This is a genomic window from Paraburkholderia metrosideri, from assembly GCF_904848625.1.
Lineage (GTDB): Bacteria > Pseudomonadota > Gammaproteobacteria > Burkholderiales > Burkholderiaceae > Paraburkholderia > Paraburkholderia metrosideri.
Genome location: NZ_CAJHCP010000001.1, coordinates 399486 through 457156 on the forward strand (window position 1 = coordinate 399486; position 57671 = coordinate 457156).

General features: G+C 62.8%; 49 protein-coding genes and 1 riboswitch (2 of these 50 cut by a window edge). Of the genes, 34 read left to right on the forward strand and 15 right to left on the reverse strand.

What is annotated here, in order from left to right; all coding sequences use genetic code 11:
• Nucleotides 1–745, forward strand: partial view of an ABC transporter ATP-binding protein gene (locus tag LMG28727_RS01750; protein ID WP_201640582.1) — the 3' portion only. The gene continues 68 nt to the left of window position 1, outside the view; the window shows 745 of its 813 coding nt (coding positions 69–813); its start codon lies beyond the left edge, outside the window; the stop codon is at nt 743–745.
• A gap of 53 nt (nt 746–798) precedes the next feature.
• On the forward strand, nt 799–1623 hold the full coding sequence (locus LMG28727_RS01755) for an ABC transporter permease (protein ID WP_201640583.1): 825 nt from the start codon (nt 799–801) through the stop codon (nt 1621–1623).
• Nucleotides 1624–1718: 95 nt separating this feature from the next.
• On the opposite strand, the gene LMG28727_RS01760 is transcribed toward LMG28727_RS01755, so the two are convergent.
• Nucleotides 1719–2693 (reverse strand): NADPH:quinone oxidoreductase family protein, encoded by a 975-nt coding sequence (locus LMG28727_RS01760; RefSeq protein WP_201640584.1) that lies wholly within the window; start codon nt 2691–2693, stop codon nt 1719–1721.
• A gap of 212 nt (nt 2694–2905) precedes the next feature.
• On the opposite strand from LMG28727_RS01760, the gene surE reads away from it, so the two are divergent.
• The 6 genes from surE to rlmD all read left to right on the forward strand — a co-directional run bounded on the left by surE (nt 2906) and on the right by rlmD (nt 9360).
• Nucleotides 2906–3664, forward strand: coding sequence for a 5'/3'-nucleotidase SurE (gene surE / locus LMG28727_RS01765; RefSeq protein ID WP_074766384.1), 759 nt, complete (start codon nt 2906–2908; stop codon nt 3662–3664).
• Nucleotides 3661–4749, forward strand: a complete 1089-nt coding sequence (locus tag LMG28727_RS01770; RefSeq protein WP_201640585.1) for a protein-L-isoaspartate(D-aspartate) O-methyltransferase — start codon at nt 3661–3663, stop codon at nt 4747–4749. The genes surE and LMG28727_RS01770 overlap by 4 nt, the downstream gene beginning before the upstream one ends.
• A 5-nt stretch (nt 4750–4754) precedes the next feature.
• Nucleotides 4755–5690, forward strand: coding sequence for a peptidoglycan DD-metalloendopeptidase family protein (locus LMG28727_RS01775; protein ID WP_201640586.1), 936 nt, complete (start codon nt 4755–4757; stop codon nt 5688–5690).
• An 11-nt stretch (nt 5691–5701) separates the two neighbouring features.
• Nucleotides 5702–6772, forward strand: a complete 1071-nt coding sequence (gene rpoS / locus LMG28727_RS01780) for an RNA polymerase sigma factor RpoS (protein WP_201640587.1) — start codon at nt 5702–5704, stop codon at nt 6770–6772.
• A 4-nt stretch (nt 6773–6776) separates the two neighbouring features.
• Entirely contained in the window at nt 6777–7553 is a 777-nt protein-coding gene (locus tag LMG28727_RS01785) for a 3'-5' exonuclease (protein WP_201640588.1), read from the forward strand.
• A gap of 388 nt (nt 7554–7941) precedes the next feature.
• Nucleotides 7942–9360: a 23S rRNA (uracil(1939)-C(5))-methyltransferase RlmD gene (gene rlmD / locus LMG28727_RS01790; protein WP_201640589.1), complete on the forward strand. Its 1419-nt coding sequence runs from the start codon at nt 7942–7944 to the stop codon at nt 9358–9360.
• A 151-nt stretch (nt 9361–9511) separates the two neighbouring features.
• Here the strand turns inward: rlmD and LMG28727_RS01795 are convergent, their stop codons facing one another.
• Entirely contained in the window at nt 9512–10375 is an 864-nt protein-coding gene (locus LMG28727_RS01795) for an outer membrane protein assembly factor BamD (protein WP_201640590.1), read from the reverse strand.
• Nucleotides 10376–10413: 38 nt separating this feature from the next.
• Here LMG28727_RS01795 and LMG28727_RS01800 point away from each other — a divergent pair, with 38 nt between their 5' ends.
• The 13 genes from LMG28727_RS01800 (at nt 10414) to LMG28727_RS01860 (ending at nt 26821) form a co-directional block, all read left to right on the forward strand.
• The gene (locus LMG28727_RS01800) at nt 10414–11700 is read left to right on the forward strand and encodes an RluA family pseudouridine synthase (RefSeq protein ID WP_201640591.1); all 1287 of its coding nucleotides are present in this window, start codon (nt 10414–10416) and stop codon (nt 11698–11700) included.
• On the forward strand, nt 11697–12554 hold the full coding sequence (pgeF, locus tag LMG28727_RS01805) for a peptidoglycan editing factor PgeF (RefSeq protein WP_201640592.1): 858 nt from the start codon (nt 11697–11699) through the stop codon (nt 12552–12554). Before LMG28727_RS01800 ends, pgeF begins: the two co-directional genes overlap by 4 nt.
• Nucleotides 12555–13229: 675 nt before the next feature.
• A complete protein-coding gene (phaC, locus tag LMG28727_RS01810; protein ID WP_201640593.1) occupies nt 13230–15068 on the forward strand; it encodes a class I poly(R)-hydroxyalkanoic acid synthase in 1839 nt (612 codons plus the stop codon).
• 152 nt (nt 15069–15220) lie between these two features.
• Nucleotides 15221–16402, forward strand: coding sequence for an acetyl-CoA C-acetyltransferase (locus tag LMG28727_RS01815; protein ID WP_201640594.1), 1182 nt, complete (start codon nt 15221–15223; stop codon nt 16400–16402).
• 286 nt (nt 16403–16688) lie between these two features.
• On the forward strand, nt 16689–17429 hold the full coding sequence (locus LMG28727_RS01820) for a 3-ketoacyl-ACP reductase (RefSeq protein WP_201640595.1): 741 nt from the start codon (nt 16689–16691) through the stop codon (nt 17427–17429).
• A 133-nt stretch (nt 17430–17562) separates the two neighbouring features.
• On the forward strand, nt 17563–18180 hold the full coding sequence (gene phaR / locus LMG28727_RS01825) for a polyhydroxyalkanoate synthesis repressor PhaR (RefSeq protein ID WP_201640596.1): 618 nt from the start codon (nt 17563–17565) through the stop codon (nt 18178–18180).
• Nucleotides 18181–18807: 627 nt separating this feature from the next.
• Nucleotides 18808–19830, forward strand: coding sequence for a tRNA dihydrouridine synthase (locus LMG28727_RS01830; protein WP_201640597.1), 1023 nt, complete (start codon nt 18808–18810; stop codon nt 19828–19830).
• Between the two features lie 81 nt (nt 19831–19911).
• On the forward strand, nt 19912–21306 hold the full coding sequence (gene rimO / locus LMG28727_RS01835) for a 30S ribosomal protein S12 methylthiotransferase RimO (RefSeq protein WP_201640598.1): 1395 nt from the start codon (nt 19912–19914) through the stop codon (nt 21304–21306).
• Between the two features lie 3 nt (nt 21307–21309).
• Nucleotides 21310–22260 (forward strand): sugar kinase, encoded by a 951-nt coding sequence (locus LMG28727_RS01840; protein WP_201640599.1) that lies wholly within the window; start codon nt 21310–21312, stop codon nt 22258–22260.
• Nucleotides 22261–22355: 95 nt separating this feature from the next.
• Nucleotides 22356–23540 carry a beta-ketothiolase BktB gene (bktB, locus tag LMG28727_RS01845; protein ID WP_201640600.1) on the forward strand — a complete coding sequence of 395 codons (1185 nt, stop codon included), beginning with the start codon at nt 22356–22358 and terminating at the stop codon, nt 23538–23540.
• 89 nt (nt 23541–23629) lie between these two features.
• Nucleotides 23630–24334 carry a hypothetical protein gene (locus tag LMG28727_RS01850; protein ID WP_201640601.1) on the forward strand — a complete coding sequence of 235 codons (705 nt, stop codon included), beginning with the start codon at nt 23630–23632 and terminating at the stop codon, nt 24332–24334.
• 156 nt (nt 24335–24490) lie between these two features.
• On the forward strand, nt 24491–25675 hold the full coding sequence (locus LMG28727_RS01855) for a cystathionine beta-lyase (RefSeq protein ID WP_201640602.1): 1185 nt from the start codon (nt 24491–24493) through the stop codon (nt 25673–25675).
• A 240-nt stretch (nt 25676–25915) separates the two neighbouring features.
• Nucleotides 25916–26821 (forward strand): cation diffusion facilitator family transporter, encoded by a 906-nt coding sequence (locus LMG28727_RS01860; RefSeq protein ID WP_201640603.1) that lies wholly within the window; start codon nt 25916–25918, stop codon nt 26819–26821.
• A 45-nt stretch (nt 26822–26866) separates the two neighbouring features.
• On the opposite strand, the gene serB is transcribed toward LMG28727_RS01860, so the two are convergent.
• Nucleotides 26867–27706: a phosphoserine phosphatase SerB gene (gene serB / locus LMG28727_RS01865; RefSeq protein ID WP_201640604.1), complete on the reverse strand. Its 840-nt coding sequence runs from the start codon at nt 27704–27706 to the stop codon at nt 26867–26869.
• Between the two features lie 346 nt (nt 27707–28052).
• Between serB and LMG28727_RS01870 the strand changes: the two genes are divergently transcribed.
• The 4 genes from LMG28727_RS01870 (at nt 28053) to LMG28727_RS01885 (ending at nt 33908) form a co-directional block, all read left to right on the forward strand.
• On the forward strand, nt 28053–29288 hold the full coding sequence (locus LMG28727_RS01870; RefSeq protein WP_201640605.1) for a cytochrome P450: 1236 nt from the start codon (nt 28053–28055) through the stop codon (nt 29286–29288).
• 147 nt (nt 29289–29435) lie between these two features.
• Nucleotides 29436–30452 (forward strand): non-homologous end joining protein Ku, encoded by a 1017-nt coding sequence (gene ku, locus LMG28727_RS01875; RefSeq protein ID WP_201640606.1) that lies wholly within the window; start codon nt 29436–29438, stop codon nt 30450–30452.
• 75 nt (nt 30453–30527) lie between these two features.
• Nucleotides 30528–33512 (forward strand): DNA ligase D, encoded by a 2985-nt coding sequence (gene ligD / locus LMG28727_RS01880; RefSeq protein ID WP_201640607.1) that lies wholly within the window; start codon nt 30528–30530, stop codon nt 33510–33512.
• 45 nt (nt 33513–33557) lie between these two features.
• The gene (locus LMG28727_RS01885) at nt 33558–33908 is read left to right on the forward strand and encodes a hypothetical protein (protein WP_201640608.1); all 351 of its coding nucleotides are present in this window, start codon (nt 33558–33560) and stop codon (nt 33906–33908) included.
• A 139-nt stretch (nt 33909–34047) separates the two neighbouring features.
• Here the strand turns inward: LMG28727_RS01885 and LMG28727_RS01890 are convergent, their stop codons facing one another.
• A complete protein-coding gene (locus LMG28727_RS01890) occupies nt 34048–35001 on the reverse strand; it encodes a LysR family transcriptional regulator (RefSeq protein WP_201640609.1) in 954 nt (317 codons plus the stop codon).
• Between the two features lie 180 nt (nt 35002–35181).
• Here LMG28727_RS01890 and LMG28727_RS01895 point away from each other — a divergent pair, with 180 nt between their 5' ends.
• Nucleotides 35182–36198 carry a zinc-binding alcohol dehydrogenase family protein gene (locus LMG28727_RS01895; protein ID WP_201640610.1) on the forward strand — a complete coding sequence of 339 codons (1017 nt, stop codon included), beginning with the start codon at nt 35182–35184 and terminating at the stop codon, nt 36196–36198.
• Nucleotides 36199–36599: 401 nt separating this feature from the next.
• The gene (locus tag LMG28727_RS01900) at nt 36600–37172 is read left to right on the forward strand and encodes a DUF6013 family protein (protein ID WP_201640611.1); all 573 of its coding nucleotides are present in this window, start codon (nt 36600–36602) and stop codon (nt 37170–37172) included.
• A 245-nt stretch (nt 37173–37417) separates the two neighbouring features.
• Here the strand turns inward: LMG28727_RS01900 and LMG28727_RS01905 are convergent, their stop codons facing one another.
• From LMG28727_RS01905 to LMG28727_RS01930, 6 genes are all read right to left on the reverse strand, one after another.
• Entirely contained in the window at nt 37418–38227 is an 810-nt protein-coding gene (locus LMG28727_RS01905; protein ID WP_201640612.1) for an ABC transporter permease, read from the reverse strand.
• The gene (locus LMG28727_RS01910; protein ID WP_201640613.1) at nt 38224–38937 is read right to left on the reverse strand and encodes an ABC transporter ATP-binding protein; all 714 of its coding nucleotides are present in this window, start codon (nt 38935–38937) and stop codon (nt 38224–38226) included. Before LMG28727_RS01910 ends, LMG28727_RS01905 begins: the two co-directional genes overlap by 4 nt.
• Before the next feature lie 90 nt (nt 38938–39027).
• A complete protein-coding gene (gene mntP, locus LMG28727_RS01915; RefSeq protein ID WP_201640614.1) occupies nt 39028–39597 on the reverse strand; it encodes a manganese efflux pump MntP in 570 nt (189 codons plus the stop codon).
• Between the two features lie 17 nt (nt 39598–39614).
• Nucleotides 39615–39781: riboswitch (yybP-ykoY riboswitch) on the reverse strand.
• A gap of 69 nt (nt 39782–39850) precedes the next feature.
• The gene (locus tag LMG28727_RS01920) at nt 39851–40759 is read right to left on the reverse strand and encodes a cation diffusion facilitator family transporter (protein ID WP_236591558.1); all 909 of its coding nucleotides are present in this window, start codon (nt 40757–40759) and stop codon (nt 39851–39853) included.
• A 581-nt stretch (nt 40760–41340) separates the two neighbouring features.
• Entirely contained in the window at nt 41341–41601 is a 261-nt protein-coding gene (locus LMG28727_RS01925) for a hypothetical protein (protein WP_201640615.1), read from the reverse strand.
• Nucleotides 41602–42006: 405 nt separating this feature from the next.
• Complete coding sequence (locus tag LMG28727_RS01930) at nt 42007–42288, reverse strand: GCG_CRPN prefix-to-repeats domain-containing protein (RefSeq protein WP_201640616.1); 282 nt, start codon at nt 42286–42288, stop codon at nt 42007–42009.
• Between the two features lie 273 nt (nt 42289–42561).
• On the opposite strand from LMG28727_RS01930, the gene LMG28727_RS01935 reads away from it, so the two are divergent.
• On the forward strand, nt 42562–45075 hold the full coding sequence (locus LMG28727_RS01935; RefSeq protein ID WP_201640617.1) for an AsmA family protein: 2514 nt from the start codon (nt 42562–42564) through the stop codon (nt 45073–45075).
• Complete coding sequence (locus tag LMG28727_RS34495) at nt 45075–45200, forward strand: hypothetical protein (RefSeq protein WP_268960427.1); 126 nt, start codon at nt 45075–45077, stop codon at nt 45198–45200. Before LMG28727_RS01935 ends, LMG28727_RS34495 begins: the two co-directional genes overlap by 1 nt.
• Nucleotides 45201–45412: 212 nt before the next feature.
• On the opposite strand, the gene LMG28727_RS01940 is transcribed toward LMG28727_RS34495, so the two are convergent.
• Nucleotides 45413–45907 (reverse strand): hypothetical protein, encoded by a 495-nt coding sequence (locus tag LMG28727_RS01940; protein WP_201640618.1) that lies wholly within the window; start codon nt 45905–45907, stop codon nt 45413–45415.
• 67 nt (nt 45908–45974) lie between these two features.
• Between LMG28727_RS01940 and LMG28727_RS01945 the strand changes: the two genes are divergently transcribed.
• The 4 genes from LMG28727_RS01945 to LMG28727_RS01960 all read left to right on the forward strand — a co-directional run bounded on the left by LMG28727_RS01945 (nt 45975) and on the right by LMG28727_RS01960 (nt 50609).
• Nucleotides 45975–46253, forward strand: coding sequence for a hypothetical protein (locus tag LMG28727_RS01945; RefSeq protein ID WP_201640619.1), 279 nt, complete (start codon nt 45975–45977; stop codon nt 46251–46253).
• 90 nt (nt 46254–46343) lie between these two features.
• On the forward strand, nt 46344–47954 hold the full coding sequence (locus tag LMG28727_RS01950; protein WP_201640620.1) for a sensor histidine kinase: 1611 nt from the start codon (nt 46344–46346) through the stop codon (nt 47952–47954).
• Between the two features lie 74 nt (nt 47955–48028).
• Nucleotides 48029–48544, forward strand: a complete 516-nt coding sequence (locus LMG28727_RS01955; RefSeq protein WP_201640621.1) for a response regulator — start codon at nt 48029–48031, stop codon at nt 48542–48544.
• A 94-nt stretch (nt 48545–48638) separates the two neighbouring features.
• Complete coding sequence (locus LMG28727_RS01960) at nt 48639–50609, forward strand: hybrid sensor histidine kinase/response regulator (protein WP_201640622.1); 1971 nt, start codon at nt 48639–48641, stop codon at nt 50607–50609.
• Nucleotides 50610–50741: 132 nt separating this feature from the next.
• On the opposite strand, the gene mscL is transcribed toward LMG28727_RS01960, so the two are convergent.
• The 4 genes from mscL to mfd all read right to left on the reverse strand — a co-directional run bounded on the left by mscL (nt 50742) and on the right by mfd (nt 57262).
• Entirely contained in the window at nt 50742–51188 is a 447-nt protein-coding gene (gene mscL, locus LMG28727_RS01965; protein ID WP_201640623.1) for a large conductance mechanosensitive channel protein MscL, read from the reverse strand.
• An 89-nt stretch (nt 51189–51277) separates the two neighbouring features.
• Nucleotides 51278–52312 (reverse strand): threonine/serine dehydratase, encoded by a 1035-nt coding sequence (locus LMG28727_RS01970; protein ID WP_201640624.1) that lies wholly within the window; start codon nt 52310–52312, stop codon nt 51278–51280.
• 54 nt (nt 52313–52366) lie between these two features.
• Nucleotides 52367–53602: an acetylornithine deacetylase gene (gene argE, locus LMG28727_RS01975; RefSeq protein WP_201640625.1), complete on the reverse strand. Its 1236-nt coding sequence runs from the start codon at nt 53600–53602 to the stop codon at nt 52367–52369.
• Between the two features lie 177 nt (nt 53603–53779).
• On the reverse strand, nt 53780–57262 hold the full coding sequence (gene mfd / locus LMG28727_RS01980) for a transcription-repair coupling factor (RefSeq protein ID WP_201640626.1): 3483 nt from the start codon (nt 57260–57262) through the stop codon (nt 53780–53782).
• Between the two features lie 157 nt (nt 57263–57419).
• Here mfd and ispD point away from each other — a divergent pair, with 157 nt between their 5' ends.
• A protein-coding gene (gene ispD, locus LMG28727_RS01985; RefSeq protein ID WP_201640627.1) for a 2-C-methyl-D-erythritol 4-phosphate cytidylyltransferase crosses the window boundary here: on the forward strand, nt 57420–57671 show its 5' end (the start). It continues 462 nt past the right edge of the window; 252 of the gene's 714 nt are visible here — the first part of the coding sequence; the start codon lies at nt 57420–57422; its stop codon lies beyond the right edge, outside the window.

Genomic DNA, 57671 nt, shown 5'->3' on the forward strand with positions numbered 1-57671 from the left:
GCGCTACACGGCGGTCAAGGACACCACGTTGCGTATCGCACCGGGCGAGTTCGTGTCGGTGGTCGGGCCGACCGGTTGCGGCAAGTCCACGCTGCTGAACATCGGCGCGGGTTTGCTGACGCCGTCGTCGGGTACGGTCAGCGTGTTCGGCGAGCCGCTCCACGGAATCAACCGGCGCGCGGGCTACATGTTTCAGGCCGATGCGCTGATGCCCTGGCGTTCAGCGCTCGACAACGTGATGGCCGGCCTGTCGTTCCGCGGCGTGGCGCCCGCCGAAGCGCGTGCGAAAGCCGACGAATGGCTAAAACGCGTCGGCCTCGGCGGTTTCGGCGATCGCTATCCGCATCAGTTGTCCGGCGGCATGCGCAAGCGCGTCGCGATGGCGCAGACGCTGATTCTCGATCCCGACGTCATCCTGATGGACGAGCCGTTTTCCGCGCTCGATATCCAGACCCGTCAGTTGATGGAAAACGAATTACTCGACCTATGGGCCGCCAAACGCAAGGCGGTGTTGTTTATCACGCACGATCTCGACGAAGCGATCGCGATGTCCGATCGCGTCGTGGTGTTGTCGGCTGGACCGGGCACCCATCCGATCGGCGAATTTGCAATTGATTTGCCGCGTCCGCGAGATGTTGCCGAGATTCGCGCGCATCCGCGTTTTGTCGAGTTGCATGCGCAGATCTGGAGCGTGCTGCGCGATGAAGTTCTCAAGGGCTACCAGCAGCAGTTGACCGCTGTGTAGCGCACCCGCGAACTAACGACCACCTGTTTCAATCGTCCGAGGCAAACCGAGTCATGTGGAAGACGTTGCGCCCGAGCCGGGCGAATCTGCTGATCTGGCAATGGCTGCTGCTGGTGCTGTGTTTCGTACTCTGGTATGTGCTGACCAGCCCGACGCTGCTGCCGCCGTTCTATTTCGACGATCCCAACAAGGCCGCGTTTTTCTTCGGCGAGCCGCAGAAAGTTTTGCAGCGGATCTGGGAGTGGTTCACGGGCGGTGAAATCTATCTGCATCTGTGGATTACGTTGGTCGAGACCGTGCTCGCGTTCGTGCTCGGCACTGCGCTCGGACTTGGCGTCGGTCTGTGGCTCGCGCTCGCGCCGATTGCCAGCGCATTGTTCGACCCGTACGTGAAGGCGGCCAACTCGATGCCGCGCGTGATTCTCGCGCCGATCTTCGGGGTGTGGTTCGGCCTGGGCATCTGGTCGAAGGTGGCGTTGGGCATCACGCTGGTGTTTTTTATCGTGTTCTTCAACGTCTATCAGGGCGTGAAGGAAGTCAGCCCGGTCGTGCTCGCGAACGCGCGGATGCTCGGCGCGAATCGCAAGCAGTTGCTGCGTTCGGTCTATTTGCCGAGTGCGATGAGCTGGGTGTTTTCGAGCTTGCATACGTCGGTGGGGCTGGCGTTTGTCGGCTCGGTAGTCGGCGAGTATCTTGGCTCGGCACGCGGCGTCGGTTATCTGATTCTGCAAGCCGAAGGCACGTTCGATATCAACACCGTGTTTGCAGGGATTCTGGTGTTGACCGCTTTTGCGCTGGTTCTCGATGCAATAGTCGGAATCGGTGAGCGCCGCTTGATGAAGTGGCAACCGAAGTCGGGCGACGCGGAGAAGTTGTGACGCCGCCGCACGTTCAAGTCAAATAAAAAACGGCGGCCGGTTTTCGAACCCGGCCGCCGTTTCGGCATTCGCATACTGCGGGTGACTCATGAAGGCTATGGCGTCACCACCACCTTCCCGATCACGCGACGCTCAGCCATATCGCGCAACGCCCGCCCTGTGTCATCGAGCGAATAGCGTGAGGACACGTAAGGTTTGAGCTTGCCTTCAGCAATCCAGCCTGTCATCTGCTGGAACGCGGCCTGGTTGTGTTTGGGCTCACGCTTCGCGAAGTCGCCCCAGAATACGCCGACCAGACTCGCGCCTTTGAGCAGCGTCAGATTGAGCGGCAGCTTCGGGATCTCGCCGTTCGCAAACCCGACCACCAGATAACGTCCGCGCCAGCCGATACTGCGAAACGCCGGTTCCGCATAAATACCGCCGACCGGATCGTAGATCACGTCCGGGCCTTTGCCATCGGTGAGCGCCTTGATGCGCTCGCGCAGATCTTCGGTGCTGTAGTTGATGGTCGCGTCCGCGCCATGCTTGACGCAGGTCGCCAGCTTTTCGTCGTTCGACGCTGCCGCGATCACGCGCGCGCCGAGCGCCTTGCCGATCTCCACCGCCGCGAGCCCGACACCGCCCGCCGCGCCGAGCACCAGCATCGTCTCACCCGCCTGCAACTGACCGCGGTCGACCACCGCGTGATGCGACGTGCCATACGCGAGCGTGAATGCCGCTGCGACGTCGAAGTCGACGCCGTCGGCCAGTGGCACGCACGCCGCGGCGGGCGCAATCGCCTGCTCGGCAAAGCCACCGGAGCCCGTGAACGCGACCACGCGCGCACCGGGCCTGAACTGTGTGACGTCGGCGCCGACTGCCCGCACGATACCCGCGACTTCCGAGCCCGGCGTGAACGGAAGAGGTGGTTTGAACTGGTATTTGTTTTCGATGATCAGCACGTCAGGAAAATTGACGGCTGCCGCCTTGACGTCGATGACGACGTGGCCGGGCGGCGCTTCGAGGTCAGGCAGATTTTCGACGACCAGGCTCTCAGGTGGCCCATATTGATTACAGCGAATCGCGCGCATCGTGTCTCCATGTCGATAAGGGGTCCGCAATCATTCTGAGTGTAAAGCAATGCGTACGATCGTGCTTTTTATTTGCGTGGCACGCGCGACGTGCAACGCATGCAGACCGCCACGTCCAGCTTGCGACAGGCAAAAGTAAAGCGCCCTTGCGCGGTATACGCATGGGCCGCCGTGTCGTTCGCGCGCCATCTTTCCTCGGTTACAATCGCCGCATGCGAATCCTACTCAGTAATGACGACGGTTATCTGGCGCCGGGCCTTGCCGCGCTTTACGAAGCGCTCAAGCCGATCGCGGACGTCACCGTGATGGCCCCCGAACAGAATTGCAGCGGCGCGTCGAATTCACTCACGCTGTCGCGGCCGCTGTCGGTTCTGCGCTCGGCCAATGGCTTCTATTACGTGAACGGCACGCCCACCGACTCGGTGCACATTGCGCTGACGGGCATGCTCGACCACACGCCGGATCTGGTCGTGTCGGGCATCAACAACGGCCAGAACATGGGCGAAGACACGTTGTACTCCGGCACCGTCGCGGCCGCGACCGAAGGCATCATGTTCGGCGTGCCGGCCATCGCGTTCTCGCTGGTCGATAAGGACTGGGTGCATCTCGAAGACGCCGCGCGCGTCGCCGCAGAAATCGTCGCGCATTATCTCGAGCAGCCGCTGCCAGGGCATCCGCTGCTGAATGTCAATATTCCGAACCTGCCGTACGAGCAACTCGACGGCTGGCATATCACGCGTCTGGGGAAAAGGCATCCGTCGCAGCCGGTGATCCGCCAGACCAATCCGCGTGGCGAACCAATCTACTGGATCGGTCCTTCGGGCAGTGCACGCGACGCGAGCGAGGGCACCGATTTTCACGCGGTCGCGAATGGCCGCGTGTCGATCACGCCGTTGCAGCTCGACCTGACCCACACGCAAATGCTGCCCGCAGCGCGCGACTGGGCGCGCGCCGGCAGCGGTGCTTCATGACAAACGAGCGCGCAAAGCGCTTTCCGCTCGGCCTGGAGGATCTGGTGCGCGAACCGCGCCGGCCCGAAGGGCGTCCAGGCGAAGTGCGCGCCGCGGCACTCGCCGCGAGCGCGGCGCTGAACGCGCGTCAACAGCCGGCAAGGAATTCGCCGCCCGGCCCGGCGCTCAAGTCGAAGCCTCAAAGTCAGGCGCAGGCCCGCCTGCAGACTGCGGTGCAAGCGCGGCCCCAACCGAAAACCCAAGTAGCGCCGCAGTCGATCGCGCCACCCAGGCCGCAGGCGGCGCCGTCGGTTAAATCGCAGACAAAGTCGGTCGTCCATGTGCAGAGCGTGACTCAGCGGGCGGCGTCGTCGTCGCCGCTTTCATCACAGTCCGCTAAACCGGCTACCCGATCCAGCGAGCGCACCGCGGCGCCGAACGTCGCGCTGAACGGTGCACTCGCACTGACTTCGGAACGGGTTCGCGAGCGGATGGTCGAACGCCTGCGTGCGAACGGCGTGACCGATCAGCGTGTGTTGAACGCGATGGCGGTCGTGCCGCGCCACATGTTCGTCGACCCCGGCCTCGCGGCTCAAGCTTACGAAGATGCGGCGTTGCCCATCGGTCATCACCAGACGATTTCCAAGCCGTCGGTGGTCGCGCGGATGATCGAACTGGCGGCGGCCGGCCGCGCGCTCGACACCGTGCTCGAAATCGGCACCGGCTGCGGTTATCAGGCGGCAGTGCTGAGCCAGGTGGCCCGCGAGGTGTATTCGATCGAACGCATCAAGCCGCTGTCCGAACGCGCGAAGACGAATCTGCGTCCGCTGCGCATTCCGAACATCCGGTTGCATTACGGCGACGGCCGCCTCGGGCTGCCGTCCACCGCACCGTTCGACGCGATCGTGATCGCGGCCGCGGGGCTCGACGTACCGCAAGCCTTACTTGAACAACTCGCGATCGGCGGCCGTCTGGTCGCGCCGGTCGGCTCGCAGGATGGCCAGAACCAGGTGCTGACACTGGTGGAGCGCCTCGGGCCCGCGCAATGGCGCGAGTCGCGCCTTGATCGCGTTTTCTTTGTACCCTTAAAATCCGGAGTGATTTGACACCGATGAGTATGTTGCGCGCGATGCAAAGAACCAGCCTGACTGCCCCCATGAACGTAACCCAGCGTAGCGTGTGCGTGCTTGCCTTGTCCCTGCTGATGACGGCTTGTGCTTCCCGGCTCGACCAGGCACCGGTCGTCGACCGCTCCAGCGGCACGCCGCTCAGTACGCAGGCCGAGCAGCCGCCCGTGCCGCTCGGACCGCCGCCGCCCGGCTACTACCGCGTGAAGCCTGGCGACACGCTGTACCGGATCGCGCTGGAGAACGGCCAGAACTACCGCGACATTTCGGCGTGGAATAATTTGACCAACCCGAATCAGATCGAGGTCGATCAGTTGTTGCGCGTGGTGCCGCCGGGTGCGAATGCCGCCGCGATGACGCCGGGTGTGTCGACCGCGCCGATCATGGGCGGCAATGCGGTGCAAAGCGCGCCGCTCGGCAGCGTGCCGCCGGTTGCAGGTGCGACGGCTGGCGTGGCTGCGCCGCCGCTCTATGGTGCGGCCGCGAACAACCCGTCGGTGGCGCCGCCGGTGAATCCGGGCGCCGCGAGCGACTCGGGTACGGCGGCCTCCGGCAATGTCGCGTTCGCGTGGCCGGTGCGTGGTCCGTTGCTCGGCACATTTAACGATTCGACAAACAAGGGCGTCAATATCGGCGGCGCCGCGGGCGACCCCGTCAAGGCCTCCGCAGATGGCCGTGTCGTGTACGCCGGCAATGGGCTGCGTGGCTACGGCAACCTCATTATCATCAAACATGACGCAACTTATCTCACCGCGTATGCACACAACCGCGCTTTGATGGTAAAAGAGGGGGACGCGGTAACGAAGGGGCAGAAGATCGCTGAGATGGGCAATAGCGATTCCGACCGTGTGATGTTGCATTTCGAAGTTCGCCGGCAGGGTAAACCTGTCGACCCACTGAAGTATTTGCCGCCGCAATAAGCGATACGACCATGCCGAAACCGAAGCGCCGCCCGCCGCAAGCCGAATCTGAAACGATCAGCCAAGCTACGTCCGCTCCGGTGGACGACAGCGGTGCTTCGGAAGCCGAAGAAGAGATCGCGGAAGAACGCGATCTCGACGAATCCCCCAGTGGTGCGGAAGAAAGCCGTGAGCCGCGCGAAGCCGCACCGGACGCGGACGATTTCCGCGCGCTGCTGCAAGCCGAGCTGACGGCCGACACAATCCAGCACTATCTGAATCGTATTAGCGTCAAGCCGCTCCTCACCGTCGAGGAAGAGCAGAAATATTCGCGCCTTGCCAAGGCGGGCGAATTCGAAGCGCGGCAGGTGATGATCGAGCGCAATCTGCGGCTTGTGGTCAGCATTGCGAAGGGTTATCTTAATCGAGGTGTGCCTTTGCTCGATCTGATCGAAGAAGGCAACCTCGGCCTGATGCACGCCATCGAGAAATTCGATCCGACACGCGGCTTCCGCTTTTCGACTTACGCCACCTGGTGGATTCGCCAGAGTATCGAGCGCGCAATCATGAACCAGGCGCGCACCGTGCGTTTGCCCGTGCACGTGATTCGCGAGCTCAACCAGGTGTTGCGCGCCAAGCGCCATCTGGAAAAGAATTCGATGAACTCAGGTGAAGCCGCCGAGCGCCGCGACGCCAGCATCGACGACATTGCCTATCTGACCGGCAAGACCACCGACGAAGTCACCGACATCCTCGCGCTGAACGAGCACACCGCGTCGCTCGACGCGCCGCTCGATCTCGATCCCGCGAGCAGCCTGCTCGATCTGCTGTCTGACGACCAGAGCCAGTCGCCGGACGCCGAGGTGCAGCATCGCGAGCTGGAAACGCTGACGCGTGCGTGGCTTGCGCGCCTGTCAGACAAGCATCGTCATGTGATTGAGCGCCGCTTCGGACTCAATCACATCGAACCCGCCACGCTCGAAGAGCTGGCCGACGAAATGGGCCTCACGCGCGAGCGTGTGCGCCAGATCCAACAGGAAGCGCTGGTACGACTGAAGCGCTTCTTTGCCTCCAACGGTGTTCGGAAGGACGCCGTTTTATAAGCTGATGACACCGATTCTTGTATTCGACATCGAGACGATTCCCGATGTCGCCGGCATTCGCCGCCTCGACGATTTGCCCGCCACGATGAGCGACGCCGAAGTCGCCGAACACGCGTTCGCCGCGCGGCGCGAAAAGACCGGCAGCGATTTCCTGCCGCATCACCTGCAACGGATCGCCGCGATTTCTTGCGTGTTCCGCGACAACAACGGCTTTCGCGTGCGCTCGCTCGGCACGCTGGAAGACGGCGAGGCGGCGCTCGTGCAGTCGTTTTATCGCGTAATCGAAAAGTACACGCCGCAACTCGTGTCGTGGAACGGCGGCGGATTCGACCTGCCGGTGCTGAATTACCGCGCGCTGGTCAACGGCATTCCGGCTAGCCGCTTCTGGGATCTCGGCGAGGACGACCGCGACTTCAAGTGGAACAACTACATCAGCCGCTACCACGCGCGTCACACCGATCTGATGGACGTGCTCGCGATGTACTCCGGCCGCGCCAATGCGCCGCTCGACGCGCTCGCCAAGATGTGCGGCTTCCCCGGCAAGATGGGGATGGACGGCAGCCAGGTGTGGAACGCTTATCAGGAAGGGCGCATCGAAGAGATTCGCAATTACTGCGAGACCGACGTCGTCAATACCTATTTGCTGTATTGCCGCTTCCAGTTGATTCGCGGCGGGTTTTCGGCTGCGGAGTATGCTGATGAGATCAACCTGGTCAAGAATGCGCTGGCCGAGGAAACCGCTCCGCAATGGGCTGAATATCTGGCGGCGTTTAGTCAGTAAGAGCGCGGGTATGTTGCGCGGATGGTTTCGCGCGCCGGCTGGAGCGGTGTGAGGTATGAGGCGGTGCAATTGGTGCGGGACGGGCACAACGACGAAGCCATGAAACCACGTAACGCGACCGCACTCCAAACTTCGTAAAACTTGAAGAGTTGGCTAAGCGGCGGCCGCCGAAGCAGTTTCCGGCGCGGCAGCGGCAGCGGCGGCAGCGGAACCGGCCTCCGGCAGACGGCGCGGCACTGCATTGCTCAGCAGACCGGCCAGTCGTGCCCTCGCAGCGCAACAACTGTCCCAAGGCGTTCGCAGACCACGCCAGCCGCGCCAAGTCGTCGGCAACGTCTCCGCTTCGTCTACAATCTCGCCTTTCCCCAAGCATGTCAGGAAGTCGCAGGTGTCCCGAACTGCCCCCCATCGTCGCTCGCCGAAGCGCCAGAAGACGCCCTCGCCAGCGCCCGCGCTCGTCATCACCGGTAATGAGCCGGTCATCGAAATCGTTTCGCTCGATATGGAAGCGCGCGGCGTCGGCCGCATCGAATCTGAAGACGGCACGCCTGGCAAGGTGATCTTCGTCGAAGGCGCGTTGCCCGGCGAGCGCGTCAGCTATTCGACGCATCGCAGCAAGCCGAAATTCGAGCAGGCCGAAGTCGTTCAGGTGTTCCGCGAAAGCGTGATCCGTACCAAGCCGAAGTGTCAGTACTTCGACGTTTGCGGCGGCTGTTCGATGCAACATCTGGATATTCGCGCGCAGGTTGCCGTCAAGCAGCGCGTGCTCGAAGACAATTTGCAGCATCTGGCGAAGCTGCGTCCCGAAACGGTTTTCCGGCCGATCCACGGGCCGGCTTGGGACTATCGCTATCGCGCGCGCCTGGCCGTGCGCTACCTGCCCGAAAAGGGCGGCATGCGAATCGGCTTTCACGAGAAGAAGAGCGGCAACATCGCGGATATGAAAACCTGCGAAGTGCTGCCGCCGCATGTGTCGGCAATGCTGATGCCGCTGCGTTTCATGGTCCGTAAGCTGTCGATTCACGACCGCTTGCCGCAGTTGGAGCTCGCGGTTGGTTCATCGGTGACGGCGCTGGTGGTGCGCAACCTGGCGCCGCTTACCGACGCAGATGAACAGGTGCTGCGCGATTTCGCGGACGAGCACAAGGTGCAGTTCTGGTTGCAGCCGGGCGGCCCGGAAACGGTCACGCCGTTTTACCCGCTCGACCAGCAGCTCGACTACACGCTGCCGGAATACGACATCCGCATGCCGTTCAAGCCGACCGACTTCACGCAGGTGAATCACGCGATCAATCGCGTGCTGGTGAGCCGCGCGCTGCGTCTGCTGGCGCCGGCGCGCACGGATCGCGTGCTCGATCTGTTCTGCGGAATCGGCAATTTCACGCTGCCGCTCGCACGGATTTCGAAGGAAGTGGTGGGCATCGAGGGCCTTGAAGTGCTGACCTCGCGTGCGCAGGCCAATGCCGAGCTGAACGGCGTGGCGGGGCATACGTCCTTCGCGTGCCGCAATCTGTTCGAAGTCACCGCCGACGACCTGCGTGCGCTCGGTCACTTCGACAAGTTTCTCGTCGATCCCCCGCGCGAAGGGGCGCTGGCGGTCGCGAGGGCACTGGCAGAGATCGCGCAGAGCGGCCATGGGTCGCTGCCGAAACGGATCGTCTACGTGTCGTGCAATCCGGCGACACTGGCTCGCGATTCGGGCGTGCTCGTGCACGACGCTGGCTATCGGCTGGTGGGCGCGGGTGTGGTGAATATGTTCCCGCACACTTCGCATGTGGAGTCGATCGCGTTGTTCGAGCGGGACTGACCGGTTATCTACACGGCGATGAGCGGCGGCAGGCCGCTCGCGTATCACTTGCGCCAGCTTGCCTCGGTTGCGCACAAAGAAAAAAGCCACGACCGGAGTCGTGGCTTTTTTTCTGGATGGGCGTCTTAGTGTGTCTCGGCCGCCGTGCGGCTTAGAACTGCCACCACGACTTCGCCGCAGCGCCCGGCCGTGCATGACCCGTGATGTACGGGCTGTCCGGGAAGGTGCCGGCTAGCACGCGCTTGGTGTCGTCGGCCAGTTGCGGCTGATTCAGCTTCTGATACGACAGCATCATGATGTGCAGTGCGTCTTCGATAGCCGGAGCGTTCTTGTATTCACGCAACGCCAGTTGAGCGCGGTTGATTGCGGCGACATAAGCGCCACGGCGGTAGTAATAGTCTGCGGCATGGACTTCGTGTGACGCCAGCGCGTTCACGATATAGCGCATGCGTTGCGCCGCGTCCGGTGCAAACTTGCTGTTCGGGTATTTGTCGACCACGACCTTGAACGCGTCATACGACTCGCGCAGCGACTTCGGATCGCGCTCGCTCATGTCCTGGCCGGAGAAGCGGCCGAACAGACCGAGGTCGTCGTTGAAGTGGATCATGCCCTTCAGATAGTACGCGTAGGCGATGTCCGGATGATCCGGATGCAGCTGGATGAAGCGGTCGATGGCCTGGTCGGCGGCGGCGTTTTCGTTGTCTTTCCAGTTGCAGTAAGCGACGTTGATCTGCGCCTGCTGTGCGAAGTGGCCGAACGGGTCGCGGCCCTCAAGCATTTCGAAATACTTTGCGCACTTGCCGAAATCACCGCCGGTGAGGGCGTCGTTCGCCTCCGTATATAATTTGTTGTTGTTCCACGTTGCCGTTTCATCGGTCTTTTCCGGCAGGCCGTGGCAAGCCGCAATAACGGTGACGGCAGCGGCACACGCAATGTATCCGGCCACTTTACGGGCCGCCTTCTTGATGGCCGCCAAATTGATCGCCGCTTTAGTAATGGTGTTCAAGGCTCGCATTTTCCAGTCTAGCTTTACGTCCAGGTGACCCAGACTCAATGACCCGCTCAAAAACTCCAGGCGCCGCAACCGGTGCCGGGAATAGCAACGAAGATTATAGCTTAAGCGCTGACCCGTCCGACGCGTTGGGCGTCGATTCCGTCGACGACGATCTCGGCAGCGACGCGCTCGCAACCCCGCCAGCCATGGTTCCGACCGTGGCGAGCCCGGTCGCCGACGAGAGTCCGCGCAGCGTCGTCGTACCCGACGAACTGGCCGGAGAGCGCCTCGACAAGGTGCTCGCGCGCATCTTCCCCGAATTCTCGCGCAATCGCCTGCAAAGCTGGATCGAGGCCGAACGCGTGCGAATCGACGGTAAGGCGGCGAAAGTCCGTCAGCCAGTGCCGCTCGGCGCGACCATCGAACTCGTGCCGGATCTGCTGCCCGAGCAGCTCGCTTTCACGCCGGAACCGGTGCCGCTCGACATCGTCTACGAAGACGACACGCTGGTGGTCATCAACAAGCCGGCCGGCATGGTCGTGCATCCGGCCTCGGGCAACTGGAGCGGCACCGTGCTGAACGGGCTTCTGTACCGTTATGGCGACGCTGCGGCGGGCTTGCCGCGCGCAGGCATCGTGCATCGGCTGGATAAGGAAACCTCGGGGCTGATGGTGGTCGCGCGCACGCTGGAAGCGCAGACCGACCTCGTGCGCCAGTTACAGGCGCGCACGGTGAAGCGTCGCTATCTCGCGCTGGTGTGGGGCAACATGCCCGACGAAGGCACCATCGACGCGCCGATCGGCCGCGATCCGCGCGAACGCACGCGCATGGCCGTGGTGACGAGCGCGTCGGGCAAGCACGCGCGCACGCATTTCCGGCGTGTCGATTCGGCAATCTGGCAGCGTCAGCCGGTCACCGCGATTCACTGCGATCTGGAAACGGGGCGCACGCACCAGATTCGCGTGCATTGCGCGCATATTGGCCACCCGCTGCTCGGCGATCCGGTGTATGGGCGCGCGCGCGGCAAGCGCTCGGTCACGCCGTTACCCGACGGCTTCGCGCGCCAGGCTTTGCACGCGTGGCGGCTCGGGCTGATCCATCCGAAAACCGGCCGTACGATGCAATGGCGCGCCGACGTGCCGGAAGACATGGAAGTGCTGTCGGCGGCGTTGGGTCTTGGGCGCGACGATGCAGGCGAATTCGACGAGACGTACTACGAAGAAGACGGCTACGACGCGTCGCTGGACGATGAGTTCGACGACGGCGACGACGCCGAAGAGGGCGAAGAGGGCGACGACCACGCCGCCGACGCAGACCACGATGAGGACGAGGACGATCGCGCATGAATCTCCCCGAGCTGAGCTTTGCCGATGTCGTGCAACCCGCGTGGAACGTGTCGCCGCGCGTGCGCGCGCTGGTCACTACGCGTAACGGCGGGGTGAGCGAGCCGCCGTTCGGCCGCTGGCGGGACGGCGCGGATCAGTCCGGCGGGCTGAATCTCGGGATGAAAGCCGGTGACGATCCGGCGGCGGTCTCCAGCAACCGTGAGCGGCTCCTGAAGCTGGCCGGCGTCAGCGATGTCGCATGGCTCGAGCAGATTCACGGCGCGGGCATCGTGCGTGCCGAAGACGTTCTCGCGCAGACGCGCGCGGGCGGCGGGTTGACGCAAGCCGACGCGAGCGTTACCGATCGTCCGGGCACCGTGTGCGTCGTGATGGTCGCCGATTGCATGCCGGTATTGTTCTGCGACGAAGCCGGCCGTGCGGTCGGTGCGGCCCACGCCGGTTGGCGCGGGCTGGCGGCGGGCATCGTCGAACAGACCGCGCAGCGCGTTGCGGCGCTCGCCGGTGTTGACGCGAGCGCACTGCATGCGTACCTCGGGCCGTCGATCGGTCCCGACGCGTTCGAAGTCGGCCCGGACGTGCGTGACGCGTTCATGACGGGCGTCGGCGCTGCACAACGCGATGCCACGGCGAATGCATTCATTCAGCATCCGCAGAATCCGGGCAAATATCTCGCCGATCTTCCCGCACTCGCACGCTTGCGCCTGCAGGCACTCGGCGTGACGCGGGTTGTCGGCGGCGATCTTTGCACGGTCACGCAACGCGACCGGTTCTATTCGTATCGCCGCGATCGCGAGACCGGCCGTATGGCCGCTCTGATCTGGCTGGACGATCACGCACAAACCCTCGCGGACTGAAGGGGGCAGCGCGTCGCGTGCTTTGGCGTTACCGCTGAGCGTGATCGCGTCTCTGCACTTTTACGTCCGATTCACACTGAAGCAATCTCACGCCCGCATGATGACGCGACAGCTCGCCGCGTCATCATGCGGGCGTGGTGGTTTCTGGCCGAGGCACGCACTCCCACGCATCCGCACGAACCCTCGTATGAGGGTTTATTCGGGGGTGCGAGCTGCATTTTGCTGCACTGCCAGAATTCTTTCCACTGACGTAAATCTGCCGCAAAAAATGTCTGTCAACGAACGGATAAATGCACATAAGCCTATGCAATATGAGCGCTTTTTTCGTCTGCGATCATCCTCTTTGAGAGAGCTCTCAAAAGCGCGATCTGCTACACAGGGAAAACGATAATTAAAAAACTATCGCACTGCGGCAAAATCGGGAACAAGCATTGACATGCCTTGGGATGGGGAGCAAGAATGTTCCTCACGAGCTCCTCGTACATGGGACAGGGCGTGACGAGGTCGCGAGCATTTGCTCACCTGCGCACGAACCTGCCTCTCAACCCGTCCGCAAGGACTTACCGGTCAAAAGCAGGTATGGCAGCATCACATTCCTCAGCTTCTCCCAGCACGGACTCCTCAACGGAGCATACGCAGCAGGCCGGTACGAGCGGCGCAACGCCGGCCGCAGGCATGCAGCAACTACTCGATGTATGGATGAATGCATGGCGTTCGCTCGGCACTCCGCCGGGCGCCGGCGGCCTGCCGTTCGCGATGCCGCAGATGCCGCAGGTGCCCGGCATGCCGCAAATGGGTATACCGCAGGGCTTTCCGCAGATACCCACGTCGTTTCCCGGCATGCCCGATTTCAGCAAACTGATGGCGGGCTCAATGCCGTCCATGCCATCGTTCGCTAGCCTGAATATTCCAGGCGCCGCGATTCCCGCCGACCGACTGCAGAAACTTCAGGCCGACTATTCGCGTGAGGCGATGGAGTTGATCCAGCAGGTCACCGCGTCGGCAACCAAAGCCCCTGAACTCAAGGACCGCCGCTTCAGTTCCGAAGCGTGGAGCGCGACGCCCGCGTACGCTTTCACGGCGGCCTGGTATCTGTTGAACGCGCGTTATCTGCAGGAAATGGTCGACGCGCTCGACACCGAACCGAAGGTGCGTGAGCGCATCCGTTTCGCGGTCCAGCAGTGGACCGCGGCGGCCTCGCCCAGCAACTTCTTTGCGTTGAATCCGGAAGCGCAAAAAACCTTGCTCGACAGCAAGGGCGAAAGCTTGCGGCAGGGCGTGATGAATCTGCTCGGCGACATGCAGCGCGGCAAGATCTCGCAGACCGACGAATCGGGTTTCGTGGTCGGCGACAATCTCGCGAACACCGAAGGCTCGGTGGTGTTCGAAAACGATCTGCTGCAACTGATCCAGTACAAGCCGCGCACGGCAACCGTGCGCGAGCGGCCCTTGCTGATCGTGCCGCCTTGCATCAACAAGTTCTACATTCTCGATCTGCAGCCGGAGAATTCGCTGGTCGCTCATGGGCTCGATTCGGGACACCAGGTGTTCCTGATCTCGTGGCGTAACGCCGATCAATCCATTGCGCATAAAACGTGGGACGACTACATCGGCGAAGGCGTCCTGACCGCGATCGAAACGGTGAGCAAGATCAGCGGCCGGGAACAGATCAATACGCTGGGCTTCTGCGTTGGCGGCACGATGCTCGCCACGGCGCTCGCAGTGGCGGCGGCACGCGGTGAACATCCGGCGGCGTCGATGACGCTGCTCACCGCGATGCTCGACTTCTCCGACACGGGCGTGCTCGACGTATTCGTCGACGAAGCACATGTGCAGATGCGCGAGCAGACCATCGGCGGCAAGAATGGTACGAAGCCGGGGCTGATGCGCGGCCTCGAATTCGCCAACACGTTCTCGTTCCTGCGTCCGAACGATCTGGTGTGGAACTACGTCGTCGACAACTACCTCAAAGGACGCACGCCGGTGCCGTTCGACCTGCTGTACTGGAACAGCGATTCGACCAGTCTGCCGGGTCCCATGTACGTCTGGTATCTGCGCAACACGTACCTCGAGAACAGCCTGCGCGAGCCGGGTAAGTTGACGACCTGTGGCGAGCCGGTCGACCTGTCGAAGATCGACGTGCCGACCTTCATTTACGGTTCGCGCGAAGACCATATCGTGCCTTGGCAAACCGCGTATGCATCGGTGCCGCTGTTGAACGGGCCGCTGAAGTTCGTGCTCGGCGCGTCGGGTCATATCGCTGGCGTGATCAATCCGCCTGCGAAGAAAAAGCGCAATTTCTGGATGCTCGAAGGCGACGTGAAGACGCTGCCGGAAGGCGCGGACGAGTGGCTCGGCGCTGCTACCGAAGTGCCTGGCAGCTGGTGGCCGGAATGGACCACGTGGCTCGACCAGTACGGCGGCAAGAAGGTGAAGCCCCGTGCTACGGCAGGGTCGGCGGACTATCCGGTGATCGAGCCTGCGCCAGGACGTTATGTGCGGCAACGCGAGTAGGCTTTGGGTTATGACGCGCTTCACGGTGCGGCAGATTGATGTGAATAAGGCGATGTGAATGAGCGTCTGATTCAGTAAGGGCGTAAGAGCAACAAGATTTTTAACTTGACGGGCAGCGGCGCTTTTAGCCGACGTGCCCGGAGGATATGGAAATGACTGATGTTGTGATCGTATCGGCCGCCCGTACGGCAGTTGGAAAATTCGGTGGGTCGCTGGCGAAGACGGCCGCGCCCGATCTCGGCGCCGTGGTGATTCGCGCCGTGCTCGAACGGGCCGGTCTGAAACCCGAGCAGGTGAGCGAAGTCATTCTCGGCCAGGTGTTGACGGCCGGCTCCGGCCAGAACCCGGCGCGTCAGGCGGTTATCAAAGCGGGCTTGCCCACGGCCGTGCCCGGCATGACGATCAACGTGGTGTGCGGCTCCGGTCTGAAGGCCGTGATGCTCGCGGCGAACGCCATCATCGCGGGTGACGCGGACATCGTGGTCGCTGGCGGTCAGGAAAACATGAGCGCCGCCCCGCACGTGCTGCCGGGTTCGCGCGACGGTTTCCGCATGGGCGACGCGAAGCTGGTCGACTCGATGATCGTCGACGGTCTGTGGGACGTGTACAACCAGTACCACATGGGCGTGACGGCAGAAAACGTCGCAAAGGAATACGGCATCACGCGCGAGCAGCAGGACGCGTTCGCGGCGCTGTCGCAGAACAAGGCGGAAGCCGCGCAGAAAGCCGGCCGTTTCGACGACGAAATCGTCCCGGTTGAAATTCCGCAACGCAAAGGCGAGCCGCTGCGTTTCGCCACCGACGAATTCGTGCGTCATGGCGTGACGGCTGAATCGCTCGCAGGCCTGAAGCCCGCTTTCTCGAAAGAAGGCTCGGTCACGGCGGCCAACGCGTCGGGTCTGAACGACGGCGCGGCGGCCGTGCTGGTGATGTCGGCGAAGAAGGCTGAAGCGCTGGGTCTCAAGCCGCTCGCGCGCATCAAGGCTTACGCGACTTCCGGTCTCGATCCGAAAGTGATGGGCATGGGCCCGGTACCGGCTTCGCGTCGCTGCCTCGAACGTGCGGGCTGGACGCCGGCCGATCTGGACCTGATGGAAATCAACGAAGCGTTTGCCGCCCAGGCGTGCGCGGTGAATCAGCAGATGGGCTGGGACACGTCGAAGATCAACGTGAACGGCGGCGCGATCGCAATCGGTCACCCGATCGGCGCGTCCGGTTGCCGGATTCTCGTTACGCTGCTGCACGAAATGCAGAAACGCGACGCGAAGAAGGGTCTGGCTTCGCTGTGCATCGGCGGGGGCATGGGCGTAGCGCTGGCGCTCGAACGCGCTTAAGTTCGTCGCGCCGGGCTCTGGTATCGGTCCAGTTATCAGACGCCGGTAAGAACTGGCATCAGGCAGGCAGTAACCCGGCATGAGCAGCACCTGGTAGCATCAGCGCGTTATCAGGCAGTTTTGCGCAGCATCAGGCCGGGTTGCCGCGCGTCACGCCTCTGGCGGCGGCGCGCATTCAGCAGTGGCCTCGTCAGCGCCGGTCGCCCGGCGGCAGCGGAGATGAAGTATCAAGGCGAGGGAAGAGGCAGCCGGTCGGCGCCTCGAAAACGATAACGGAGTGTAGTTTATGACACAGCGAATTGCGTATGTAACGGGCGGGATGGGTGGCATCGGCACGAGCATCTGCCAGCGGCTGCATAAAGAGGGCTTCAGGGTGATCGCCGGTTGCGGTCCGAACTCGCCGCGTCGCGTGAAGTGGCTCGAAGAGCAGAAGGCGCTCGGTTTCGATTTCGTCGCATCCGAAGGTAACGTCGGTGATTGGGAGTCAACCAAGGCCGCGTTCGACAAGGTCAAGGCCGAAGTCGGCGAAATCGACGTGCTGGTCAACAATGCCGGCATTACGCGCGACGTCGTGTTCCGCAAGATGACGCACGAAGACTGGACGGCGGTGATCGACACCAACCTGACCAGCCTCTTCAACGTCACCAAGCAGGTGATCGACGGTATGGTTGAGCGTGGCTTTGGCCGTGTCATCAACATTTCGTCGGTGAATGGGCAGAAGGGTCAATTTGGCCAGACCAACTACTCGACGGCGAAGGCCGGCATTCACGGCTTCACGATGTCGCTCGCGCAGGAAGTGGCCACCAAGGGCGTGACGGTCAATACGGTGTCGCCGGGCTACATCGGCACTGACATGGTCAAGTCGATCCGTCCGGATGTGCTGGAAAAGATTGTGGCGACGATTCCGGTGCGCCGTCTGGGTCAACCGGACGAAATCGGTTCGATCGTCGCGTGGCTCGCGTCGGACGAATCGGGGTTCTCGACGGGCGCTGATTTTTCGCTTAACGGCGGTTTGCATATGGGCTGAGTCACCGGCGCGCGGCTCACAAGGCAGCGCACCTCGGCTCAGATGGTTCCGGCGGCGTCCCTGCTGCGCAATAGCCCCGATTGCGCAACAGGCGGACGCCGTTCCGCGCTCAACTCGCGCTCAAAGGCGTTACATGACCACTACTACAAAGAAAACAGCCGAACGACTGATCAAGAAATATCCGAATCGTCGGCTCTACGATACCGAGACAAGCACGTACATCACGCTCACGGATGTGAAGCAACTCGTGCTCGATCAGGAGGATTTCAAGGTCATCGATGCGAAGAGCAACGAGGACCTGACGCGCGCCATCCTGTTGCAGATCATTCTCGAAGAAGAGAGCGGCGGCTTGCCGATGTTCTCGTCGTCGATGCTGTCGCAGATCATCCGTTTCTACGGTCATGCGATGCAGGGCATGATGGGTACGTACCTGGAAAAGAACATTCAGGCCTTCATCGACATTCAGGCGAAACTCGCCGATCAGTCGAAGAATCTGTACGAAGGCAAGGCGATGAATCCGGAAGTCTGGTCGCAATTCATGAACATGCAGGCGCCGATGATGCAGGGCATGATGACCAGCTATATCGAGCAGTCGAAGAACATGTTCGTGCAGATGCAGGAGCAGATGCAGAACCAGGCGAAGTCGATGTTCGCCACGTTCCCGTTCACGCCTGGCGGCGCGGTGAATCCGGCCGGCGCGGGCAGTGTGCCAGGTACGCCGCAGGCGAATCCGGAACCAGAGAAGAAGTAAAGCGGCTGGCGCGCGCGGTTCATGTTGACGGGGGCTGTAGCGCGCTGCGGAACGTTCCGCGGCCCCTTTAACGGCTGGCAAAAATTATCCCGGGCTGGGTTGTCGAGCGGGGCTCGATCAGCACGATGCGGGGGTGCGCGCGGAGCGTTGTGAATTCGGGCGCCTGACCTAGGCCCAAGCCCAGCCCAGCCCAGCCCAGCCCAGCCCAGCCCAGCCCAGCCCAGCCCAGCCCAGCCCAGCCCAGCCCAAGCCCAAGCCCAAGCCCGGCCTCAGCGGCTGTTTGCCCGGGCTTCCAAAGCTTCGCGCCGCGGTGGGCAACTGTAACTGCACTGCACTGCACCGCACTGCCTTGCCGAAAACGCGGCACGCCAGCGTGCACTAGCTGGCACGGTACAATCGTGGCCTAACGAGGAGCGAAATGCCTCCCCGCGGGCTCCAGTTTCCATGACTTGTGAAACCGCGCTGCCCCCGCCACGTCGTTCCCTCAATTTTCACCATCGCCACCGCGACACGCTGGACTCCCTTGCACGTCTCAAACCTCTTTCGCCATTGCACCGGCGCTTTCCATCGTGAAGGCCGGATCGGCCCATCCCCGGTGAGCGGCGCAACGTCCGACGGGACGCCCGTATGAGCCGGCTGTTTCTCGCCCCGATGGAAGGGCTCGCAGATTACATATTGCGCGACGTGCTGACCCGCACGGGTGGATTCGATGGTTGCGTGTCCGAGTTCATCCGCGTGACGGGTTCGCGGCTTCCCGCGCGCGTCTACGAGCGGGAAGCGCCCGAGGTGCTGCATGGAAGCCGTACCGCTGCCGGCACGCCGATGGTGATCCAGTTGCTGGGCAGCGATCCCGACTGGATGGCCCGCAATGCGGCCCACGCGGCGCGCCTGTCACCGTATGGAATCGACCTGAACTTCGGCTGTCCGGCCAAGGTCGTCAATCAGCACGGCGGAGGGGCCATGCTGCTGGCAGAGCCCCGGCAACTGAACCGGATTGTCTCGGCGGTGCGGGCGGCGGTGCCCGCGCATATCGCCGTGACGGCGAAGATGCGCCTTGGCGTGTCGGATACGTCGCTCGCCCTGGATTGCGCGGTGGCGTTGGCCGAGGGCGGCGCGGCGTCGATTGTCGTCCATGCCCGAACCCGCGATCACGGCTACCGTCCGCCGGCGCACTGGGAGTGGATCGCGCGGATCGACGCCGCGGTCGACGTGCCGGTCATCGCGAACGGCGAAGTGTGGACCGTGGCGGACTGGCAGCAATGCCGGGCCGTCAGCGGTTGCGCAGATGTGATGCTCGGCCGGGGCGCGGTCTCGGACCCTTTTCTGGCGTTGCGCATACGCGGCCTGAAGGAGCCAATTCCGTCCAGCGAAGACTGGCGCGTGGTGCTCCATGACATCGCAGGCTATTTGAAAAAATTGCAGACGCTTGGGGTCGCCCGTCATGAGCATGGGCGCGTCAAGAAGTGGCTCAGCTATCTGCAACGGACCTGGCCGCAGGCGGCCGAACTGCATGGGGCGATCCGCCGGGTGCAGGATTCATACGAAATTCTGCGCGTCATCGAGCAAGCGCTGGAATCCAGCGGACCGTGCTCACGTCGTGAAACCGGGCTCGCGGAGCCGCTCGATCTCGCCGACGCCGTCGCCAGTTGAAGGCGAAAATTCAAAGACTTACGAGCGGTCGCCCTGGCGAACCGCTACAATTCAAGGTTTAACGCATTCAAGCGGTTCCTCATGTCCACCCCCACGATTACCCCGACCGCCGCACCTGCGGCCGCGCCTAAAGTCGGCTTTGTTTCCCTCGGCTGCCCGAAAGCATTAGTCGATTCCGAGCAGATCATTACCCAGCTTCGCGCCGAAGGTTACGAAATCTCCGGCACCTACGACGGCGCGGACCTCGTGGTCGTCAATACCTGCGGCTTCATCGACGAAGCGGTGCAGGAAAGCCTCGACGCAATCGGCGAAGCACTCAACGAAAACGGCAAGGTGATCGTCACCGGCTGCCTGGGCGCGAAGAAGAGCGGCAGCGGTTCGGGACTGATCCAGGAAGTGCATCCGAAGGTGCTGGCCGTGACCGGCCCACACGCGGTCGGCGAAGTGATGCAGCACGTGCACACCCATCTGCCGAAACCGCACGACCCGTTCATCGACCTGGTGCCCGCTGCCGGCGTGAAGCTCACGCCGCGTCACTACGCGTACCTGAAGATTTCCGAAGGCTGCAACCACCGCTGCACGTTCTGCATCATCCCGTCGATGCGCGGCGACCTCGTGTCGCGCCCGGTCGCCGAAGTGATGCTCGAAGCGGAGAACCTGTTCAAGTCCGGCGTCAAGGAACTGCTCGTCATTTCGCAGGACACGAGCGCATACGGTGTCGACGTCAAATACCGCACCGGCTTCTGGAACGGCAAGCCGATCAAGACGCGCATGACCGATCTGGTTGGCGCGCTCGGCGAACTCGCCGCGCAATACGGCGCGTGGGTGCGTCTGCACTACGTGTATCCGTACCCGAGCGTCGACGAAGTGATTCCGATGATGGCCGAAGGTCCGTACAAGGGCCACGTGCTGCCGTACCTCGACGTGCCATTCCAGCATGCGCATCCCGAAGTGCTGAAGCGCATGAAGCGCCCGGCCAATGCCGAAAAGGTGATGGAACGCGTGAAAGCGTGGCGCGAGATGTGCCCGGATTTGACGATTCGCAGCACGTTCATCGCCGGTTTCCCGGGTGAGACCGAAGAGCAGTTCCAGACGCTGCTCGACTTCATCCGCGAGGCGGAACTGGATCGGGTCGGCTGCTTTGCGTACTCGCCGGTCGAGGGTGCGACGGCCAACGAACTCGACGGCGCGCTGCCCGACGAAGTGCGCGAAGAGCGTCGTGCGCGCTTCATGCAAGTGGCCGAAGAAGTGTCGGCGAAACGGATTGCGAAGAAGGTCGGCAAGACGCTGAAGGTGCTGGTCGACGAGATCAATGCCGACGGCGGCATTGGCCGTACCGCGGCAGACGCGCCGGAGATCGACGGCGTCGTGTATATCGCGCCGTCCACGAAGGCGTCCAAGCGCTACAAGGTCGGCGATTTCGTGTCGGTGAAAATCACTGGCGCCGACGGCCACGACCTGTGGGGCGAGGTCTAAGCAATGACGGTGAGCATGACGCCCACGCAGCACACCCCAGTGCCGGAAATCCTCGCCCTCGGCGAGGCAATGATTGAATTCAACCAGTCGGCGAAAGACCAGCCGAACTATCTGCAGGGCTTCGGCGGCGATACGTCGAACTTCTGTATCGCGGCGGCACGGCAAGGCGCGAAGACCGGTTTCGTGTCGGCAGTCGGCGCGGACCATTTCGGGCGCCTGCTGGTCGATCTGTGGGAACGCGAACAGGTTGATACGTCGCTCGTGCGCGTCGATCCGCGCGCGCCCACGGGCGTTTATTTCGTGTCCCACGGTCCGAACGGCCATGCGTTCGACTATCTGCGCGCCGGCTCGGCGGCAAGCTGCTACGCACCGCACGATCTGCCGCGCGACGCGATTGCCGCAGCCAGGGTGATCCACCTGTCCGGGATCAGTCTCGCGATCAGCGTGAGCGCCTGCGACGCCGCGCTGGAAGCGATTGCGCACGCACGCGCGAATGGCGTGCGCGTGAGTTTCGACACCAATCTGCGGCTGAAGCTGTGGCCGTTGGCCCGTGCACGTGCCGTGATGCTCGAAGCGATCCGCCACACCGACATCTGCCTGCCAAGCTGGGACGACGTCACCGAACTCACCGGTTTGACTGGCCGTGACGACATCGTCGACTTCCTGCTGTCGCACGGTCCGCGCGTGGTCGCGCTGAAACTCGGCAAGGAAGGTTCGTATATCGCGACGCCGGACGAACGGCGCGTCGTGCCCGGGCACGTCGTCAATGCGATCGATGCCACCGGCGCGGGCGACTGCTTCGGCGGCGCATTTATCGCGCGGATCGTCGCGGGAGACGATCCTTTTGCGGCGGCGCGTTACGCGAACGTCGCGGCGGCACTGTCCACGCAAGGTTATGGCGCGGTCGCGCCGATTCCGTCGCGCGAGACGGTGCAACGCTTACTGGCAGACTGAAGGCCGCGGCCGAGCGCCACGCGGCGCTGTTGTGATGCGCGGCCTGCGGGCCGCCCAGGCAAGATCATCCTGAGAGACTCAAAGAGGAGCGAGCGATGCAACGAGACGTAGTGGTAGTCAGCGGGGTGCGTACGGCAATCGGTGGTTTCGGTGGCAGTCTGAAAGATTTTCCGCCGACCGATCTCGGCGCACGCGTGGTGCGTGAAGCGTTGGCGCGCGCCAGCGTATCGGGCGACGAAGTCGGTCACGTGGTGTTCGGCAATGTCGTGCATACCGAACCGAAAGACATGTATCTCGCGCGCGTCGCCGCGATCAACGGCGGCGTTGCGCAGCATACCCCCGCGTTGACCGTGAACCGTTTGTGCGGATCGGGCCTGCAGGCAATCATCTCGGCCGCACAAAGCGTGCTGCTCGGCGACGCCGACATCGCAATCGGCGGCGGCGCGGAAAACATGAGCCGCGCCCCTTACTCGATGCCCGCCGCACGCTTCGGCCAGCGCATGGGCGACGCACGCCTCGTCGACATGATGGTCGGCGCGCTGAACGACCCGTTCCAGTCGATCCACATGGGCGTGACCGCTGAAAACGTCGCGCGCAAATACGACATTTCGCGCGAAGCACAAGACGCGCTCGCGCTCGAATCGCATCGCCGTGCGGCCCACGCGATCACCAGTGGCTACTTCAAGGAACAGATCCTGCCGATCACGATCCCGTCGAAGAAAGGCGACGTCGTGTTCGATACCGACGAACACACGCGGATGAGCGCGTCGGCGGAAGATTTTTCGAAGCTCAAACCTGTGTTCGCGAAAGAAAACGGCACGGTGACGGCCGGCAATGCGTCGGGTATCAACGACGCGGCAGCGGCCGTCGTGCTGATGGAGCGCAGCGTCGCCGAACAGCGCGGCATCCGGCCGTTGGCGCGGCTGGTGTCGTACGCGCACGCGGGCGTCGATCCGGCGTACATGGGCATCGGTCCGGTACCGGCGTCGCGCAAGGCGCTCGAGCGTGCGGGCCTGACGGTCGCCGACCTCGACGTGATCGAGGCGAACGAGGCGTTTGCCGCGCAGGCTTGCGCGGTCAGCAAGGAGCTGGGTTTCGATCCGGCGAAGGTCAATCCGAACGGCTCGGGCATTTCGCTCGGTCACCCGATCGGCGCGACCGGTGCGGTGATTACCGTCAAGGCGTTGTATGAATTGCAGCGCGTCGGCGGCCGCTATGCGCTCGTGACGATGTGTATCGGCGGCGGGCAGGGCATTGCGGCGGTTTTCGAGCGGATCTGACGCGGGCGGCAACGTGTATCGAGCGGTGCTGGCCAGTATCGGACTGGTACCGGGCGGTACCGCGCAGTATCAGCAGGAGGAACAAACGGATGCAGGAATCGAAAGCGGTGAAGGGTTCGGTGCGCGACGCGCTCAAAGGCACAATGCGGCGGCGCAGTTGGGCGGTGGCCGGCGTGGCCGCATTGCTGTGCGCGGGTGCTGGCGTGTTGATGCCCACGCAAGTCTGGGCCGAAAGCGATGCGGTCAAGGAACTGGCGGCGCCTCCGCCGATCCAGTTGCCGCTCAAGCCGAGCCCCGAGTTCGCGAAATTCCCGCGCTATGCGGGCATGCTGGGTTCGCGTCAGATCGTGCTGCGACTCGGCGCGAAAACCGACGATCCGTCCGGCGTGCACGGCGAGTACCAGTACACGGACACCGGCGAAGTGATCCTGATCGCGGGCGATCGCGGCGACGATACGCTCGAAGTCGAGGAATCGAATGACGGCACGCATATCACCGGCAACTGGGTCGGCAAGTTCGCGGCAGACGGCTCGGTCTCGGGCGACCGGATGAATGTCGACGATTCCGATCCGCAGCCGTTCGATCTGAAGCCGCTGGCCGCAGGCCAGCCGATTCCGGCGCCGGGCGCGCCCGCTGCGGCGCATACGGCGCCTGACGCAGCACCAGACGCAGCTCCCGCTCCCGCGGCGGCTCCGCAAGCGGGCGGCAACGCAGCAGCACCGGCTTCGCCCGCGCCGGGGGCTCCGAGTGGCCACGCAGTCGGCGGCGTCAGCAATCTGCAAACCGGCGACTGAAGCCGGGCAAAAGCTGCGCGTGGACCCGCGCTGGGCTCGCACGCCGCTTCCCTGTCAGGCGAAATCCCGCCAACTCGTCTACTCTTTCCGAGGCGGCACGCGTCCCGACGCCGTCCGTCCACCGTTTTTGTCCGCCTTTCTTCATCGAATCTCACCATGACCCAATCCAAACTCAAACGCGGTCTGCAAACCCGCATCGTGCGCGCCGAAGACCAGATCACACCGGGCTTCGAGTCGTTCTCGACGCCGGTCACGCGAGCCTCGACGGTCGTGTTCCCGGATCTCGCCGCCATGCGCGCGCTCGACTGGAAAAACGACGCGCAGTGGCGCTACGGCCTGCACGCGACGCCGACCTCGCTGGCACTCGCGCAGCGTCTGGCCGCCATCGAGGGGGGCAATCATGCGTTGTTGCAGCCGTCGGGTTTGTCGTCGATTTCGAACGTGTATTTCGGTCTCGTCAAAGCGGGCGACGACGTGCTGATTCCCGATAACGTCTACTCGCCGAATCGCGATCACGGCGACTGGCTGGCGCGCGATTTCGGCGTCACGGTGCGTTATTACGATCCGATGATCGGCGCGGGCATCGCCGATCTGATCCAGCCGAACACGCGCCTGATCTGGATCGAAGCACCGGGTTCGGTGACGATGGAAGTGGCCGATGTACCGGCCATCACCGCAGCGGCCCGCGTGCGCAACGTGATCACGGCGATCGACAACACCTGGTCCGCGGGTCTCGCGTTCCGTCCGTTCGATCATGGCGTCGACATTTCGGTGCAGGCGCTGACCAAGTACCAGTCGGGCGGCGGCGACGTGCTGATGGGTGCGACGATTACCGTCGACCGCGAATTGCACGTGAAGCTGAAGGCGGCGCGCATGCGCATGGGAATCGGTGTTTCATCGGATGACTGCTCGCTGATCCTGCGCAGCCTGCCGAGCATGCAGTTGCGCTTCGAGCAGCACGACCGCGCGGCATTGAGCCTCGCGCAGTGGTTGAAAACGCGTCCGGAAATCGCGGCGGTTTTGCATCCGGCCATTGCCGACTGTCCCGGCCACGAATTCTTCAAGCGCGATTTTACGGGCGCGGGCGGGCTGTTTTCGGTGGTGTTCGACGGCCGTTACAGTGCGGCGCAGATCGATACGTTCTGCGAGTCGCTCGAACTCTTTTCGATTGGCTGGAGCTGGGGCGGCGCGCAAAGTCTCGTCATGCCGTACGACGTCGCGTCGATGCGTACCGCAGGCGAGTGGCCGCATCAGGGCACGTTGGTGCGCTTCTATATCGGCCTTGAATCCGAAGCCGATTTGCGCGCGGATATCGAGCAATGTCTCGCGGCGCTGGTCTGAGCGCGATGAAATAAGGTGCGCAAGCACCTGGGCATTGCAGGCGTGAATCAACCCATCGGGGTATACCTGGTGGGTTTTTTTACGTATGGCGCATAGCCAGCATGCCTAACGATCTTGCCCGCAGGCCCAGCAAGCCGCAGCCAGACCACGACACCGCGCTGAGAGCCTCCAGCTGCCGATATACTGCGACGGTCATGCCTTCCTCCCTGCACCCTTGAACATTCAACGAGGAGCTGGATCATGTCGGCCACCGAGCTCGAGCAGCGAACCCTCAGGCGATCATTCTTTTGCACGTTGCTGATTGCGGGCGTGGGCATTGTGGTGGGCGTCGTCAGTGGTTCGCTGTCGATTATTTTCGACGGCATGTTCTCCGCGCTCGATGCCGCGATGTGCAGCCTGTCACTGCTGGTGGCGCGCCTGCTGAGTCAGCCGGGCAGCAGACGCTTCCAGCACGGGTTCTGGCATATCGAGCCGCTGGTGCTGGTGTTCAACGGCAGCCTTCTGTCGCTGCTGTGTCTGTACGCGTTCATCAACGCGGTCAAAGGAATCATCGACGGCGGGCGGGAGCTCGAGTTCGGCATTGCGATGGTCTATGCCGTAGTGGTCAGCGTCTTCTGCTATTTCATGTACTTCCGGCAGCGCCGGCTTAACCGCGTCATCGAATCCGAGCTGATTGGCCTGGATACCAAGAGCTGGCTGATGTCGGCGTGCGTCAGTTCGGCGTTGCTGATAGCGTTTTCTATCGCATGGATACTGGAGCACACCCGCTACAGTCATTTGACGTGGTATGTCGACCCAGGTGTGCTGGCCGTGCTGACACTGGTGCTGATACCGATGCCGATCGGCACGGTGATCGGAGCCGTGAAGGAAGTGTTGCTGATGACGCCGGACAGTCTCGACGTCACCGTGCGCGAACTGATGCACAGCCTGACTGCCGAGTATGGCTTCGTGTCGTACTCGCATTACGCCACGCGCGTGGGGCGGGGGCTTTTCGTCGAAGTACACATCGTGTTGCCCGACGCGATGGAGCATGTGGGCATTCGCCAGCTCGACCTGATTCGCGACAAGATATCTCGCGCGATTGGCGAGTCGGGCCCGGATCGCTGGCTGACCGTGGCTTTTACGCGGGACCCGCGCTGGTTGTAGTTCGTGGTGACCGCAACCAGCGCGTCCGGAATGCAACGGCTGTGATCAGAACAACCGCAGCAAGCCGTCCAGTCCAACATGATTGAACGCCACGCTCGCGGCTTGCCGCACCACGGGTTTCGCGCGGAAAGCAACCGATAGCCCGGCTTCGGCCATCATCTTCAGATCGTTTGAACCGTCGCCCATCGCAATGGCGCGCGTCGGTTCAATGCCCAGCTTCGCACAGGTCTCGCGCAGCGTGCGGGCTTTCACCTCGGCATTGACGATTTCACCGATCACTTGACCGGTCAGTTTTCCGCCGACGATCTCGAGGGTGTTCGCGTTCGTGAAATCGAGGCCCAGCCGTGCCTTGAGTTTTTCGGTGAAGAACGTGAATCCGCCCGATACCAGCAAGGTTTTCAATCCCGCCTGCTTCGCGCCTGCGAGCATCCGCTCCGCGCCTGGCGACAGTTGCAGCCGCTCTTCATACACACGTTCGAGCGCGCTCGCGTCGAGACCTTTGAGCAGCGCGACGCGGCGCGTCAGGCTTTCGTTGAAGTCCTTGATCTCGCCGCGCATCGACGCTTCGGTGATCGCGGCCACTTCTGCCTTGAGGCCGCAGAAGTCGGCGATTTCGTCGATACATTCGATCGTGATCAACGTCGAATCCATATCCATTGCAACCAGCCCGAAGTCGTGCAACTGGCGGCCCGCTTCGACAAACGCGTAGTCCAGTTGATGGGTGCCGCAATACACGTCGAGGTCGGCGCGCTGATCGACGCTGGCATCGGCGATACGAAGTGCGTTCGCGTCGATGGCCGTGGCGTGCGAGCCGCGTGCGAGCGCGACGAGCGTCTTGTGGTGATCGGCGGAAAGAGGCGCGGAGCTTTGAATGACGAGGTTCATGGACGACGCAGGGAAGCAGGAAAGTAGGGAAGCGCGGAAATCCCGCTATTGTATCGGTTCCCGCCGACCCGCCGACCCGCCGACCCGCCGATGCAGGTGGGCGCTCCTGCGCTTGCGGCGGGTGCAAGGGCCGTCCAGCCCATCGTGCAATCAGATTGCGAGCGGGTCATACTGGCGCATCGAACGACGCCTTGCAGCTCATGCACTGAGCTTGCCTCGAATCGCGCAGGGATCGCGCAGAGTCCGCGCGGTACCAGTAAGAGGCGAGCTCGAGCGACACCAGGCACACGCATGAAACGCTAACGCATTAGCCCTGCAATCAGGCGCACCACTACGGAGACACCGCATGACCCCGGCGACCGCCAGCGATGCAATTTCCCTCGTGCGCGGCTTCGATCTGCGCCACCTGAGCCCCGCTTTCTACGCCGATCCGTATCCGGTCTATCACGCGTTGCGTACCCACGAGCCCATCAGGCGGATGCCTGACGGTTCGCTTTTTCTGACCCGTTTTCGCGACGTGCAGGCGGTCTATCGCGATCCGAAGACGTTCAGTTCCGACAAGACCGTCGAGTTCAAGCCGAAGTACGGCGACTCGCCGCTCTATGCGCATCACACCACCAGTCTGGTTTTCAACGATCCGCCCCGGCACACGCGGGTGCGCAGGCTGATCGCCGGCGCGCTCACGGCGCGTGCGATTGCGGCAATGGAGCCGGGCCTGATAAGGCTCGTCGATGGGCTGCTCGATCAGGCTGCCGGGCGCGGTCAGATCGATCTGATCGGCGAGTTCGCGTCGGCGATTCCGGTCGAGATCATCGGCAATCTGCTGGACGTGCCGCATGCGGAGCGCGAGCCGTTGCGCGACTGGTCGCTCGCGATCCTCGGCGCGCTCGAACCGTCGCTGAACGCCGAGCAACTCGAACGAGGCAATCGCGCAGTGACCGGATTCGTCGACTATCTGCGCGATCTGGTCGCGCGGCGCCGGCGCGAGCCAAGGGATCCGCAGCATGACGTATTGACGCGGCTGATCGAAGGCGAGGCGGGCGGCGAACAATTATCCGAGGCGGAACTGCTGCAGAACTGCATCTTCATTCTGAACGCCGGCCATGAGACGACCACCAACCTGATCGGCAACGGCCTCGTCACGCTGACGCAGTGGCCGGATCAGCGGGCCGCGCTGGTGCGTGAGCCGTCGCTGATCGAAACGGCGGTCGAAGAGTGTTTGCGCTTTGAAAGTTCGAATCAACTGGGCAACCGGATGACAACCGTCGACACCGAGATTGGCGGCGTCCCGGTCGCGCGCGGGACGCCGGTTACGTTGTGCATCGGCGCGGCCAATCGCGACCCGGAGCAGTTCGCGGAGCCGGATCGTTTCGAGATTCGCCGCGATCCGAATCGGCATCTCGCGTTCGGTTTCGGCATTCACCAGTGCGCGGGTCTGTCGCTTGCGCGGCTGGAGGCGCGCGTGGCGATTGGGCGCTTCGTGCAGCGGTTTCCGGCCTATCGGCTCAACGGCACACCGACGCGCGGCGGGCGCGTGCGGTTTCGCGGGTTTGCGGCGGTGCCGGTGGAGGTGAACGGCTGAGCGTCCACTCCGCATCTTTTGCCAGGCTGACGCAAGACTTACAGGCTCGCCCTCAACACAAGCCGTCGCCCGTCACGCGCTGCGGCAGGCCGACCCGTGGCACGCAAGCTGCTTCACAACAGGTCTTAAGCTCACAGGAGCGTGACGATGCCACACATGATCTGGAAGGGCGCTATCAGCTTCGGCCTCGTTCACGTGCCGGTGCAGCTCTATCCGGCCACGCAGTCGGAGAAAGTCGGTTTCAATCTGCTGGACAAACGCACGATCGATCCGGTCGGCTACAAGCAGATCAACAAGCGAACCGGCAAGGATGTCACGCGCGAGAACATCGTGCGAGGTTTCGAGTACGAGAAGGACAAATACGTCGTGCTCTCCGATGACGAGATTCGCGCGGCGAATCCCGAGTCGACGCAAACGGTCGATATCCTCGCGTTCGTCGATGCCGCCGACATCTCGTTTCTCTATCTCGACACGCCGTACTTCCTGACGCCCGATCGCAAGGGTGAAAAGGTCTACGCGCTGCTGCGCGAAGCGATGAAGTCATCGGGCAAGATCGGGGTGGCGAGCGTCGTGCTGCACAACAAGCAGCATCTGGCCGCGCTGATTCCGCTGGGACCGGTGCTGGCGCTGAACACGCTGCGCTGGGCCGCCGAAGTGCGCGATCTCGATGAGTTCAAGCTGCCGCCCGATGGCACGAAATCCGCGGGCGTGTCCGCGCGCGAACTCGATATGGCGAAGAAGCTGATCGACGACATGAGCGACCCCTGGGACCCCTCGCAGTACCACGACACGTTTCGCGACGACATCATGGCGCTGGTCGATAAAAAGGTTCGTGCGGGCAAGACCGAGGAAATCACCGAGATCGAGACGCCCCATGAGTCGCGTCAATCCGCCGACATTCTCGACCTGTCCGATTTGCTCAAGCGCAGTCTCGGGCGCGGCAAGGGCAAGCCAGCGGCGGGTGGTCGAAAGCGGGCCTCCGCAGAGACCGAAGACGCCGCCGATGCGGACGACGACAGCGAAGCGCCTGCCCGCAAGAAGCCTCGTGCGGCCAAGGCGGCGAGTACGCCGCGTGGTCGTAGTGGCGGTAGCGGGGCCAGTGGCCGCGCATCGGTCAAAACGGCTGCGACGTCCACCGCGCGCAAGCGTCGGGCGGCGGCCTGAGCGCGGCACCCAATATGCTGGGCGTCCGGATGCGTGGCACGCGCGCTTTCACCCACTTTCGCCGACGTCATCGCCATGACCGACAGACTCGACCTCTATAACCGCAAGCGCCGCTTCGACGAGACGCCGGAGCCGTCGGGCACGAATGCGCGTCGCAAACGGGCGGGCCGCGCAGGCACAAAAACGACCGCGCACGACGTGCTGTCCTACGTGATCCAGGAGCACGATGCGCGGCGTCTGCATTACGACTTCCGGCTCGAATTGAACGGGACCTTGCTGTCGTGGGCCGTGCCGAAAGGGCCGAGCCTCGACCCTTCAGTGAAGCGGCTGGCCGTGCATGTCGAGGACCACCCGGTCGAGTACGGCACTTTCGAAGGCGAAATCCCGCCCGGCAATTACGGAGCGGGCAGTGTGATCGTGTGGGATCGCGGCACGTGGGAGCCCGTGGGTGGATCGGCGGAAGCGGCCCGCACTTACGCGGCGGGCAAGCTCAAATTCAGGCTTCACGGCGACAAGCTGCATGGCGGCTGGACGCTGGTGCGCAGTCATATGCGCGGCAGCGGCGACAAGGAGCAATGGCTGCTCATCAAGGAGCGCGATGACGACGCGCGTGACGAAGGCGAGTACGACATTCTGAAGGAGCGTCCGGGGAGCGTGCTCGGAGGCGCTGCGTCGTCGGCGGGCAAAGGGCGCAGCGGGGGCAGCGGGAGTGCCGACGAGGATGACGCTGCGAGCCGCGCCGGCAGTAAGCGGGCGGTTGGCAAAGCCGCGTCGAAGGCTGCGGCTGGCGCGATGCCGGAAGCGGGCGCGAACATCGCCACTAAACCCGCTAGCAAAGCCACAGCCCACAAGAAGGCCGCCGGCGCTTCGACTACCGCCTCGACGTCAGCCACGCTCCGCCGCCGCAGCACGGCGAAAGCGACCTCCTCAGGCGCCGGCCCCAGCAGACCCGATATCGTCGCGACGCGCACCACCGAATCGCTGCGCGAGCTAGCCGCATCGCCTGCCATTGAAGGAGCGGTCAAGGCACGCCTGCCCGCGACCTTCAAACCGCAACTGGCGACACTCGTCGACAGCGCGCCCGCCGGCGACGACTGGTCGTATGAAATCAAGTTCGACGGCTACCGGGTGCTCGCCCGCATCGATCGCGCGTCACAACGGGGTTCGAAGCACGCCACCACGCAGATATTCACGCGCGCCGGCAACGACTGGACCGCGAAGTTCAGCAAGCAGGTCAAGGCCCTCGATCATCTCGAACTGGACAGCGCATGGCTCGACGGCGAAGCCGTCGTACTCGACGACCACGACGTACCCAGTTTTCAGGCGCTGCAAAACGCGTTCGACGCAAACCGTCCCCAGGATATCGTCCTCTACCTGTTCGATATTCCCTATCTGAACGGCTACGACCTGCGCGGCGTGCCGCTCGAACAGCGCCGCGCGATCCTGCGCGCGCTGCTGGAAAACGTCGACGACAGCGTGCTGCGCTTTTCGAACGATTTCGACTTCAGCGCCGACGAATTGCTCAAGAGCGCCTGCGATATGGCGCTCGAGGGAATCATCGGCAAGCGGCGCGACAGCGGCTACCTGTGCGGACGCTCATCGTCGTGGATCAAGCTGAAGTGCCGCCGTCGGCAGGAGTTCGTGATCGGCGGATATTCGGAACCGTCGGGAAGCCGCACGGCGTTCGGCGCGTTGCTGCTCGGCGTCTACGACAGCAAAGGCCGCTTGAATTACGCCGGGCGCGTGGGCACGGGGTTCGACGCTGCACTCCTGCGCTCGGTCAAAAAGTCGCTCGATGCTCACGCGAGCAAACAGATGCCGTTTGCCGCCGCGCCGCGCGAGCGCAGCCGCACGCCAGTGCACTGGGTCGAACCGGTGCTCGTCGCCGAATGCAATTTTGCCGAATGGACCAGCGACGGCATTGTGCGTCAGGCGTCGTTCGTCAGCCTGCGCGACGACAAACCGGCGCGCCAGATCGTCAAGGAAGCACCCCGTCAAGGAGCCGACGTGCAACAGCAAACCGATACCTCGTCCGATGCCGCGCCAAAAAAACGCGCGCCGTCGAAGACTGCCGCGAGCAAGGCTTCACCCTCCGCAGCGTCCGCAAAAACAGCTGCTTCGACGACGCCTTCTGCCAAAACCTCCGCGACGAAGAAGTCCAACGCGACGGAGGAGGTTGCCGGTGTGCGCGTGTCGCATCCCGATCGTGTGATCGATAAAAGCACCGGCACGCACAAGATCGATCTGGTGCGCTACTACGAAGCGGTGGCCGACTGGATGCTGCCGCATCTGCAAGACCGGCCGGTGTCGCTGGTGCGGGCGCCGGAGGACATCGGCGGAGAACTGTTTTTTCAGAAGCATAGCCAGAAACTGTCGATTCCGAACGTCACCCAGCACCCCGGTCTCGACGCGGGCCACCCGCCGCTCATCACGATCGACGCGCTCAACGCACTGGTCGGCGCCGCGCAAATGGGCACCGTCGAATTCCACACATGGAATGCGCTGGCATCGAATCTCGAAAAGCCCGACCGGATGGTGTTCGATCTCGATCCCGACGCGTCGTTGGGTTGGGAGCGCATGATCGAAGCCGCGCAACTCACGCGCTCGCTGCTGGATGAACTCGGTCTCAAGTCGTTCTGCAAGACGAGCGGCGGCAAAGGGTTCCATCTGGTCGTGCCGCTCGCGAAACACGCGGGCTGGGACGAGGTGAAGGACTTTTCACAAGCCGTCGCGCAGCACATGGCGACCACGCTGCCAAAGTACTTCAGCGCGAAGATGGGCGCACAGAACCGCAAGCAGAAAATTTTCGTCGACTACCTGCGCAATAACCGTGGATCGAGCACCGTGGCCGCGTTTTCGGCGCGTGCGCGGCCGGGCCTGGGCGTGTCGGTACCGCTTGCGTGGGACGAGGTCGCCGCGACGACAGCGGGCGATCAATGGAACATCGAGAATCTGCACGAGCGCCTGGCCGGTCTTAAGCGCGATCCGTGGGCCGACTATGCGAAGACCCGTCAGCGCATCACTGCAGCGATGAAAAAACGTCTGGCCAAAGCGCAGTAAGCCGTGTCGAGCCGGCCTTATCCAACGGAAACCAAGGAGTGCATCATGAAGACCTCACCGCAATCATCGGATGGCGACCAGCACGCGGGCGAGCAGGGCAAGCGCGCTGGCGGCCAGGCTGAAAAGCAGGCTGACCCGCACGCGGCAAAGCAGCCTCGTTCGATGCAGGAAGCCGCCGCGCCGTTGCCGCACGAAACTGACCAGGATCCTGAGTCGCAACACGAGGACGGCCCGCGCCATGTCGGCAAACAGGCGCATCGGGACGTCGAGCGCGGGCTGAAGGATACCGACCGGCGCGGCGGTGACGAGTATCAGCAAAGCACGCAGAACGACGCGCATACGGACGTCAACTCGGATGGGAAGAAAGCGGGCGCGGCCGGGCATCGTCAGCATTGAGCGATGCGCAAGACGTGCTGCGATCGTGAATGAACGGGCGTGGCACGTCCTCGCGCATGCCGTGCTGTGCGGTGTGCGCTACCTGTTGCGTATTGCGTCAGGAAGCCGGTTCGGGGTGGCGTGCACTCTCACCTGATGCTCAGCGTGGCGCCCTATCCCAGTACGGTGGATCGCCGAAATGCGCGGCAAAAAACTCGATGAAGGCGAGCGTCTTGGGCGGCACGAACGCGCGGCTCGGATAGACCGCCCAGATCGCTACGTTATCCACGAGCGGATACGCATCGAGCACGCTGACCAGTTCGCCGCTACGCAGATACGGCGCGACATCCCACGTCGATTTCAGCGCAATGCCGAAGCCGGCAAGCAACGCGTCGCGGATCACCTCGCCGTTGTCGGTGACGAGCCGGCCGCTCACCCTGACCTCGAACGGTCCGGCTGGCGTCACGAATGCCCAGTCGCGCTGATCCGACAGAATCATGCATTCGTGCTGCGTCAAATCCGATGGATGATGAGGCGTGCCACGCGCGGCGAGATACGCAGGCGACGCACACAGTACGCGCCGGTTGACCGCGAGCCGTCGGGCGACCAGCGATGAATCCTTCAGCGCGCCGATCCGGATCGCCACATCGATGCCCGCATCGACGAGATCGACCAGTTGATCCGTCAGTCGTAGATCGACGCGCACGCCGGGATAGCGGCGCAGAAACTCGCTGATCATCGGAGACACATGCTGGCGTCCAAACGACGACGTCATCGACACCCGCAGGCGACCCTGCGGCTCGGCCTGGGCGCGGCCGACCGATGCGCGTGCGGCGGCCGCTGCGTCTAGCAGCGCCTCGGCGCGCGTCATGAAGACTTCACCGTCCTGCGTGAGGCTGATACGGCGGGTGGTCCGATGCAGCAATCGCGCGCCGAGCAGCTTTTCGAGCTGCGCGATCCGCGAACTCGCCACCGCTGCCGACAAACCGAATTCGCGTCCCGCCGCCGATACATTGGCCAGCAGCGCAGCGCGCACGAACAGCGCGACGTCGAGCAGGTCGAGCCGCTCCCGCTCGATGTACGACGACGGGGAAGTGACAGCAGTGCTAGCCATTATCTGGAAAATCCAAAAGATGTTTCAGCCATTATGGCGGTTTTGCGATAAGAAAAACTGTCTTACGATGACGTCCATGGATCGACGACGTCAGCCCGGGTTGCGGCGCAAAAAACGCCCGCCGGGATGCCGGATCGCCGATCTTCCCCTTATCCGAAACCCGAATGAACAGGAGTTGCCATGAAAGCCGTCGGTCTCTATCGCTATCTGCCTATTGATCAAGCTGAATCGCTGGTCGATCTGGACATCCCGAAACCCGAAGCCACCGGCCGCGATCTGCTGGTGAAGGTCGAAGCGATCTCGGTCAATCCGGTCGACACCAAGGTGCGCGCCCCGAAAGACACCGTTGAAAAGACGCCTCGCGTGCTGGGCTGGGACGCCGCTGGCACGGTCGCGGCGGTCGGGCCGGAGGTCACGTTGTTCAAGGTGGGCGATCCGGTGTTTTATGCAGGCAGCATCACGCGGCCGGGCGCGAACAGCGAGTTTCATCTGGTCGACGAACGGATTGCCGGGCGCAAGCCGGCATCGCTCGATTTCAGCCACGCGGCCGCGTTGCCGTTGACGGCGATCACCGCTTGGGAAGCGCTGTTCGACCGCCTGGGCGTGTCGCCGCAAGGTGCCGATGAAGGCCGCAGCGTGCTGATTTTTGGCGGCGCGGGCGGCGTGGGATCGATCGGCATCCAGCTCGCGAAGCAGTTGGCCAAGCTGAAGGTGATCGCCACCGCGTCACGTCCTGAATCGGCGAAATGGGCGAAGGAACTGGGCGCCGACCATATCGTCGATCACTTCGGCGATCTGCCCGCGCAGTTGAAACAGATCGGCATCGAGCAAGTGGACTACGTGCTGATTTTCAACGACACCGACCGGAATTTTCCGGCTGCGGCTGACGTGATCGCACCGCAGGGCAGCATTTGCTCGATCGTCGAGAACAGCAAGCCGGTGCCGGTCGAATTACTGAAGGCGAAAAGCGCCGGGTTTCATTGGGAATTCATGTTCACGCGCTCGATGTTCGGCACGCCCGACATGATCGAACAGCACAAGCTGCTGACCGAAGTCGCGCGTCTGATCGACGCCGGCACGCTGCGTACGACGCTCGGCGAGAACTTCGGCAAGATCAATGCGGAGAATCTGCGTCGCGCGCACCAGTTGCTCGAAGCAGGCCGCGCGATTGGCAAGGTGGTGTTGACGGGCTTCTGATTCGCTTTTTAGATTCTTTCGCTTATCGGGTATAGCCGGCGGCGCAGCAATGCGCGCCGGCTATACGCGTTTGAAGTTCATCAAATCGTGTTAGGCCGCGTCATGCGGTGGTGCGATGCAATGCATGCCGGCATCGTTTCAAAACATGCTGTTCACGCGCATCTGCCATCAGCCGCACGCACAGAAAACCCAATGCGCAAGCGGGTTAACACCCAAGCTCTCACCGCACACGAAGCGTGTCGCTTGGCGTTAGACTGGTAATGCATCATGCTAAAACAGTTGCGTGTCTCGTGGCCCAACTGGCCGGAGGCCGGTCCGTGATTCATCACCGGTTTCGTCAGGCGGTGCACAGGCAGTAGCGTCGATGCGGGCGCGCAGCGGCACAACAACGAGGTGACAGTATGAGCTCGAGCTTCAAACTCTCCGCCGTTTCCGTTGTTTCAGTGATTGCTTCTCTCGCCTGCGCATTCGCGCCCGGTGCGCTCGTCCAGGTCGCGCATGCGGCCACGCCGATCACGGTGACGTCGCAGGCCGCTCTCGACGGTCCAATCCGCTACACGGTTCGTGTCACGTCCAAACAGTTTGGCAATTCGCAGGAAACCCGCACGATCCGCTCCGGCGAGTCGGACGATTTCACGTGGAAGACCGTGCCGCCCGGTGGCCCGGTAGCGGGAACGGATGACTGTCCGAATTATTCGTCGCTGCCGGTCGACACTAACGGGGCGATGATCCGCCAGACGCAGATCCGTTTTGCGCCGGTTGTCGCCAATGACGGCACGGCCACTGTGCAGATGAGCTTCCAGGCACAAACGCCGCACGGTGTGAAGACCGTGACGAACGCCGGGAAGACGCTCAAATGTCCCAACGACGTGACCGTCAGTCAGATTCTGCGCTTTACGATGCCGGTCAATGGCAGCACGAAAACGCTGACGCTCAATGACGGTACCGAGGTGGCGATCAGCGCGAAGCGTTGACGTTGACGTCGACAGCGGCACGCACGCAGGCAGGTTGCGCAACCTCTGCGGTGAAGTGCGAACGAGCCGCCTTTACCTAGCGAAGGCGGCTGCGCGGATCAGAGCAGGGTCCGCGTTGCGCTTGCCGCATGGCCGCATGTCGGGCTTAGCAACAATAACGGGTTGTCACGCGCCGTTCTGCACCATCACCTGCAGCGGGCGTGCGATAACTTCGCCGAGCGTGCCTGCGCGTACCCGGGCATTGCCTAAGCGCGCTTCGCCGCCGCCCGCTCCACCAGCCGCGTCGACAGAAACCGGTGTTCCGCAGAAAAGAGCCGGCGATACGTCAGCAGCACCGCCCCCACCGTGCCCAATGCGGACGATGCGGCAATCAGAAACATGATGACGATCTGATAACGCACCGCCTGCAACGGCGACTGTCCCGCCAGCACCTGACCGGTCATCATGCCGGGCAGGCTGACCACGCCGACTACCGCCATCTGGTTCAGCGTCGGCATCATCCCCGCACGCACCGCCTGGCGTGCCGGCGCCTGCGCCGCCTCCCAGCGCGTCGCGCCGAGCGCCAGCGCCATGTCCACGCGGTCGCGCCGCGCGGTCAGTTCTTCGGTCATGCGTTCGATTCCGAGCGACACGCCCGTCAACGTATTGCCGAGAATCATGCCGAGGATCGGGATGGCGTACTGCGGCTCGTACCACGGGTGAATGCGGATCACGACGAACAGGCCAACTGATGCCACCAGCCACGAACTGACCCAGATCGACAGCACGCTGTCCGCGCGTTGCCCGGCGTAGGTGCGGCTGCCACGGTTCGCGCCCGCGAATCCGGCGATCAGCGTCATCACGATCATCAGCGGCAGGACCACGAACCAGTGGTCGTAATGAAACACCCAGCCGAGCACATAGCCGATGGCCAGCAACTGGACGACGGTACGCACCGCTGCCCACGCGAGCTTGCGCTCCAGATCGAGCTTCAACGCCACCGACACCGCGCCATTCACGACGATCAGCAGCGCGGCAATCGCGACGTCCCACAGACTCAGGTTTTGCAGCGTCATTGAGCGGGCTCCTCGTGTGCACGCGCAGGCGCGGCGCTCTCGTCGAGCACGCCGGCGCGCATGGTCAGATGCCGCTCGCTCATCCGGACTGCCTGCGCGGGATCGTGCGACACCCACATCGACGCATGGCGGGAGGGATCGGCGTCGAACCACGCTTTGACCAGACCTTCAATGGCATGCGACGACTCCGGGTCGAGCGACGCAGTGGGTTCGTCGAGCAGCAACACTTCGGGCGTCAGTTGCAACACGCGAATCAGCGCGGCGATCTGCGCTTCGCCGCCGGACAACTCGCTCGCACGCTGGTCGAGAAAGTGCTCGCCGCGGCCGGCCTGCATCGCCAGACTGGCTGCCCGCGCGCGGTCGAAGCGCACGTCGCGATAAGTGCGCAACTCGAAGGGATAACGCAGATTGTCTTCGACGGTGCCGTCGAGTAACGCGGGCCGTTGCCGGATATAGGCGACGTTGCGTCGATAGCGCGGAATCGCCGCGCGCTCGACCGGTTTGCCGTGCCACAGTACGCGCCCGGCGTCGAGTGGATCGAGCAGTGCGAGTGCACGCAGAAACACGCTCTTGCCCGAGCCGGACGGCCCGGTGATCGCGACACGGTCGCCTGCATGCAACGCGAAGGTGGTCGGCTGCAACAGCGTCTGGCCGCGCTGCGCATCACGCCGAACGATGCCGTCAGCGAGAACAAGGGGGACGTCGGTCATGTTGGATCGAAATGGCGTAATTGACGTATTGGCGTAGTGGGGGACTGCGCCATCTGTCTAACCGGTCGGCGTGCGCGCGTCAATAGCCGGTCAGCCGATGATCTTAAGATGCTCCGCCAGAATGATGCCGCCAATTCCGATCAGCACGACGCCACCGGCCAACTCTGCGCGTCGGCCGGCTACGTGTCCGATGACCCTGCCGAGCATCACGCCGATCGTCACCATCAGCGTGGTGGCCAGACCGATTGCGGCGGCGGTGGAGTAAATGTTGACGTCGACAAACGCGAGGCCGGCGCCGACCGCCATGGCGTCGATACTCGTCGCGAAGCCGGTCACGGCCAGCAGCCAGAACGAGTGGGCCGCGGGCTTTTTCTCTTCGACTTCCGGCGTGCGAAAGCCGTTCAGCACCATGCGCGCACCGAGAATGAACAGCAGCGTGAACGCGATCCAGTGATCCCACGCGGACACGTATTGGGCCGCCGCCTTGCCGAGGAACCAGCCGATTAACGGAGTCAGCGCTTCGATCACACCGAAGATGAGTCCGGTGCGCAGCGCTTCGCGCCAGTGAGGACGATGGAGGGTCGCGCCTTTGCCGATAGCGGCTGCGAAGGCGTCGGTGGACATGGCGAAAGCAAGCAACAGCGTAGCGACAGGATTCATGACAGGAGTGGCTCGAGGTCCATGGTCGGGCGGAAAACCGCGACACACCTCCGCGCCCGACCGGTCGCGTGGTGTGTCGATGGTCTTGCCAACCAAACGGCTACCTGCACCACGGTCTGCGCGACCGAGTATGTTGATGCAGGCGCTTCTGGGTAGAAGCCGGCTACTCCCCAAAGACAGGGCGCAAGCTTAACATGCAAGAAAGCATTTCGTAATAATGGGGCGGGTGTTGCCGGGGCGTTCTGGGTAGGCGCTATTTGACGAGGTCGTCCAGACGTTCGTCATCGATGCCGGCGGGTTCGAGGTGCGCGGTGACGTCGGCGGACTGGAACAATTGCTGGACGGCTTTTTCTGCGTTGTCGCTGATCGCGTGGCCTTCGTTGACCGACAGCGAGCCGTCCACTTCCACATGGAATTCGACGAACACCCGGTCGCCGCCGTCACGCGTGCGGAGATCGTGAACGTCCTGCACGCCCTCGCAGCCTCGCACGGCAGCTTCGATACGCGCGCGCTCGGGCGGGTCCAGCTCACGGTCGAGCAACTGCACCAGGGCCTGCGAGGCCATGCCGCGCGCGTTCCACAGTATGTACAACGAGATGACCATCGCACCGATCGCGTCAGCGCGGGACCAGTCGAGAAAATGATCGAGCAGCAGTGCGAGCAGGACGGTCAGATTGACGGCGACGTCGGTGACATAGTGAGCGCGATCGGCGGCAATCGCGGTGGACCCGGTGCGCCGGACCACCAGCGTTTGCATGCCGACCAGTCCCGCGGCGGCCAGCGAGCTTCCCACGATCACCACAATGCCGAAGCCGGTCTGGTTCAGCGCTTGAGGGATGAAGAAACGGCGAGTCGACTCGATGCCGAGTCCGACCGCCGCGGCCGCCAGCAGCAACGCCTGAACGAAGGCCGCGATCGCTTCGGCTTTGCCGTGTCCATAGCGATGGCCGCGATCGACGGGCCGCGCGGCGTAGCGGACGCCCGCAAAGGTCACTGAAGACGCGAGGACGTCGACCAGTCCATCGGCGGCGGATGTCAGCAGCGAAATCGAGCCCGTTGCCAGCCACGCCCACACCTTGATGACCACCAGCGCCAGCGCCACTACGAGCGCCACGATGGACGCCATGCGCCGGAGTGCTTCATCGGACATGCGTTCGGACATTATGTCGGCCTTCTGGGGTGTCGATACCTGCATGAGACCACGCTTTGCGGGTCGGTGGGTAGGTCGGTGGGCTGGAGCAGAATCGGTCGAGTTACGCGCGCTCGGCTGCGTCGATCATCCGCCATCACGCGTGACGTGCCGCCGGTGAATGCGATGCCGGGCAGCGTGGCGAGGCAAGAGGGTGCGCGTTCCTGCCATCGCAGGATAATGAGTGCGGGGATAAAACTGGCGGACGAGCGAAGGGCGATCGAGCGGAACGGGATAGGGAAGGGCGAAGAGGTGGAGGTGCAGCTGCGCGCGGTGGTTATATGTCAACGTGATATAACTCGCTGTCGAGGCTGTCGAGGCTGTCGAGGCTGTCGCGATTGTCGATGCGCGGATTTGTCATGTTGTGACATGACATTCATGGGCGGAAATCACGCGGCCCTTTGCTTGCCTTCGGGCGTGGCCTTGCAACGGCAACGGCAATAGCAATAGAAACAGCAACGACACAATCGCCGCCTCACACGCCATGCAAAATAGAAAAGCACGTCACCTACCATCGCCACGTGAAGACGGTCGTCAATTACACAATCGGCGAACTAGCTGAAGTCGTTCACGCTAAGCAGAACCATCGCCATGTGCGGATTAAAGTGCCAAGCCTTGTAGGCGGCCGAGCGAATCTTCGCCTGATTGGCGGTGAATACTTCCGTGGGAGAGCAACCGGAGTCGTCACCGAGAATGCGCATCGCAGCACTCGATATCCGCCCGGGAATCGTCGCTGCGCCGTCATGGATCGTGAAGTTCAGCGAGCCGCTGCCGGTGTCGTCGCGCGGGTCCGATACGGCAAAGAGATTTTTCATGTTGGCATCTCCAATCCAGAATACCGGGCAAGTCCGTCGAAACGATTGATCGCTAGCAGCGGGGCCGGGAAGTCAGATTCACGCAGCGGGAGATTTGAAACCGGTCAGCGCATTGACCTGCATCGGGGTGCATTTGCATGATCGGAAAGCCGCCAGCCTGAATGACGTGGCAGCAAGTAATGTTCCGCGAACGCCGGTTCAAGATGAGGTTGCAGTACCCCGAATGACATCGGCGGATAGGCCGTTTTCCTCCGATCAAGCAATGCTCTTTGACAACGCATCAAGCCTCCGTACGCGGTCACTGCGCAGGGAGGCAACCACGACGACCCGCTGATAATCCATCAAGTCTGGCAACGGGTATCAACAATGTCGGACAACGCACTGGTTGCTCAGCAGCCCACCTTCTCACTGATACATCCCATTAGGCAGGCGACCGTGATAGGGCGTGTTACGGCAGTGGCCCCACGGACCCAGCCAGGATCCCGGCGGGCAGGCATAGCTCGTTGCCGCAGGTGGGGCATAGACGACCGGTGCCTGCTCCACGATCACGGGCGCTGCGAAACGGCATTGGCCCCAGGCATTACGCCACCCGCCAGGCCCGCAACCTTGTGCGGCTTCTGCTGTGCCAATGGACAGCGCGAGTACGGCGGCGGCGACGACAACGGATGCAATATTCTTGTGGTTCATGATCGACTCCTGTCGGTTTGCGTCAGAGTTGTTCTGACTGACGGAAGTCATTGTGCGCGACGACAATTAGCAGAAAATGAGGCGGCTCACCGCGCATTGCGCGACAGGTTCACGCATGCGTGATCGGGCGACGGGGTACCGCATGCAGCGCGCATTTCCGTCCGGCGACCGGAAGGTAGCGAGCCGGGAGTCAAACCTGGCAAACCCGAGGACCCACCAGGCACGCAACGTGCTGCTAGCTGCGCAACGTAGAAAAAACCGTGGAGCCTCTCAATGGCAGTGTCGACCACCACCGGAAAACGGATCGGAAAAATCATTGCATGGCTGTTGGGTACGCTCGTTGTCCTGATTGTCGCGCTGGTCATTTTCATTCTCGCGTTCGACTGGAATCGCGCCCGGCCTTATATCAACGATAAAGTCACGCAGGCCATCGGCCGTCCGTTTGCAATCAATGGCGATCTGAAGGTGGGATGGAAGCATCCGGTCGGCGAGACCGGTTGGCGTGGCTGGGTGCCATGGCCGCGTTTCTCTGCGGCCAACATCACGATAGGCAACCCCGACTGGACTAAGCACCCGCAATTCGCGACGCTCGATGAAATCGACTTCGAGGTCAAGGTGCTGCCGCTGCTTGCGCACGACATCGTCATCCCGGTCATCAACCTCGTGAATCCCTCCGTCGATCTCGAACGCGTGCTCGATGGGCGTAACAACTGGACCTTCAAAATGGCGTCGTCGAGCGGGCCTTCCGAATGGAAGCTCGACCTGAACGACATTGCGTTTGCGAAGGGCAATATCGCGCTGTCCGATCAGCAGAAAAAGGTCGATCTGCAAATGGCGATCGACACGCTCGGCCAGCCGATCCCAATCGGCGAAGCCATGAAGCAGCAGGAAACGGCATCGCGCAGCGCGTCGGCGCAAGCCATCGGTAAGGCGGGTGCGAGCAAGCTGACTGCACAGGCCAATGCGCAGGCTGCATCGGAAGCCGCGGCAGCATCGGCGGCGGCCGCGTCAGGCGCGTCGTCGACGGATATCACCGCGTCGGGTACCACGGCGGCCACGGGCGCTTCGGGTGCGCTGGTCGCAGGCGGCTCGACCGGCGCCAGCAACGCGGGAACGGCAAGCCAAAGCGCGGCATCCGCCGGGGCGGCGAGCGGCGCGATGGTCGCATCGGGCGCTAGCGGGACGGTCGCCACGGCCGGGGCAAGGGGTGAGATCCCGCCTTATGCGATCGGCTGGACTGTCAAAGGCACCTACAACAAGACGCCGGTCGCGGGTAGCGGCAAGGTGGGCGGCGTGTTGGCCCTGCAGGATGCGAACCGCCCGTTCCCGGTACAGGCGGACGTGAAGGCCGGCGATCTGCATGTGGGACTCGTCGGCACGATCACCGATCCTACCCATCTGGCTGCCGTCGATCTGCGGCTCTGGCTGCAGGGCAACAGCATGGCGCGCCTCTACTCGCTGACCGGCGTGACCTTGCCCGACACACCGCCTTATGCCACCGAGGGCCGGCTGATCGGCCAGTTCAAATCCACGGGGAATGTCTTCAAGTATGAAAATTTTACAGGCCGGGTAGGGGGCAGCGATCTGAATGGCTCGTTGACCTACACCGCGCGTGAACCGCGTCCACTGCTGCAGGGCGAACTGATCTCGCATCTGCTGCAATTCTCCGATCTCGCGCCGGTGATCGGCGCGGATTCGAACGCCAGCAAGGCAAAGCGCGGCGATGCGACGGCGCAGCCGAGCAACAAGGTACTGCCGGTGGAAGAGTTCCGCACCGACCGCTGGAAGGCGATCGACGCGGACGTGAAGTTCACCGGCCGGCGCATCATCAAGAGTTCCGATCTGCCGATCACCGATCTCTACACGCATGTCGTGCTGACGGACGGCGTGTTGTCGCTGGAACCGTTGAAGTTCGGCGTGGCGGGCGGCTCGCTTGCGTCGAACATTCATCTGGATGGCAGCACCACGCCGCTGAAGGGCCGCTTCTCGACATCGGCACGGCATCTGAAGCTCAAGCAGTTGTTCCCGAACTTCAAGACGATGCAAAGCGCGTTGGGCGAAATCAACGGCGACGCTGCATTGACTGCAACAGGCAATTCGCCGGCTGCGCTGGCGGCGACCTCCAATGGCGAATTGAAAGCGCTGGTGACCGACGGCACAGTGAGCCGTCTGCTGATGGAAGCCGCCGGGCTGAATGTCGCGAACGTCGTATATGAAAAACTGTTTGGCAATCGCGACGTGAGGATCAACTGCGCCGCCGCCGATTTCGTCGCGACCGACGGCGTGCTCGAGCCCCGCGTGTTCGCACTCGACACCGACGACGCGGTGATCAACATCGACGGCACCGTGAATATGCGTGACGAAACGTTGGATCTTGGCGTGCATCCGCATACCAAGGGTTTCCGGGTGTTCTCGCTGCGCTCGCCACTCTATGTGAAAGGTACCTTCAAGGATCCGCATGTCGGCGTGAATGCAGCCGCCCTGGCGCTGCGCGGCGGCGCGGCTATCGGGCTTGGGCTGATCAATCCGTTCGCCGCGCTGATTCCGCTGCTGGCGCCGAGCAACAACAAACCGTTGCCGTGCGCCCAGTTGCTCGCGCAAGTGAAGCAGGCGCCGACGGCGCCGCCGCCGGGCGCAAAGCAACAGCCTAAAGCGGCACTTTCTCTCGATGGCGCGCCGGTCAACAAGTCGGTGGGCGGCGCTTCGTCGCCGGCTGCGACGGGCGATACGAAGAAGAAACCTGCGACGGTGTCGCCGGCCAGCGCTGCTTTGTACAAGGGGAGCTGATGTTTTCCACGTTACCCGCAGACTGGCTCAGCTGGAGTATCGGCGGCGGCCTTTCATTCGTCTTTCTGTGGCTGATCAGCGTGCCGCCCGTGCACGGTCATGGCGACGACGCGCTCGCGGAGTGAATGGAAGAGTTGGGGATTCCTGGTCAGCGCATGCCCTTCGCCAGTGCATGCGCGAACCTGCCGCACCGGGTGCACGGTCCAGCGAATGGATTGACGGGAAAGGGGAAAGGCAGAGAGAAAGAGAGACGAGTCTGGCAACGCCGCCGTCAAGCCAATAAACCGTGACGTTGCCAGCTATTCGAACACCAAACCAGCCAGCCGTACTGCTGTAGTTACCTCAACGATCGCGGAGCCGCGTCACCCGCTGCATCTTGCCGACGCACCCCGCGACGCGACGTCCCCACACGGGTCGCACCGAATTCCGCGAGAATCTTGCCGCGTGCGCGGCTGGCGAAGACGAGAAAGCCGAAGCCGTCTGCCTCATACCAGTACCCGCCGTTCTCGAGACCGTCGAGCGGCTGTTCCAGCGCATTCGTGATGGATTCAATACAGCGCCGCCGCAATTCCGCGGGTGCCGGATAGGGAGGTTGCGCCCCACGCACGCTGCATAAAAGGACATCGAGTCCGGGCAGCACATGTGCATAAAGGACCGGCTCGTCTTGCGCACGGGCGCGCGCAATTTTGGTGTCGAGCTGGCCGAAGGGCTTGAAATGCCGCAGTACCGCGAGGAACGACTCATCGCCGTCCACCTTCGCGCGTCTACGCTTTTTCGGGAAGGACATAAAAATTCGCCTGAAAAAGAATTGCAAAAAACGCTGCGTCCTCATGCGACAACTCCCGGCTTCGCGCGCCGCACGTCGATCTTTTATAGCATACGACAAGGCCGGATTCACGATGATTCGACGACTGCGCCGCCTCACCGCCTCCCGCACGAATCATGCCGAACCGCCTCGCCGCGCGCTTTCGCATCCCAGCACATCTGTTTCCATGATAGACGCACGAGCCGCCGAAAAAACATCTCGCACCAATAAAAAAGTCATTTTTGTGTGGGCCAACGCATCTTGCCGCTACATTGAAATATCTCGGGTTCACGTCGATAATGGCCCGTCCGGCCGCACTGTGCCGCGCGTTGCGATTGGCTTTTGCCTGTCGAGCAAGCACGACGATGCCTGACATGTATTCGCGATGCCCGAGGTTCGCGGCATTCGCGCGATTCGCGAACTGCCACGACCTGAGCGACCCTTTGCGACCCTTCGGGCGAACATGAAACTATTCACCAAGGGTCTGCTGCTGATTGCCGTGCCGAGCGCGGTCGAGCTGGCGCTTCTTGGCGTCGTCTTCGATACCCAGGAGCAGACCGCACAGGCCGCGCAGTGGGTCACCAACAGCAAGCAGATCCTTTATCAGTCATCGGCAATCGTCGACCCGCTGCTGCGTCAGGCCGCGCGGGTACGCACCGCCATGGTGACCGGCGACGTGTCGCTGGTCGACCGGCATACGGTGTGGGTCGACGTCGGTGACCGGCTCTCGAAACTTAACGCGCTGGTCGCCGGCACACCGCAGCAGGTCGCGCGCGTGCAGGCCATGCAGCGGGCCATCGACAGCTATCGCGCACAGACCACCGCGATCTCGCAGGCGATGCACGATGGGCGCAGTCTGAAATCGTTCATCGCTCAGGAAACCGGTGCATTGCCGGAGCAGATCGCGCTGTTCCGCGACGAACTCGCGGCGTTCGGCCGCGAAGCATCGAGGCTCGACGCGCAGCGTTCGGCAGCGCTCGCGCGGCGCCGTGACCGGCAGCAATATGCGTTGATTGCGGCGGTGTTAGGCTCGATGCTGATCTGGGCCGGCACAGCCGTGGTGTTCGCGCGCAGCATCGGCCGGCGGTTCGAAGTGCTGATCGGCAACGCCGAGCGATTGGGCCGTGGCCGGGCGCTGGCGCCGCCGCTGTCGGGCAACGATGAAATCGCCGCGCTCGACGCGGTGCTGCATCAAACCGGCACGCGGCTGCGCGAAGCGGAACGTGAGCAGACCAGCCTCAAAACGCGGCTCGAAGCGCGCGCGCAGGAACTGGCGGGCGTCAACGAAGAGTTGCGCCAGGAAACGCAAGACAACGAAATGTTCATCTACAGCGTGTCGCACGATCTGCGCTCGCCGCTGGTGAATCTGCAAGGGTTCTCGAAGGAGTTGCAGGTATCGTGCGACGAACTGGGCAGCATCGTCTCGAAGGCGGGGTTGCCGGCCGCTGAGCACCGGCGCATGGCGCATATTCTCGACGGTGATGTGCAGGAGTCGCTGTATTACCTGCGCTCCGCGGTGACGCGCGCGGCGGCGATTATCGAGGCGCTGTTGCGTATTTCACGCGCGGGGCGGCTCGACTATCAGTGGCAGCGGGTCAGCGTAGGGCGGGTTGTGAACCGCGTGGTCGACACCTTGCAGGGCGCTATCAGCCAGCGCTCGGCAACCGTCACCGTGCGTGAATTGCCGCCGGCGTGGGGCGATCCGGCTGCGGTCGAGCAGATTTTCAGCAACCTGATCGGCAATGCGCTGAATTTTCTGGATCCTGCACGTCATGGGCGAATCGAAGTGGGGGCGCTGGCCGCCGAAGCCGTCGACGAAACCGAACCCCGCGCGGTGCGCATGCGCACGTATTACGTTCGCGATAACGGCTTGGGAATTCCGGCCGCCTATCTGTCGAAAGTATTCCGGGCGTTTCAACGCCTGCATGGCGACGTCGCCACCGGCGACGGCATCGGTCTGGCCGTGGTGCGGCGTAGTGTGGAGCGGCACGGCGGACGCGTGTGGGTCGAATCGGCGGAAGGGGCGGGGTCGACCTTTTTCGTGGTGCTGCCCGAGCAGCCTCTGCGCGGCTGAGCGGCCAGGCCGTGGTGCACGGGAACACCCGACAGGTAACATGCACAGAACGAATCTGTTAGCACGGAGAGCATATGAGTCACGGGGATACGGTCAGCATCGTACTGATCGAAGATGACGACGGCCATGCCACGCTCGTCGAGCGCAATCTGCGCCGCGCGGGCATTTCGAATCGCTTCGTGCGCTTTCACGACGGTCAGCAGGCGCTCGATTATTTCTTCGGACCGGCTCCGGCGGACCGCGCCGGCACATCGACCGCGAATCCGACGTCGAATCAAACGTCGAATCCCTACCCGCCGCTCGAAGATCTGAGTCATTTCGTCGTGCTGCTCGATCTTAAGATGCCGCGCGTGGATGGTTTCGAGGTGCTGCGCCGGTTGAAAGAGTCGCCAAAAACCGCGGCCGTGCCCGTGATCGTGCTGACCACCACCGACGACCCGCGCGAAATCGCCCGTTGCTATGAACTCGGCTGCAATGTCTACATCTGCAAGCCAGTCGAATATGATGCGTTCATCGAAGCCGTGCGCCGTCTCGGCTTCTTCCTGCAGGTCGTCAAGCTGCCGCCGGGTCACCGGCTCGCCGCGCCGTGAGCGCAGCGCGGGCGACTTGGTAGAAGCCGTCCGAAAGCCGCGCATGACAAGATAGATAAAATCGATCACCTGACCTAGCCAGAGAAAATTCCGCATGACCGAAGAAGTGTCAACGCCGCCCGCGTACGTGCTCGTCGTCGATGACGACGAGGGCATCCTCCGGCTCGCGCGCAAGTCGCTCGAACGCGCCGGTTGCCGGGTGGCGATCTGCGCCGGCGTCGACGCTGCGCGCGAGCGGCTCACGGGCGGCGGCCCCGACCTGCTGGTGCTCGACTATCAACTCAGCGGACCGGAAACCGGGCTCGACTTTTTCCGCCGTCTGCGTGCTGACGGGGTGCGAATTCCGGCCATCCTCGTCACCGGTTTTACCGACGAATCGCGGGTGATCGAAGCGTTGCGCGCAGGCGTGTCCGACGTGGTGCCGAAATCCGGCGATTACCTCGATTATTTGCCGGAAGCCGTGGAGCGCGTGTTGTCGCAAGTGCGTCTGCAACGGGCATCGGATGAAGCGCTATTGCTGCGCGATCGCGAACAGCATTACCGGACGTTGTCGGAAGCGTTGCCCCACCTCGTGATGACCTGCAACGCGGCAGGCGACTGCGATTTTCTGTCGAAGCAGTGGTACGACTACACGGGCCTCGCCGAACACAGTTCATACGGTCTCTCATGGCTCGACGCGGTTCATCCGGATGATCGCGAAGAAATTCGCCGCAGTTGGCTCAAGGCCGTGGCGAGTCAGGCGGGCGACTATCGGCATGAATTCCGGATTCGCCGGCACGATGGCGAGTATCGCTGGTTCGATGCACGGGTGGTGGCGATGCGCGACGCCGAACGCAACGTCAATAAATGGTTCGGCAGTTGCACGGACATTCATTCGCAGCGCGAGGCGATCGAGGAACGCGAACGTCTGCTCGCGTCGGAGCAGGCGGCTCGCCAAATCGCCGAAGAAGCGAATCGCGCGAAAGACCGCTTTCTTGCGATGCTGTCGCACGAATTGCGCACGCCGTTGACACCGGTGCTGGCCGGCGCCAGCGTGCTGGAGATGATCCCCGATTTGCCTGACCAGGCGCGCAACAGCGTGCGCATGATTCGTCGCAATGTCGAACTCGAGGCGCGCTTGATCGACGATCTGCTCGATCTCACGCGGGTCGCAAATGGCAAGTTGCGGCTGTCGCTTGAAACGGTCGACGTGCATGACGTGATGGACAGTGTGCTCGAACTTTTTCGCAGCGAGATTCAGGTCAAGCAGCAGGACGTGCATGTGCAGAAGAACGCAGCGCATCACTATGTGCTGGCCGATCGCGCCCGGCTGCAGCAGATGCTGTGGAACCTGATCCGCAATGCCGCCAAGTTCACCCCGGACGGCGGCCATATTTACGTGCGCACCCGTGATGAGCGGATGCACGTGCAGATCTCGGTTGAAGATACGGGTATCGGCATCGAGCCGGAACAGATCGGCAAGCTTTTCAACGCGTTCGAGCAGGGCGATCAGAGCATGACGCGGCAATTCGGCGGCTTGGGTCTGGGGTTGGCCATTACGAAAGCGTTGACCGATGTTCACGGCGGCACGGTCATTGCGCAAAGCCCAGGCGCGCACTGCGGCGCGACGTTCACGATCACGTTGCCGACCGCCGCGGCGCCGGAGGTCGTGCAACCGGTCGTCGCGCCCGCCGAGGTGCATCCGGAAGGCTTGCTGACGGTCTTGTTGATCGAAGACCACGAAGACACCGCCGAGGTGATGGCGCAACTGATACGCAGCCTGGGACACGACGTCACGGTGGTGGGTCGTGTGGACGATGCGCTGGCCGCCACGCAATTGCAGACCTTCGATCTGATTGTCAGCGACGTCGGCTTGCCGGACGGCACGGGCCTCGATTTCATCAAGGCATTCCGCGAGCACTCGGATGCGCCGGCGGTGGCGCTAACGGGATTCGGCACCGATGAAGACGTGCGACGTTGTCTGAGCGCAGGCTTCACGTCCCATCTGACCAAGCCAGTCAATTTCGGCCAGCTCGAAACGATGATTGAAGGCGCGGTGCATCTGAAAGCGCAGAAAGACGCCTGACGTGCTGCGTGCGTTTCGTGCGCAGCGTTGAGTCGTGTTGCGTTGCTTGCGCAACCGTTCGAAAAACTGAAAGGCCTGTTGCGATGTCCACCGCAACAGGCCTTTTTATTGACTTCGACTCAACGCCGGTGCTTAGCGCGGCGAGTTCTTCAACGAATCGCGGATTTCACGCAGCAGCAGCACGTCTTCCGGAGTCGGCGCGGGTTCTGCCGGCGCGGCCGGAGCCGGCTTGCGCAGATTGTTAATGAATTTGACCATCAGGAAGATGATGAACGCGAGAATGATGAAGTTGATCAGCACGGTGATGAACGAGCCGTAACCGAACACGGCCACACCGGCTGTCTGCAAATCTTTATAGGACTCGGGGTTGCCTTTGTAGGAGGCAGGAATATCGCCGAGGCGAACGAACTTGTTGGAGAAATCGAGGCCGCCGAGCGCGAGCCCGACAATCGGCATGATCAGGTCTTTCACAACTGAATTGACGATGGTGGAGAATGCGCCGCCGATAATCACACCAACCGCGAGGTCCATCACGTTGCCCTTGAGGGCGAATTCTTTGAATTCCTTGATCATGCTCATAGAGATTCCTCCCAAATATCGATAAGCGAATGATACCAACCTGAGAAGGATAGGCTAGTGCTTTGCCACGATATGCAAGGATTGTTTTCTTATTGCGGAAACTGTGACTCGCTATGGCGTGCGCGCTCTATATGCGCAGCAAAACTGACCGGGTCGGTGTTCGTGCCGCACAGCAGGACGCCTACACGCTTACCTTGCAAGCGCTCGCGAAGCGGACCCAGCAACGCAGCGGTGGCAGCTGCGCAGGCGGGCTCCACCGCCAGCTTCAGTTGTCCGAATAAGATCAGCATGGCAGCGCGCAGCTGGTCGTCGGAAACGGTGACTAGCTGATCGATATGACGGCGGCACAGCTCGTAGCTATATTCCTCGGTATGCGGCGACATTAGCGAGTCGGCAATGCTGTGCATGTGGCCCATCTTGACCGTGTGATTGGCGGCGAAACTCTTGCCCATCACGTCTGCGCCTTCGGGTTCGACACCATAAACGTGCACGTGCGGATTCGCGAGGCGCATGGCGGTCGCGACGCCGGCGGCGAGTCCCCCACCGCCGACCGGCACGATCACCGCTTCGAGATCGGGCGTTTGCGTGGCCCATTCGTAGCCGAGCGTGGCTGACCCCAACACCGTGCGATAGCCGTTAAACGGATGCACGAAGTAGCGGCCTTCTTCAGCCTCGACCCGGCGCACCAGTTCAAACGCTTCCGCAATATCTTCCGCATAGACAATGTCGGCGCGATATTGCCGACACAGCGCAACGCGTGCCGGATTCGCCGAGCGAAACAGCACGACCTTCGCGCTGATACCCAGACGCATCGCCGCATACGCGACGGCCACCGCATGATTGCCGCCCGACACACAGGTGACGCCCGCGCTACGCTGCGATTCGTCGAGTGCGAGCAGGTTGGTGAACGCGCCACGCGCCTTGAAGCTGCCGCCCGCCTGCAGCAATTCGAACTTGAAGTTCACCACCGTGCCTTCCAGCGATGAAAAATCGAGCCGGTCGAACACCGGCGTTCGCATGACCCACGGTGCCAGTGCGAAGTGCTGCGCGGCGATGTCGTCGAGCGTGGGGATCGGCTCGCCGTCGATCGTATGGTCCGTGTGTTGCGGTGTGCCTGTTGACATGGCGCGGTCGTGAGGTTGTCGGTAATCGTAAGACCCGTTTGACGGCGCTCAGTTTCAACGCGCGTGCGCTGAGTGGGCCTCCACCGACATGCTATGAATGAATTTCTGCAGGAAGCGCTCGCAGGCGACCAATTGATCCAGCGCGACGAATTCGTTCGCCTTGTGAGCCTGCTGGATGTCGCCAGGACCACACACGATGCTCGGAATTCCGGCCAGCGAGAACAACCCGGCCTCGGTGCCGTAGGCGACTTTGCGTTTGTCCTGGTCGGCGGTCAACGCGCGCACCAGTTGCGTAATCGCGGCTTGTTCAGACGAATCGAGCCCGGGTGCCGCAGCAATCTTTGTAATCTCAATGGCCGCTGACGGGTGCTCCCGCAACATCTTCGGCAGCAATGTTTCGCGTGCGTATTGATCGATACGCGCGAAGATCGGTTCGGGATCGAGCGTGGGCAGATTACGGAATTCGAACTGGAATTTGCACTCGGCCGGCACGGTATTGATCGCATTGCCGCCGACAATCGTGCTGGTTTGCGCCGTAGTGAAGGGCACGTCGTACAGTTCGTCGAACGGGCCTTGTTCGCGGAACTGATCGGCCATGTCGCGGATATAGCAAATTAGCCGCGCCGCGTATTCGATGGCGTTCAAGCCCTTCGGTGTCAGCGATGAATGCGCCGCCTGGCCGCGCACGCAGCATTGATACGCGTTGATGCCTTTGTGTGCCACGATGGGGCGCATGCTGGTCGGCTCACCCACGATGCAGCCATCCGGCTTCACGCCGCGTTTCATCAGGTCGGCAATCAGCAACGGGGCGCCTGCGCAACCCACTTCTTCGTCGAACGACAGCGCGAAGTGAATCGGTTTGGCAAGCTTCGTGCGTTGCATGTCCGGCACGAGCGCGAGTGCTGCACCGATAAAGCCCTTCATGTCGCAGGTGCCGCGGCCATACAGCTTGTCGCCGCGAATTTCCGGCTTGAACGGATCGCTGTCCCATTGCTGGCCGTCTACGGGCACCACGTCGGTGTGTCCTGACAATACGACGCCGCCGTTGGTTTCGCCATCGTGCGCGGGAATCGTAGCGAACAGGTTCGCCCATTTGCCGCGTTCGCCATGCGTGAGCGTGGCTTCGATACCGACTGCGCGTAACTCGTCACGCACGGTTTCGATCAGGCCGAGATTCGGATTGCGGCTGACTGTGTCCATCGACACGAGACGCGTGACCCAAGGCAGCGAAACAGGCGATGACGAGTTTGAAGCAGAGGTGGACTGCGCTGATTCAGCGACGTGGGACATGAGAAGACTCCAGCATTTAAGTCTTTCGATCATACCCAAAAAAAACTGGTCCGTATGCTGCGGCGGCCATGGCGCAGCGCAGCATGCGGGAAAAAGCGCTAGACGTCCCCCGTGATTCTTCTACGGCATCGCAATCGCAGCGTTAGCGCTGCCGTAGAAGGAAGAGACGCATTCGGCTTAGCGTGCCGCCGCGGCAGCGGCCGTGCCACGGCTCGGCGAGCCCAGTGCGCGTAAGGTTTCCTTGACGGTCGCGACACGCACCGCAAAATCCGGGCTGCGGGTTTCGATACGCAGCTTGTCCTGCCCCGCGAGCTTGATGTGCTTATGCTTCTGCACCATCTCGATGATCCGCATGGCGTCGATCGGCGGATTGGGGATGAACTGCAATCCGATCACCGTCTCGCCGGCATCGATCTTCGAAATGCCGAGCGGTTTCGCGGCAAGCCGCAGACGATGCGTTTCCACCAGAGCATGCGCTTGCGGTGGCAATTTGCCGAAGCGGTCGATCAACTCTTCCTGAATGCCGTCGATCGAATCGTTGTGCTCGCAGTTCGCAAGACGCTTGTAGAGCGACAGGCGCTCCTGTACATCGCCGCAATAGTCGGCGGGCAGAATCGCAGGCGCGTGCAGGTTGATCTCGGTGGTCGCGGCGAGCGGCGCAGTGAGGTCTGGCTCCTTGCCTTCCTTCAGCGCCTTGACCGCGTCGTTGAGCATGTCGGTGTAAAGCTGGAAACCGATCTCGTGAATTTCTCCCGACTGCTTGTCGCCGAGCACTTCACCGGTGCCGCGAATTTCGAGGTCGTGCATCGCGAGATAGAAGCCCGAGCCGAGTTCCTCCATCTGCTGGATCGCTTCGAGGCGGCGTTGTGCCTGCTTGGTGAGCCCTTGCGGATCGTGCACCAGCAGATACGAATACGCCTGGTGATGCGAGCGGCCGACCCGCCCACGCAACTGGTGCAATTGCGCGAGGCCGAACTTGTCCGAGCGATGAATCAGGATCGTGTTGGCGCTCGGCACGTCGATGCCGGTTTCGATAATCGTCGTGCACAACAACACGTTGGCGCGTTGAGCGACGAAATCGCGCATCACGCGTTCGAGTTCGCGCTCATGCATCTGACCGTGCGCGACCGAGATACGCGCTTCGGGTACCAGCGCTTCCAGCATCTGCCGCCGGTTTTCAATCGTCTCGACTTCGTTGTGCAGGAAGTACACCTGGCCGCCGCGTTTCAGTTCGCGCAGCATGGCTTCGCGAATCACGCTGTCTTCTTCGCGACGCACGAAAGTTTTGATCGCGAGCCGCTTTTGCGGCGCGGTGGCGATCACCGAGAAATCGCGCAGGCCCTCGAGCGCCATGCCGAGCGTCCGGGGGATCGGCGTGGCAGTCAGCGTGAGCACGTCCACTTCGGCGCGCAGCGCCTTCAACGCTTCTTTCTGCCGCACGCCAAAGCGATGCTCTTCGTCGATGATCACGAGGCCCAGCCGCTTGAACTGCACGTCCGACGACAGCAGTTTGTGCGTGCCGATCACGATATCGACGGTACCTTCGTTGATCTGTGCGATCGCCGCGTTGATTTCCTTGGTCGACTTGAAGCGCGACAGTTCGGCGATTCGCACCGGCCAGTCGGAGAAGCGGTCGGTGAAGGTTTGCGTGTGCTGTTCGGCGAGCAGCGTGGTGGGCGAGAGCAGCGCGACCTGCTTGCCGCCCATCACCGCGATGAACGCGGCGCGCAATGCCACTTCGGTTTTGCCGAAGCCGACGTCGCCGCACACGAGCCGGTCCATCGGCTTGCCGCTCGTCATGTCGCCGATCACGGCCGCGATGGCGGCGGCCTGGTCCGGCGTTTCCTCGAAGCCGAAGCTCTCGGCGAACTTCACGTAGTCCTTCGGCTCGAGCGGGAACGCATGACCTGAACGCGCGGCGCGGCGTGCGTAGAGGTTCAGCAATTCGGCGGCCGTGTCGCGAATCTGCTGCGCAGCCTTGCGTTTGGCCTTTTCCCACTGGCCCGAGCCGAGCGAGTGCAAAGGGGCGCTTTCCGGATCGGCACCGCTGTAGCGCGAGATCACGTGCAATTGCGCGACCGGTACGTAGAGCTTGCTGTCGCCGGAGTATTCGAGGTGCAGGAATTCGGTTTCGCCTTCGCCGAGGTCCATCGTGACGAGGCCCATATAGCGGCCAATGCCGTGCTGAGAATGGACGACCGGATCGCCGACTTTCAACTCGGATAGGTCGCGCACCATCGAATCGACGTTGCTCGCCTGCTCCTGGCGGCGACGCCCGGCGCGCCGCGCGAGCGGCCCGTAAAGCTCGGTTTCGGTGATGATCGCGATGCCGTCGACCGGCACGGCGAAGCCGTTGGCGAGCGGCGCGACGCCTAACGAGAAGCGCGAGTCGCCGCTCAGCCAGTCCTGGAAGCTGTCGCTCGATACCGGTTTCAGATGGTTGTCGGCAAGCAGTTGCAGCAGCGTTTCGCGACGGCCCGCGGATTCCGTGGCGAACAGCACACGATGGGTCGTGGTGTTGAGAAACGCGCGCAATGCCAAGACGGGGTCGTCGGCATGGCGGTCGATCGCCAGGTTCGGCAGCGGGGTCGACCAGCCGCCACCGGCATTGGCGGGCAACGTGAGCCGTGCGAACGGTTTTGCAAACGTGAAGAAGTCTTCGTCCGATAGAAACAGCCGTTGCGGTTCCAGAATCGGCCGGTCGCGGTCATGCGACAGGAAGTTGTAGCGCTGCTTCGTGTCGTTGGTGAAGCGGCGGATCGCGGCGTCCAGATCGCCGACGAACGCCAGTTGCGCGCCTTCCGGCAGGTAGTGGAACAGCGTCGCGGTTTCTTCGAAGAACAGCGGCAGGTAGTATTCGATGCCCGCCGACGGCACGCCGTTGCCGATGTCCTTATAGATCGACGCGCGGCTCGGATCGCCCTCGAAGGTCTCGCGCCAGCGGCTACGGAAAGCGGTGCGGGCGGCTTCATCGAACGGGAATTCGCGGCCGGGCAGCAGGCGCACGTCTTTCACCGGATAGAGACTGCGCTGCGTGTCCGGGTCGAACGCGCGAATCGAGTCGACCTGGTCGTCGAACAGGTCGATCCGGTAGGGCAGCGGCGACCCCATCGGGAACAGGTCGAGCAGCGAGCCGCGTACGCAGTATTCGCCCGGCCGCACGACCTGGCTGACGTGTTCGTAGCCGGCCAGCGTGAGCTGAGCCTTGAACTTCGCCTCGTCGAGCCGTTCGCCTTGTGCAAATGAGAACGTGTAGGCCGCCAGAAACGACGCGGGCGGCATCCGGTACAACGCCGTGGTGGCAGGCACCAGCAGGATGTCGCACCGTCCTTCGCCGAGATCGTGCAGCGTGGCGAGGCGCTCCGAGACCAGGTCCTGGTGCGGCGAAAAGGTATCGTAAGGGAGCGTTTCCCAGTCGGGCAGCAGCCGCACCCGCGCTTCGGGCGCGAAGAAGCCGATTTCCTGCGACAGACGCTGCGCATCGACCGCGCTTTCGCAGACGACGGCCAGCAACGGCACCTTGTCGCGATACGCGAGGTGGTAGCGGGCGATCAGCAGCGCGTCGGACGAACCGTGCGTGCCGTCGAAGGCAAAACGCTGGCCGGCCTTGACGAGCGCGACGGGCGAAGAGTACTGCGATGATGCGGCGTTGTCTGGCATAGATGAGAAAAGGCGGCCTCGGGCTTAGGCGTGATCGGCAAGCGAATTGAAAAGCTGATTGGCAAGCTAATTGGAAAGTTTAAGCGTCCCGGAGCGTGAATGCGAAGGACCTATTATAAAATCCGTCCTTTACTTTGACTTCGCGGCATCCGCACTCGTGACTTCCCGTCTATTTGCCCTGATTCCGTGCGCAGGCACCGGCAGCCGTTCCGGCGCCGCGATGCCCAAACAATATCGCACTGTCGCCGGTCGCGACATGTTGCATTACTCGCTGGCCGCGTTCGACGCGTGCAGCGAGTTTGCGCAAACCCTGGTCGTGATCGCTCCCGACGACAGCCACTTCGACGCGCGCCGCTTTGGCGGCTTGCGCTTTGCGGTGCGCCGCTCGGGCGGCGCGTCGCGCCAGGCG

Excerpts from the sequence above, each read along its gene's own strand:
- LMG28727_RS01755 (WP_201640583.1), top strand. The coding sequence starts at position 799 with ATGTGGAAGACGTTGCGCCCGAGCCGGGCGAATCTGCTGATCTGGCAA.
- LMG28727_RS01760 (WP_201640584.1), bottom strand. The coding sequence starts at position 2,693 with ATGCGCGCGATTCGCTGTAATCAATATGGGCCACCTGAGAGCCTGGTC.
- surE (WP_074766384.1), top strand. The coding sequence starts at position 2,906 with ATGCGAATCCTACTCAGTAATGACGACGGTTATCTGGCGCCGGGCCTT.
- LMG28727_RS01770 (WP_201640585.1), top strand. The coding sequence starts at position 3,661 with ATGACAAACGAGCGCGCAAAGCGCTTTCCGCTCGGCCTGGAGGATCTG.
- LMG28727_RS01775 (WP_201640586.1), top strand. The coding sequence starts at position 4,755 with ATGAGTATGTTGCGCGCGATGCAAAGAACCAGCCTGACTGCCCCCATG.
- rpoS (WP_201640587.1), top strand. The coding sequence starts at position 5,702 with ATGCCGAAACCGAAGCGCCGCCCGCCGCAAGCCGAATCTGAAACGATC.
- LMG28727_RS01785 (WP_201640588.1), top strand. The coding sequence starts at position 6,777 with ATGACACCGATTCTTGTATTCGACATCGAGACGATTCCCGATGTCGCC.
- LMG28727_RS01795 (WP_201640590.1), bottom strand. The coding sequence starts at position 10,375 with ATGCGAGCCTTGAACACCATTACTAAAGCGGCGATCAATTTGGCGGCC.
- LMG28727_RS01800 (WP_201640591.1), top strand. The coding sequence starts at position 10,414 with ATGACCCGCTCAAAAACTCCAGGCGCCGCAACCGGTGCCGGGAATAGC.
- pgeF (WP_201640592.1), top strand. The coding sequence starts at position 11,697 with ATGAATCTCCCCGAGCTGAGCTTTGCCGATGTCGTGCAACCCGCGTGG.
- phaC (WP_201640593.1), top strand. The coding sequence starts at position 13,230 with ATGCAGCAACTACTCGATGTATGGATGAATGCATGGCGTTCGCTCGGC.
- LMG28727_RS01815 (WP_201640594.1), top strand. The coding sequence starts at position 15,221 with ATGACTGATGTTGTGATCGTATCGGCCGCCCGTACGGCAGTTGGAAAA.
- LMG28727_RS01820 (WP_201640595.1), top strand. The coding sequence starts at position 16,689 with ATGACACAGCGAATTGCGTATGTAACGGGCGGGATGGGTGGCATCGGC.
- phaR (WP_201640596.1), top strand. The coding sequence starts at position 17,563 with ATGACCACTACTACAAAGAAAACAGCCGAACGACTGATCAAGAAATAT.
- LMG28727_RS01830 (WP_201640597.1), top strand. The coding sequence starts at position 18,808 with ATGAGCCGGCTGTTTCTCGCCCCGATGGAAGGGCTCGCAGATTACATA.
- rimO (WP_201640598.1), top strand. The coding sequence starts at position 19,912 with ATGTCCACCCCCACGATTACCCCGACCGCCGCACCTGCGGCCGCGCCT.
- LMG28727_RS01840 (WP_201640599.1), top strand. The coding sequence starts at position 21,310 with ATGACGGTGAGCATGACGCCCACGCAGCACACCCCAGTGCCGGAAATC.
- bktB (WP_201640600.1), top strand. The coding sequence starts at position 22,356 with ATGCAACGAGACGTAGTGGTAGTCAGCGGGGTGCGTACGGCAATCGGT.
- LMG28727_RS01850 (WP_201640601.1), top strand. The coding sequence starts at position 23,630 with ATGCAGGAATCGAAAGCGGTGAAGGGTTCGGTGCGCGACGCGCTCAAA.
- LMG28727_RS01855 (WP_201640602.1), top strand. The coding sequence starts at position 24,491 with ATGACCCAATCCAAACTCAAACGCGGTCTGCAAACCCGCATCGTGCGC.
- LMG28727_RS01860 (WP_201640603.1), top strand. The coding sequence starts at position 25,916 with ATGTCGGCCACCGAGCTCGAGCAGCGAACCCTCAGGCGATCATTCTTT.
- serB (WP_201640604.1), bottom strand. The coding sequence starts at position 27,706 with ATGAACCTCGTCATTCAAAGCTCCGCGCCTCTTTCCGCCGATCACCAC.
- LMG28727_RS01870 (WP_201640605.1), top strand. The coding sequence starts at position 28,053 with ATGACCCCGGCGACCGCCAGCGATGCAATTTCCCTCGTGCGCGGCTTC.
- ku (WP_201640606.1), top strand. The coding sequence starts at position 29,436 with ATGCCACACATGATCTGGAAGGGCGCTATCAGCTTCGGCCTCGTTCAC.
- ligD (WP_201640607.1), top strand. The coding sequence starts at position 30,528 with ATGACCGACAGACTCGACCTCTATAACCGCAAGCGCCGCTTCGACGAG.
- LMG28727_RS01885 (WP_201640608.1), top strand. The coding sequence starts at position 33,558 with ATGAAGACCTCACCGCAATCATCGGATGGCGACCAGCACGCGGGCGAG.
- LMG28727_RS01890 (WP_201640609.1), bottom strand. The coding sequence starts at position 35,001 with ATGGCTAGCACTGCTGTCACTTCCCCGTCGTCGTACATCGAGCGGGAG.
- LMG28727_RS01895 (WP_201640610.1), top strand. The coding sequence starts at position 35,182 with ATGAAAGCCGTCGGTCTCTATCGCTATCTGCCTATTGATCAAGCTGAA.
- LMG28727_RS01900 (WP_201640611.1), top strand. The coding sequence starts at position 36,600 with ATGAGCTCGAGCTTCAAACTCTCCGCCGTTTCCGTTGTTTCAGTGATT.
- LMG28727_RS01905 (WP_201640612.1), bottom strand. The coding sequence starts at position 38,227 with ATGACGCTGCAAAACCTGAGTCTGTGGGACGTCGCGATTGCCGCGCTG.
- LMG28727_RS01910 (WP_201640613.1), bottom strand. The coding sequence starts at position 38,937 with ATGACCGACGTCCCCCTTGTTCTCGCTGACGGCATCGTTCGGCGTGAT.
- mntP (WP_201640614.1), bottom strand. The coding sequence starts at position 39,597 with ATGAATCCTGTCGCTACGCTGTTGCTTGCTTTCGCCATGTCCACCGAC.
- LMG28727_RS01920 (WP_236591558.1), bottom strand. The coding sequence starts at position 40,759 with ATGTCCGAACGCATGTCCGATGAAGCACTCCGGCGCATGGCGTCCATC.
- LMG28727_RS01925 (WP_201640615.1), bottom strand. The coding sequence starts at position 41,601 with ATGAAAAATCTCTTTGCCGTATCGGACCCGCGCGACGACACCGGCAGC.
- LMG28727_RS01930 (WP_201640616.1), bottom strand. The coding sequence starts at position 42,288 with ATGAACCACAAGAATATTGCATCCGTTGTCGTCGCCGCCGCCGTACTC.
- LMG28727_RS01935 (WP_201640617.1), top strand. The coding sequence starts at position 42,562 with ATGGCAGTGTCGACCACCACCGGAAAACGGATCGGAAAAATCATTGCA.
- LMG28727_RS34495 (WP_268960427.1), top strand. The coding sequence starts at position 45,075 with ATGTTTTCCACGTTACCCGCAGACTGGCTCAGCTGGAGTATCGGCGGC.
- LMG28727_RS01940 (WP_201640618.1), bottom strand. The coding sequence starts at position 45,907 with ATGAGGACGCAGCGTTTTTTGCAATTCTTTTTCAGGCGAATTTTTATG.
- LMG28727_RS01945 (WP_201640619.1), top strand. The coding sequence starts at position 45,975 with ATGATTCGACGACTGCGCCGCCTCACCGCCTCCCGCACGAATCATGCC.
- LMG28727_RS01950 (WP_201640620.1), top strand. The coding sequence starts at position 46,344 with ATGAAACTATTCACCAAGGGTCTGCTGCTGATTGCCGTGCCGAGCGCG.
- LMG28727_RS01955 (WP_201640621.1), top strand. The coding sequence starts at position 48,029 with ATGAGTCACGGGGATACGGTCAGCATCGTACTGATCGAAGATGACGAC.
- LMG28727_RS01960 (WP_201640622.1), top strand. The coding sequence starts at position 48,639 with ATGACCGAAGAAGTGTCAACGCCGCCCGCGTACGTGCTCGTCGTCGAT.
- mscL (WP_201640623.1), bottom strand. The coding sequence starts at position 51,188 with ATGAGCATGATCAAGGAATTCAAAGAATTCGCCCTCAAGGGCAACGTG.
- LMG28727_RS01970 (WP_201640624.1), bottom strand. The coding sequence starts at position 52,312 with ATGTCAACAGGCACACCGCAACACACGGACCATACGATCGACGGCGAG.
- argE (WP_201640625.1), bottom strand. The coding sequence starts at position 53,602 with ATGTCCCACGTCGCTGAATCAGCGCAGTCCACCTCTGCTTCAAACTCG.
- mfd (WP_201640626.1), bottom strand. The coding sequence starts at position 57,262 with ATGCCAGACAACGCCGCATCATCGCAGTACTCTTCGCCCGTCGCGCTC.